Source organism: Propionimicrobium sp. BV2F7, assembly GCF_000510445.1.
In the GTDB taxonomy this organism is placed as follows: Bacteria; Actinomycetota; Actinomycetes; order Propionibacteriales; family Propionibacteriaceae; genus Propionimicrobium; species Propionimicrobium lymphophilum.
Map to the genome: position 1 here is coordinate 56,339 of NZ_AZIS01000003.1, position 57,671 is coordinate 114,009.

General features: G+C 53.5%; 51 protein-coding genes and 1 tRNA gene (2 of these 52 running past the window's edge). 36 read left to right on the forward strand and 16 right to left on the reverse strand.

The features are described from left to right. Together clpX and thrC are read left to right on the forward strand one after the other, a co-directional pair. A protein-coding gene (clpX, locus tag HMPREF1255_RS01295; protein ID WP_024110963.1) for an ATP-dependent Clp protease ATP-binding subunit ClpX crosses the window boundary here: on the forward strand, positions 1-401 show its 3' end. It extends 877 nt beyond the left edge of the window; 401 of the gene's 1,278 nt are visible here — the last part of the coding sequence; its start codon lies beyond the left edge, outside the window; the stop codon is at positions 399-401. A gap of 46 nt (positions 402-447) precedes the next feature. Then, on the forward strand, positions 448-1,872 hold the full coding sequence (thrC, locus tag HMPREF1255_RS01300) for a threonine synthase (protein WP_024110692.1): 1,425 nt from the start codon (positions 448-450) through the stop codon (positions 1,870-1,872). A gap of 53 nt (positions 1,873-1,925) precedes the next feature. Here thrC and HMPREF1255_RS01305 read toward each other — a convergent pair whose 3' ends face one another. From HMPREF1255_RS01305 to HMPREF1255_RS01325, 5 genes are all read right to left on the reverse strand, one after another. Continuing rightward, complete coding sequence (locus HMPREF1255_RS01305; RefSeq protein WP_016456345.1) at positions 1,926-2,603, reverse strand: DUF981 family protein; 678 nt, start codon at positions 2,601-2,603, stop codon at positions 1,926-1,928. 6 nt (positions 2,604-2,609) lie between these two features. Further along, positions 2,610-2,885, reverse strand: a complete 276-nt coding sequence (locus tag HMPREF1255_RS01310) for a hypothetical protein (protein ID WP_016456344.1) — start codon at positions 2,883-2,885, stop codon at positions 2,610-2,612. A gap of 155 nt (positions 2,886-3,040) precedes the next feature. Next, a complete protein-coding gene (gene valS, locus HMPREF1255_RS01315) occupies positions 3,041-5,590 on the reverse strand; it encodes a valine--tRNA ligase (protein WP_016456343.1) in 2,550 nt (849 codons plus the stop codon). A gap of 44 nt (positions 5,591-5,634) precedes the next feature. After that, positions 5,635-6,459: a thioredoxin domain-containing protein gene (locus tag HMPREF1255_RS01320; protein ID WP_024110790.1), complete on the reverse strand. Its 825-nt coding sequence runs from the start codon at positions 6,457-6,459 to the stop codon at positions 5,635-5,637. 35 nt (positions 6,460-6,494) lie between these two features. Next, positions 6,495-7,001: a DoxX family protein gene (locus HMPREF1255_RS01325; protein ID WP_231477439.1), complete on the reverse strand. Its 507-nt coding sequence runs from the start codon at positions 6,999-7,001 to the stop codon at positions 6,495-6,497. Positions 7,002-7,084: 83 nt separating this feature from the next. Between HMPREF1255_RS01325 and HMPREF1255_RS01330 the strand changes: the two genes are divergently transcribed. The 12 genes from HMPREF1255_RS01330 (at position 7,085) to rsfS (ending at position 21,095) form a co-directional block, all read left to right on the forward strand. Continuing rightward, on the forward strand, positions 7,085-8,479 hold the full coding sequence (locus HMPREF1255_RS01330; protein ID WP_024110880.1) for a folylpolyglutamate synthase/dihydrofolate synthase family protein: 1,395 nt from the start codon (positions 7,085-7,087) through the stop codon (positions 8,477-8,479). A 25-nt stretch (positions 8,480-8,504) separates the two neighbouring features. Next, positions 8,505-9,632 carry a CPBP family intramembrane glutamic endopeptidase gene (locus HMPREF1255_RS01335; RefSeq protein ID WP_016456339.1) on the forward strand — a complete coding sequence of 376 codons (1,128 nt, stop codon included), beginning with the start codon at positions 8,505-8,507 and terminating at the stop codon, positions 9,630-9,632. After that, entirely contained in the window at positions 9,629-11,599 is a 1,971-nt protein-coding gene (locus HMPREF1255_RS01340) for a TIGR03960 family B12-binding radical SAM protein (protein WP_016456338.1), read from the forward strand. Before HMPREF1255_RS01335 ends, HMPREF1255_RS01340 begins: the two co-directional genes overlap by 4 nt. Further along, entirely contained in the window at positions 11,596-12,312 is a 717-nt protein-coding gene (locus tag HMPREF1255_RS01345; protein ID WP_024110586.1) for a TIGR03936 family radical SAM-associated protein, read from the forward strand. The genes HMPREF1255_RS01340 and HMPREF1255_RS01345 overlap by 4 nt, the downstream gene beginning before the upstream one ends. Positions 12,313-12,600: 288 nt before the next feature. Then, on the forward strand, positions 12,601-15,171 hold the full coding sequence (locus HMPREF1255_RS01350; protein ID WP_024110777.1) for an Rne/Rng family ribonuclease: 2,571 nt from the start codon (positions 12,601-12,603) through the stop codon (positions 15,169-15,171). Positions 15,172-15,362: 191 nt separating this feature from the next. Then, the gene (gene rplU / locus HMPREF1255_RS01355; protein WP_016456335.1) at positions 15,363-15,668 is read left to right on the forward strand and encodes a 50S ribosomal protein L21; all 306 of its coding nucleotides are present in this window, start codon (positions 15,363-15,365) and stop codon (positions 15,666-15,668) included. A gap of 7 nt (positions 15,669-15,675) precedes the next feature. Next, positions 15,676-15,933 carry a 50S ribosomal protein L27 gene (gene rpmA, locus HMPREF1255_RS01360; protein ID WP_024110772.1) on the forward strand — a complete coding sequence of 86 codons (258 nt, stop codon included), beginning with the start codon at positions 15,676-15,678 and terminating at the stop codon, positions 15,931-15,933. A gap of 122 nt (positions 15,934-16,055) precedes the next feature. Further along, a complete protein-coding gene (gene obgE / locus HMPREF1255_RS01365; protein ID WP_024110831.1) occupies positions 16,056-17,585 on the forward strand; it encodes a GTPase ObgE in 1,530 nt (509 codons plus the stop codon). A 6-nt stretch (positions 17,586-17,591) separates the two neighbouring features. Beyond that, a complete protein-coding gene (gene proB / locus HMPREF1255_RS01370; RefSeq protein ID WP_016456332.1) occupies positions 17,592-18,758 on the forward strand; it encodes a glutamate 5-kinase in 1,167 nt (388 codons plus the stop codon). A gap of 10 nt (positions 18,759-18,768) precedes the next feature. Further along, positions 18,769-20,025: a glutamate-5-semialdehyde dehydrogenase gene (locus tag HMPREF1255_RS01375; protein ID WP_036916712.1), complete on the forward strand. Its 1,257-nt coding sequence runs from the start codon at positions 18,769-18,771 to the stop codon at positions 20,023-20,025. Between the two features lie 11 nt (positions 20,026-20,036). After that, positions 20,037-20,723 (forward strand): nicotinate-nucleotide adenylyltransferase, encoded by a 687-nt coding sequence (gene nadD / locus HMPREF1255_RS01380; RefSeq protein WP_024110518.1) that lies wholly within the window; start codon positions 20,037-20,039, stop codon positions 20,721-20,723. Between the two features lie 9 nt (positions 20,724-20,732). Next, positions 20,733-21,095, forward strand: coding sequence for a ribosome silencing factor (gene rsfS, locus HMPREF1255_RS01385; RefSeq protein WP_016456329.1), 363 nt, complete (start codon positions 20,733-20,735; stop codon positions 21,093-21,095). Positions 21,096-21,129: 34 nt separating this feature from the next. On the opposite strand, the gene HMPREF1255_RS01390 is transcribed toward rsfS, so the two are convergent. The 5 genes from HMPREF1255_RS01390 to HMPREF1255_RS01410 form a co-directional block, all read right to left on the reverse strand. After that, complete coding sequence (locus tag HMPREF1255_RS01390; RefSeq protein ID WP_024110841.1) at positions 21,130-21,861, reverse strand: VIT family protein; 732 nt, start codon at positions 21,859-21,861, stop codon at positions 21,130-21,132. A 367-nt stretch (positions 21,862-22,228) separates the two neighbouring features. Beyond that, positions 22,229-22,301: transfer RNA gene (locus HMPREF1255_RS01395), tRNA-Ala, on the reverse strand. Between the two features lie 148 nt (positions 22,302-22,449). Next, the gene (locus HMPREF1255_RS01400) at positions 22,450-23,523 is read right to left on the reverse strand and encodes an NADH:flavin oxidoreductase/NADH oxidase (RefSeq protein WP_016456327.1); all 1,074 of its coding nucleotides are present in this window, start codon (positions 23,521-23,523) and stop codon (positions 22,450-22,452) included. Between the two features lie 43 nt (positions 23,524-23,566). Next, positions 23,567-24,820 (reverse strand): alpha/beta fold hydrolase, encoded by a 1,254-nt coding sequence (locus tag HMPREF1255_RS01405; protein ID WP_036916714.1) that lies wholly within the window; start codon positions 24,818-24,820, stop codon positions 23,567-23,569. Positions 24,821-24,864: 44 nt separating this feature from the next. Next, positions 24,865-25,551, reverse strand: a complete 687-nt coding sequence (locus tag HMPREF1255_RS01410; RefSeq protein WP_024110661.1) for a hypothetical protein — start codon at positions 25,549-25,551, stop codon at positions 24,865-24,867. A 117-nt stretch (positions 25,552-25,668) separates the two neighbouring features. Here HMPREF1255_RS01410 and HMPREF1255_RS01415 point away from each other — a divergent pair, with 117 nt between their 5' ends. The 5 genes from HMPREF1255_RS01415 to holA all read left to right on the forward strand — a co-directional run bounded on the left by HMPREF1255_RS01415 (position 25,669) and on the right by holA (position 33,431). Next, positions 25,669-26,667, forward strand: coding sequence for a DUF4192 family protein (locus tag HMPREF1255_RS01415; protein WP_024110689.1), 999 nt, complete (start codon positions 25,669-25,671; stop codon positions 26,665-26,667). Between the two features lie 119 nt (positions 26,668-26,786). After that, entirely contained in the window at positions 26,787-29,270 is a 2,484-nt protein-coding gene (gene leuS / locus HMPREF1255_RS01420) for a leucine--tRNA ligase (RefSeq protein ID WP_024110713.1), read from the forward strand. Positions 29,271-29,461: 191 nt separating this feature from the next. Beyond that, a complete protein-coding gene (locus HMPREF1255_RS09305; RefSeq protein ID WP_197016955.1) occupies positions 29,462-30,187 on the forward strand; it encodes a helix-hairpin-helix domain-containing protein in 726 nt (241 codons plus the stop codon). 587 nt (positions 30,188-30,774) lie between these two features. Further along, complete coding sequence (locus tag HMPREF1255_RS01430) at positions 30,775-32,430, forward strand: ComEC/Rec2 family competence protein (protein ID WP_231376343.1); 1,656 nt, start codon at positions 30,775-30,777, stop codon at positions 32,428-32,430. Between the two features lie 35 nt (positions 32,431-32,465). Continuing rightward, a complete protein-coding gene (holA, locus tag HMPREF1255_RS01435) occupies positions 32,466-33,431 on the forward strand; it encodes a DNA polymerase III subunit delta (RefSeq protein ID WP_024110883.1) in 966 nt (321 codons plus the stop codon). Positions 33,432-33,521: 90 nt separating this feature from the next. Here the strand turns inward: holA and rpsT are convergent, their stop codons facing one another. After that, entirely contained in the window at positions 33,522-33,782 is a 261-nt protein-coding gene (gene rpsT, locus HMPREF1255_RS01440; RefSeq protein ID WP_016456319.1) for a 30S ribosomal protein S20, read from the reverse strand. Between the two features lie 200 nt (positions 33,783-33,982). Here rpsT and lepA point away from each other — a divergent pair, with 200 nt between their 5' ends. The 8 genes from lepA to HMPREF1255_RS01480 all read left to right on the forward strand — a co-directional run bounded on the left by lepA (position 33,983) and on the right by HMPREF1255_RS01480 (position 44,294). Continuing rightward, positions 33,983-35,833, forward strand: a complete 1,851-nt coding sequence (gene lepA, locus HMPREF1255_RS01445) for a translation elongation factor 4 (protein ID WP_024110607.1) — start codon at positions 33,983-33,985, stop codon at positions 35,831-35,833. A gap of 3 nt (positions 35,834-35,836) precedes the next feature. Then, complete coding sequence (gene hemW, locus HMPREF1255_RS01450; RefSeq protein ID WP_024110593.1) at positions 35,837-36,976, forward strand: radical SAM family heme chaperone HemW; 1,140 nt, start codon at positions 35,837-35,839, stop codon at positions 36,974-36,976. A gap of 57 nt (positions 36,977-37,033) precedes the next feature. After that, positions 37,034-37,897, forward strand: a complete 864-nt coding sequence (locus tag HMPREF1255_RS01455) for a DUF3097 family protein (RefSeq protein WP_024110541.1) — start codon at positions 37,034-37,036, stop codon at positions 37,895-37,897. A gap of 76 nt (positions 37,898-37,973) precedes the next feature. Further along, positions 37,974-40,550: an alpha-amylase family glycosyl hydrolase gene (locus HMPREF1255_RS01460; protein WP_016456315.1), complete on the forward strand. Its 2,577-nt coding sequence runs from the start codon at positions 37,974-37,976 to the stop codon at positions 40,548-40,550. Further along, positions 40,474-41,256 carry an inositol monophosphatase gene (locus HMPREF1255_RS01465; RefSeq protein ID WP_036916717.1) on the forward strand — a complete coding sequence of 261 codons (783 nt, stop codon included), beginning with the start codon at positions 40,474-40,476 and terminating at the stop codon, positions 41,254-41,256. The genes HMPREF1255_RS01460 and HMPREF1255_RS01465 overlap by 77 nt, the downstream gene beginning before the upstream one ends. Positions 41,257-41,366: 110 nt before the next feature. Continuing rightward, a complete protein-coding gene (gene hrcA / locus HMPREF1255_RS01470; RefSeq protein WP_016456313.1) occupies positions 41,367-42,374 on the forward strand; it encodes a heat-inducible transcriptional repressor HrcA in 1,008 nt (335 codons plus the stop codon). Positions 42,375-42,385: 11 nt separating this feature from the next. Beyond that, positions 42,386-43,567: a molecular chaperone DnaJ gene (dnaJ, locus tag HMPREF1255_RS01475; protein WP_024110710.1), complete on the forward strand. Its 1,182-nt coding sequence runs from the start codon at positions 42,386-42,388 to the stop codon at positions 43,565-43,567. Next, the gene (locus tag HMPREF1255_RS01480) at positions 43,560-44,294 is read left to right on the forward strand and encodes a 16S rRNA (uracil(1498)-N(3))-methyltransferase (protein ID WP_024110810.1); all 735 of its coding nucleotides are present in this window, start codon (positions 43,560-43,562) and stop codon (positions 44,292-44,294) included. The genes dnaJ and HMPREF1255_RS01480 overlap by 8 nt, the downstream gene beginning before the upstream one ends. Here HMPREF1255_RS01480 and HMPREF1255_RS01485 read toward each other — a convergent pair. Beyond that, positions 44,291-45,685 (reverse strand): metallophosphoesterase, encoded by a 1,395-nt coding sequence (locus HMPREF1255_RS01485; protein ID WP_231376316.1) that lies wholly within the window; start codon positions 45,683-45,685, stop codon positions 44,291-44,293. The two genes, HMPREF1255_RS01480 and HMPREF1255_RS01485, sit on opposite strands and share 4 nt — an antisense overlap. A gap of 41 nt (positions 45,686-45,726) precedes the next feature. Between HMPREF1255_RS01485 and tgt the strand changes: the two genes are divergently transcribed. From tgt to leuA, 8 genes are all read left to right on the forward strand, one after another. Further along, positions 45,727-46,989 (forward strand): tRNA guanosine(34) transglycosylase Tgt, encoded by a 1,263-nt coding sequence (gene tgt, locus HMPREF1255_RS01490; RefSeq protein WP_016456309.1) that lies wholly within the window; start codon positions 45,727-45,729, stop codon positions 46,987-46,989. A 114-nt stretch (positions 46,990-47,103) separates the two neighbouring features. Next, positions 47,104-48,033: an SPFH domain-containing protein gene (locus tag HMPREF1255_RS01495; protein WP_016456308.1), complete on the forward strand. Its 930-nt coding sequence runs from the start codon at positions 47,104-47,106 to the stop codon at positions 48,031-48,033. Positions 48,034-48,106: 73 nt separating this feature from the next. Next, positions 48,107-48,565, forward strand: a complete 459-nt coding sequence (locus tag HMPREF1255_RS01500; RefSeq protein ID WP_024110896.1) for a DUF5709 domain-containing protein — start codon at positions 48,107-48,109, stop codon at positions 48,563-48,565. A 148-nt stretch (positions 48,566-48,713) separates the two neighbouring features. After that, positions 48,714-49,661, forward strand: coding sequence for a PhoH family protein (locus HMPREF1255_RS01505; RefSeq protein WP_036916915.1), 948 nt, complete (start codon positions 48,714-48,716; stop codon positions 49,659-49,661). Continuing rightward, entirely contained in the window at positions 49,658-50,119 is a 462-nt protein-coding gene (gene ybeY / locus HMPREF1255_RS01510) for an rRNA maturation RNase YbeY (RefSeq protein ID WP_016456305.1), read from the forward strand. The genes HMPREF1255_RS01505 and ybeY overlap by 4 nt, the downstream gene beginning before the upstream one ends. Beyond that, positions 50,109-51,371, forward strand: a complete 1,263-nt coding sequence (locus HMPREF1255_RS01515; RefSeq protein WP_024110911.1) for a hemolysin family protein — start codon at positions 50,109-50,111, stop codon at positions 51,369-51,371. The genes ybeY and HMPREF1255_RS01515 overlap by 11 nt, the downstream gene beginning before the upstream one ends. After that, entirely contained in the window at positions 51,372-52,292 is a 921-nt protein-coding gene (era, locus tag HMPREF1255_RS01520) for a GTPase Era (protein WP_016456303.1), read from the forward strand. A gap of 218 nt (positions 52,293-52,510) precedes the next feature. Next, positions 52,511-54,241: a 2-isopropylmalate synthase gene (gene leuA, locus HMPREF1255_RS01525; RefSeq protein ID WP_036916917.1), complete on the forward strand. Its 1,731-nt coding sequence runs from the start codon at positions 52,511-52,513 to the stop codon at positions 54,239-54,241. Positions 54,242-54,536: 295 nt separating this feature from the next. Here the strand turns inward: leuA and HMPREF1255_RS01530 are convergent, their stop codons facing one another. Further along, positions 54,537-55,316 carry an isoprenyl transferase gene (locus tag HMPREF1255_RS01530; RefSeq protein ID WP_024110643.1) on the reverse strand — a complete coding sequence of 260 codons (780 nt, stop codon included), beginning with the start codon at positions 55,314-55,316 and terminating at the stop codon, positions 54,537-54,539. A gap of 63 nt (positions 55,317-55,379) precedes the next feature. Between HMPREF1255_RS01530 and recO the strand changes: the two genes are divergently transcribed. Continuing rightward, positions 55,380-56,123 carry a DNA repair protein RecO gene (gene recO / locus HMPREF1255_RS01535; RefSeq protein WP_024110532.1) on the forward strand — a complete coding sequence of 248 codons (744 nt, stop codon included), beginning with the start codon at positions 55,380-55,382 and terminating at the stop codon, positions 56,121-56,123. Here the strand turns inward: recO and HMPREF1255_RS01540 are convergent. The 3 genes in view from HMPREF1255_RS01540 to HMPREF1255_RS01550 are tightly spaced (at most 2 nt apart) and all read right to left on the reverse strand, a layout consistent with a single transcriptional unit that may run on beyond the window. After that, complete coding sequence (locus HMPREF1255_RS01540) at positions 56,120-56,530, reverse strand: Fur family transcriptional regulator (RefSeq protein WP_024110724.1); 411 nt, start codon at positions 56,528-56,530, stop codon at positions 56,120-56,122. The two genes, recO and HMPREF1255_RS01540, sit on opposite strands and share 4 nt — an antisense overlap. After that, entirely contained in the window at positions 56,520-57,494 is a 975-nt protein-coding gene (locus tag HMPREF1255_RS01545; RefSeq protein ID WP_016456298.1) for a metal ABC transporter permease, read from the reverse strand. The genes HMPREF1255_RS01540 and HMPREF1255_RS01545 overlap by 11 nt, the downstream gene beginning before the upstream one ends. A 2-nt stretch (positions 57,495-57,496) precedes the next feature. After that, positions 57,497-57,671, reverse strand: the 3' end of a protein-coding gene (locus HMPREF1255_RS01550; protein WP_024110736.1) for a metal ABC transporter ATP-binding protein. The gene runs 572 nt beyond the window's last position; 175 of the gene's 747 nt are visible here — the last part of the coding sequence; its start codon lies off the right edge, out of view; its stop codon occupies positions 57,497-57,499.

Here is a 57,671-nt window from a genome sequence, read left to right on the forward strand (position 1 = left end):
CGGAAGACCTACACGCCTATGGTCTGATTCCCGAATTTATTGGTCGTCTTCCGGTAGTCACGACTGTTCCGAAACTGGACGAGGCTGCTCTCGAAAGGATCCTGCTCGAGCCCAAGAACGCCGTCGTTAAACAGTTTAAGAAGCTGTTTGAAATCGACGGGGTTGAACTTCAATTCACGGACGACGCTATCTCTCAGATAGCAAAGAACGCCCTGGAGCGTGGGGTAGGAGCTAGAGGCCTGCGTTCGATACTCGAGAATCTTCTCCTAGAGACGATGTATGAGGTGCCTAGCACCGAAAACGTTGGGCAGGTAATAGTAGACGCCGATGCAGTTGCCGGCAGGTCAAAACCAATCTTCGTCGATCGTTCTCAGTTGGATCAACAAGAACTTTCTGCCTAGTGAACCGATGGTGGGCTTATCTCTTCGCTTCAACTAGACTGGCTGTGTGAGATACCGTTCCACCCGTGCTTCGAAAGATACTCCTGCAGCGAGCTTCTGCGACATTTTGTTGGATGGCCTAGCTAGCGATGGTGGCCTTTACCTTCCCGAAAGCTATCCGCAGGTCGATGAATCGACGATCGCTCGCTGGAGGCAGATCCTTGCCGACGAGGGATACGCGGCGCTCGCTTTTGAAGTGCTGAGTCTGTTCATCGACGATATTCCCGAGAATGATCTCAGGCAGATCTGCCAGAGGGCTTACTCGTATCCGAAGTTCAGCGATCCCTCGATCGTGCGCGCCGAGCGAGTCGGCGAGGGGCGAATCTGGATCGGTCACATCTCCTACGGCCCAACCGCTGCTTTCAAAGACATGGCTATGCAGCTTCTCGGAGAACTTTTTGAGTACGAACTGAATCGCAGGGACTCCAGGATCACGATTCTCGGGGCGACCAGTGGCGATACGGGCAGCTCGGCAGAATACGCTCTTCGCGGGCGTGACCGCATCAAAGTTTTCATGCTTACTCCGGCCGGCAGGATGACTCCTTTCCAGCAGGCGCAGATGTTCGGTCTAGACGACCCGAACATCGTCAACATAGCGGTGGACGGCGTCTTCGACGACTGCCAGGATCTGGTTAAGGCAGTTAACTCCGACGCGCAGTTCAAAGCGGAGCACCACATTGGCGCGGTTAACTCGATTAACTGGGCGAGACTAGCCGCTCAAATTGTTTACTATGTTGCCCTTTATCTGCAGGTTAGCGAGCCGGGAGAAAAAGTAAGTTTCGCTGTTCCTACCGGCAACTTCGGAGATATCTGCGCTGGGCACATTGCTCGACAGATGGGCATTCCTATCGCCAACCTCATTCTGGCGACAAACGAGAACGACGTTCTAGACGAGTTTTTCCACACGGGGGAGTACCGCGTGCGATCCGCAGCAGAAACCCTTGCCACCAGCAGCCCGTCCATGGATATTTCTAAGGCGTCTAACTTCGAGCGCTTCGTCTTCGACCTGCTCGATGGAGATTCGGAGCGCGTGGCGGATCTTTTCGGCAACCAGATTTCGCTGCACGGGCGTTTCGAGCTACCTGAGTATCGAGACGCAATAACGCGTTTCGGCTTCCTTTCGGGTGCCTCGACCCACGAGCTTCGTCTGATTACGATCCACGGTTTGTGGAAGTCGTTGGGCATGATGATCGACCCGCACACAGCCGATGGCGTTCACGTAGCAACTGATCTACTGGACGAGGTGGAGGGCAAGATCGTTTCCCTTGAGACCGCTTTGCCAGTTAAGTTCCTAGACACAATCCTCGAGGCCACTGGAGAATTCCCGGAGGTTCCTGAAAGGTTCGAAGGCATCGAGGACGGGCCACGTATCGTCCTCGATCTGCCCAATGACGTAGATCGGCTGAAGCAGGTAATCGAGGCGAAAAGCTAAAAGTAAGCATAAAATTGGTGTGCCCGATCGGGCACACCAATTTTATGCTTAACCTAAGCGGCCGGTGGGAAGAAACCTACGTGGCTGTAGAACACAGTCAGTGAAAGGAAGAACCACATGATGCCGCAGCCCCAACCAATGAACGAAGCGATCCGAGCAACAATCTTGTTGTCTGGAGCGAACGGGGCGAGGATGGCGGTTACACCGCTGAAGCCGTAAAGGAACATAACCATTAGCGGCTCGAGGATAGACCCTGCCATCAATCGGGCAATAGGCTCTTCGAGCGGCGGACGCCACATGCCGAAGTGCATGCCAGCGATAGCGAACATGATCAGTCCGAAGCCACCTAGAGCAGCTACGTAGAGAATTGGGCGGAGCGTTCCTACCAGGTCTATCGGCTCGTTTCTCTTATCTGCGCGGTGCTGAGCGTAAATGATGCCGATACCGCCGATGACGGTGAGGATGCCGTACAGAGCGGCTGGCTCACCGAAGGTGATGTTGTCGACCGCACAGCAAAATGCGCCTTCAATTTGGTCAAGTGGCCAGGTGAGCATCATGTAAATGCCGCTAATACCCAGGAAGCTGCCAAGCGCGATGAACGCTAAGCCCCAACCGGACAAGGACCTCGTGCTCTGCTTTGAAGAAATCCTGGCAAAAACGACCGCCATGATCATGATCGATCCGGCGACGAGGGCCATGGTGGTGTTGTAAGTAATTCCTTGCATCAACATTTTCGGTTACCTCCCCTCAGCCAGCAGCATCTGACGAATGCTCATGAGAGCTACCATTAGGGCTCCGGTCATGGTCCAGACCATAGCGCCGAGATCCTTACCGAGTTCGTTCTCGGGGGAGTTCCCGACGGTTCCGCCAACCGTGTACCAGAGAATTAGGCCGACGATTACTCCAACGATGAGCACGGCCCACACAATTTTGACGATCAGTGAGCTCCATTTGCTCACGGTGTCGTCGCTAATGTCAACGGGAAGCCCGCTGAAACTGTCTGTTGTTTTCATGTATTCAGCTTTACCAGTGGTAGTGAGAAAATGCAGCCCTATCTTGAATTTTTCTAAATTAAGTTATGCTTAAAAGCTCTTAACTAGGTGTTTTGGGCAGACTAATGCCGGGCGAAAAGAATATGGTTCGTTCTCGCCCGGCATTTATGTGCTATCTATTTTTCCTGCTGCTCCAATTCGACGGAGACGCTTATCTCAGTTCCCTCTTCGATGTATTCAACATCGCCGGTAATGTGTCCCACATTGAGTAGATCGTCTTCCGCAAGCTTCAGAAGCTCCAATTCGTCCTTGGGGCCGCTTATCTTTGCAAGCGTGACTGGCGTCTTCTGGGACACCTTAGCGTTGGACTTAGCGCCTCGGATACCAATTAGCGCAGTCGATACCGCAGAAAGCAGATCCGGGTTACCTTCAGCAGGCAACTCGTCGGTGGTCGGCCACTTTGCTAGGTGAACCGATCCCTCCTGCCACCAGCTCCAGGTCTCCTCGGTAACGAACGGCATGAAAGGCGCAAACAGCCTAATCATTACGTTAAGAGCCAACTGCAGCGCAGCGTGGGCGGACTCGGCCGCCTCCTCACCCAACGCGCCGTGAGAACGTTCCTTAACGGTCTCTAGGTAGTCATCGCAGAATTCCCAGAAGAATTTTTCGGTTGCCTCCAGTGCGTCGGTGTACTCGTACTTGTCGAATGAATCCGTCGCCTTCTTAATCACCTGAGCGAGAGTCGCAAGCATCGCAAGATCGATCGGGTTCTTGATCTTGCTTGTCTCGGCGGGTCCAGCGTCCATCAGTGCGAACTTAACCGCATTTAGTAACTTGACTGCCAGCCTGCGGCCAACCTTCATCTGGCCCTCGTCGAACGGAGAGTCCATTCCTGGCCTTGCCATCGCGGCACGCCAACGAACTGCGTCGGACCCAAAGCGGTCCAGGATGTCCGTGGGAACAACCACGTTCCCCTTAGACTTCGACATCTTCTTGCGGTCGGGATCCATAACGAAGCCAGACAGCGTCGTGGTGTGCCAGGGGAGCTTGCCCTCTTCGAGGTGGCTGCGAAGCACCCTAGTAAAGAGCCAAGTGCGGATGATATCGTGCGCCTGCGGGGCAATATCCATCGGGTAAGTCAGGTTCCACAGTTCTTCGTCCTTACCCCAACCGCAGACGATCTGAGGAGTAAGGGAGCTGGTAGCCCAGGTGTCCATGACGTCTGGGTCACCGACGAACCCGTTAGGCTTGCCACGCTGTTCCTCTGTGTAGCCCTCCGGGCACTGCGACTGGGGGTCGACTGGAAGCTGATCTTCACTTGGGGTAATGATCTCGTCCGTCAGCGGGTCGCCATTTTCGTCCAGTCGATACCAGACAGGGAACGGGATACCGAAGAAGCGCTGACGGCTGATCAGCCAGTCCCCGCTGAGCCCGTTTACCCAATCCTCGTAACGGTGGCGCATGAAGTCGGGAACCCAATTGAGCTCCTTGCCGCGCTCGAGCATCTTTTCGCGTAGCTCTTCGTTGCGGCCGCCATTGGTGAAATACCACTGCCTAGTCGAAACGATCTCGAGCGGCTTGTCGCCACGCTCGTAGAAGTTAGCCTTGCGCTGAGTCGGTTCCGGTTCACCGACCATCTCGCCTGATGCCTGTAACATCTCGACGATCGCCTTGCGTGCGCTGAAGGTAGTTTTGCCAGCCAGCTGCTCATATGGCTCCTTATTAACCAGCCATTCCGGGGTTTCAAGGTCGAGCCGTCCGTTTCGCTGAATGATGACTCGCGTTGGGAGCTGGAGCTCGCGCCACCATGTGACGTCTGTCAGGTCACCGAAAGTACAGCACATGGCAATACCTGAACCCTTATCTGGTTCAGCATCGCGGTGGGCATAAACCGGCACCTCAACGCCGAAGAGTGGCGTCTTCACGGTGGTGCCAAAAAGATCCTGGTAGCGCTCGTCGTCAGGGTGCGCGATCAAAGCGCAGCAAGCGGGTAGCAACTCGGGACGGGTCGTGTCGATTTCGACGACTCCGCCGTCTTGCTTCTGGAAGTTGAGCTTGTGGTAGGCGCCGGGGTAATCGCGAGCCTCAAGCTCGGCCTGGGCTACCGCGGTTTGGAATGTGACGTCCCACATAGTCGGTGCTTCGGACAAATAAGCCTCGCCACGTTCCAGATTGTGCAGGAATGCGCGCTGAGCAACTTCCTGGGTTTCTGGGGAGATCGTGGAGTAGAGGTGGCTCCAGTCAACAGAAAGACCGACGCGACGCCAAAGATCTTCGAAAACTTTCTCGTCTACAGAGGTCAACTTTAGGCAGAGTTCGACGAAGTTTCGTCGAGAGATCGGCAGCTGACGCTTCTTATCCGGCTTCTCGGGCGGAGTGAAATCGGGATCGTAGGGCAGGGATGGATCGCAGCGGACGCCGTAGAAGTTCTGTACCCTTCGCTCGGTTGGCAGACCGTTATCGTCCCAACCCAGCGGGTAGAAGACGTGCTTGCCGCGCATCCTCTGGTAGCGAGCAACCGTATCGGTGTGGGTGTAGCTGAAAACGTGTCCCACGTGCAGCGATCCAGAGACCGTTGGCGGGGGAGTATCAATGGAAAAAACTTCTTCTCGAGAGGCGGGACGCTCGAACTTGTAAGTTTCATCTTCTGCCCAGCGCTTATTCCATTTTTCCTCAAGCCCATCCAGGGAGGGCTTTTCTGGCATATTCCAAGAATGCGACGTCATTCAACTAATCCTATCGGCGTTGTCACTTACTCAATTTAAACGGTTTATTTATTGGCCTCGCGGTTTATGGCAGCCAGCAGGCTCTCAGTGCTAGCGAAGTCTTTAGTCGGGTCAAACTCTGCGAGTTTGCCATCAATCACGTAAGACGGAGTTGCCTTCAAAATGCTCGGGATGTTCTCCTGCATCTTCATTGCGAAGTCTTGCGTGGCCTTATTGTCGTAGCAGTTCTGGAATTCGGTTAGTTTGTCGCCAGTCATTCCAGCCGCGGTGGGGATGATTTCGCGGAGTTGCTCCGGTGTCCAGCCGTCGCCTTCGTGTTCGGGCTGCTGGTTGTAAAGCTCAAGCGCATAGCTGGGGAAGGAGTCCAGATTCGCAGCACAAGACATACCGATAACGCCCTGTAGCGAATACTCTGTTCCGAGCATGCGGTCTAGGCCGTGCAACATCTGGTACTCCAGACGGATATCGCCGTTTTTGCCCAGTTCTTGCCACTTAGAAGAAAGCATCTTTTCGTGCACCGCGCATCCGGGGCACTGGGGGTCCATGAAGACCGTCACCCGTGGCTTGTCCGATTTCCATGCGTCCTTCGCAAATGCGATGGTGTGGCCATTGTCGGATACGTTTTTTGGGGTGATCTGGGAGCTAGTCACGCCCTCGCCTCGGGCCTGCTCCTTTTTGCTGTCGTTCCAGTTGTTGAACAAAATCACGCCGAGAGTGACTAGGACGGCTAGAGCTAGGACGATCACCGCGACGACAACGACTTTCTGCCGCTTGGCTTTTTCTGCCTCCGCTGCCTGTTGGGCTCGCAGCAACTCTCGTCTGCTAACGCCGGTTGCCTTCTGCTGGTGGTTCTTCTTGTTCTTGCTCATCGGAGTCCTAAAAATCGAAAACTTCTGTTATCAGATTAGTCGGCTATGGCGTCGGTATGCGAATAATCAGTTTTTGAGCCGAAAAGCCATCCGTCGAGGCTGAGCGCGGAGCTTGGTCGGACGATCAGCCAGATGCCTGCGATCAGGAAGAAAACATCACGCAAAATGTCCTCGAGGTACTTGGTTTTTTCGCCTTCCTCGAGCAAGCCACCTGGCGTAAAACAGCCGCAATCTATCGATAGGCCTTTGGCCCATGCCCAAGATATGCCCACGATGAAAACTGCCATTGCGGCCGCGCCAAGAATTGCGCTAAATCGAGTAAAAAGGCCGACAACGAGTAGCACGCCAACGAGTATCTCTAACGGAGGCTGAACATATCCAATCACCAACGTTGCCCAATCCGGCAGTGGCAGCTCGTAAAGGCGAACTTGCTCAACATTCGCAGCGAGCCTGCCGACCTTTGTGAGGCCAGCCCAGATCAAAGCTATTCCAAGCACCATTCTCGCAATGAGACCTAGCCAGTCTTTCCAGCTCCTATTCATGTGGGAAAGCATACGGTATCGGTCTGGGATAGTCGGGTTTGAGGCCCTTAGATATTTCCACCGGATGACGTAATCTTTTTGGTGTGACGAACGATCAAGACATTAAGCACGAGGAACTTTCTCAAGAGCTTATTAATAGGTGGCCCGAGTCTCACCCCCAGCCGTCCTTGGACAGGATCAAGGCGCTATGCAATCTGCTCGCTGATCCTCAAGAGGCCTGCCCGGTGATTCAGATCACTGGCACCAATGGCAAGGGCTCGACCGCGATCATGATAGACGCGCTCATTCGTGCAATGGGCCTAAGGACCGGTCGTTTTTCAAGCCCTCATTTGGTTGACGTTAGAGAGCGCATTTGTGTCGACGGGGAACCGATCAGTAAGGAACGGTTCGACGAACTTTATGAAGAGATAGAGCCATTCGTTCAGATGGTGGACGAGCAGAAGATTGGCGGGGTTAAGATGACCTTCTTTGAGGTCATCACTGCCATGGCGTATGCGGCTTTCGCGGATGCCCCAGTAGACGTTGCCATTATGGAAGTCGGCATGGGCGGAAAGTGGGATGCGACGAGCGTCGCTGACGCCAAAGTCGGAGTTGTCGGGCCAATAGCGCTAGACCACATGCATCTGCTTGGTGACACAGTTGCTGAGATAGCTGAAGAGAAATCTGGCGTGGTAAAGCACGGAGGGGTTGGCGTTTTCGCGGGCCAACAGCCAGAGGCCGCTTCGGTTTTGACTAAGCGTTGTGTAGAAGTCGGAGCCTCGATGAAACGGGAGGGGATCGATCTCGGTCTTTTAGATAGGCAACCCGGAGTTGGTGGTCAATTAATCAGGATTGATACCTCCGGTGGACCTGTCTCCGACATCTTTCTGCCTCTGTTCGGTGCGCACATGGCCCATAACGCGGCACTGGCAGTGGCCGCAGTCGAGGCTTTCCAGGGTGGAAAACCGCTTAATCCCGAAATCATCAACGAGGGGCTCGGCAACGTGAAAGCACCGGCAAGACTAGAACTGGTGCACTCAGAACCGACGGTCATCCTAGATACCGCGCACAACCCGCATGGGGTTAAGGCGACGCTTGCGGGATTGCGTGAGGTTTTCCCCGACAACCCCGTTATCTGCGTCTGCGCGATGATGGCAGATAAGCAGACCGGCAAAGTTCTCGAGATGCTTTCTGACGAAGTCGATTATCTGATCGCCACCACGATTCCGGATAACCCGCGCGCTGATTCTGCCGCAGACTTCGCAGATCAGGCACAGGGAGCATTCGGCGCGGGGCGAGTCAGAATGTCTGAGCGCCCAGAAGAAGCTCTAGCTATTGCGATGGGTATGGCTGATACCCGGGCTGACGATGCTGTGGTCTTGGTCCTTGGGTCTGTCTATCTTGCCGGCCTTATTCGGCCGCGCCTAATAGATGAGAACAACACCGAAAAAGCTAGTTGGCAGGTTGACGTAATTTCTTCTAAAGAAGAATTAAAGTGACGCCTAGATAGGTTAGGAGACAGCCTTGAACGAGTCAGTCAACGAACAATGGGCGCCGCCGTCGCCAGCTGAGCGCTCTGGCGGCAGTAAGTGCTCCTATCCTGTGATGGAGACCAACTACCCATCTTTTTGGCGTACTCAGACTTGGCAGGTCTGGCGACCTATCGTTGCCCTGGTCGTCGGAGTCTTCGTCTTTTTCGTGCTCTCGATGATCGCTAGCGTCGCCGGGCTTTTGATCGATCAAGCAACCGGGCGTCAAAAGATAACTGAGATCACCTCGATGGCTGACTTCGAGATGACCCCGATTATGTTCCTCGCAACCAATCTGTCCCTAGCTGCATTAGTGCCCACAGCAATGCTGATTGGGCGAATAATTTTCGGTCAGAAGGGCGGCTTTGTCTCTTCTGTCATTGGAAAACTGCGCTGGGGATGGCTAGGTGTCTGCGTCGCGATAATGATCCCAGTCTGGGCGTTGATGATCTTGGTTTCGTGGTTGGTTAATCCCGCCCAATTCGACGGCCTCCATGCCAACAACGAGACCGTTTTATTCATTTGCATCATTCTTCTGACGACTCCTTTGCAGTGCGCGGGCGAGGAGTACGGTTTTAGAGGCTTGATCAACCGTTCGGTGAGTAGTTTCGTTAGACCGGATAAGAAGATCTTCGGAGTCCCCACGGGCATGCTCTTGGGTACGTTGGTTTCTTCGCTCATGTTCATGGCGGCGCACGCGGCAACCGATATTTGGCTAAACCTCTTTTACTTCATGTTCGGTGTCGTCTCGTGCATTATGGCTTGGCGAACTGGTGGACTAGAAGCGTCCATCGCAATGCACGCGGTAAACAATCTGGTGGCTATGACCACTTTGCCCTTCGGGGACACCGAGGGTCTTTTGGATCGGTCCTCGGGTGTTGCAGATGCTTCGGCGTTGATTCAGATTGCTGCGCCAATAGTAGGTATGCTTTTGGTTTTGTTCGTCGCTAAGAAATTAGGCGTTCAAAAGACATCCGCACCCGATGCGCCCAGCGAAGAGCCGGATACAGCATCGGTTATGCCTAAGCAGATAGCGCCGAGATTTCCCGAGGAGGGAACCGACGAGGAAATGAGCAAGCCTCGTAGGGCAATAAATAATCAAACTGAGCAGAGTATTGAATGACATTTAAACCGCAACCGTCGTCGCAGTGGGACGAGCTTGAGGTACTTCTTAATAGAGTTACGGAACCTGTCCAATACGTTGGAGAGGAAATCAATAGCGTTTCAAAATCGTGGGATGAAGTGAGAGTGCACTGGGTGCTCATGTATCCGGATGCATATTCGGTTGGCCAACCGAATCAGGGTCTAGCGATCCTCTATGAATTGATCAACGAGCTCGATTACGCAAGCGCCGAGCGAACTTTTTCTGTGTGGCCGGACCTTGCTGAACTGATGAGAGCTAAGGGCCTGAGCCAATTCACTTGGGAAAGTCATCGTCCCGTGCGCGGCTACGACATTCTCGGAATCAGCCTTTCCACAGAGATGGGTTACACGAACGTGTTGGAGGCCCTAGATCTGGCAGGGATTCCGCTGCGCAGCGTCGATAGGCAGATCGAGGATCCGTTTGTGATTGCCGGTGGGCACTGTGCGTTCAACCCGGAACCGCTCGCCGATTTTCTGGACGTTGTCGTGATGGGTGACGGCGAAGAGGCATCGATCGAGTTCACCCGGTTAGTTGATGATTGGCTTAGGCAAGATTGCCCTGGCGGCCGAGACGGGTTATTGCTGAATGCGGCAAAGACCGGGAAGTTCTATGTCCCGAAATTTTACGACGTAACTTACGAAGACTATGAAGGTTTGATCCCGTTTTCCATCGCCAAGGTTTCTCCAAATCGTGGGGGCGTTCCCTACGAGGTGGAGAAGTGGGTATTAACCGATCTGGACGAGTGGCCCTACCCCAAAGCCCCGTTGGTTCCGGTGGCTCAGACCGTACACGAAAGGTATTCCGCCGAGATCTTCCGAGGCTGCACCAGGGGGTGTCGTTTTTGTCAGGCAGGAATGATCACTAGGCCTGTTCGTGAGCGCAGCCTGCAGACCATCGGTCAGATGATCGACCACGGGCTGAAATCTACTGGCTTGGACGAGGTAGGCCTGCTCTCGCTATCGAGCGCTGATCACTCCGAGATCGAATCATTGGCTCATCAGCTCGCCGACCGTTATTCGTCTAGCCAGGTTTCTCTGTCTATCCCCAGCACCAGGGTAGATGCCTTCAACATTGATCTGGCAGAAGAGCTATCTAGGGGCGGGCGAAGGTCCGGACTCACTTTTGCTCCCGAAGGTGGGTCCGAAAGGATGCGTGCGGTCATCAACAAAAACGTTTCAGAAGAAGATCTGATCGCTACCGTTACGGCGGCATTTGCCAGCGGTTGGCAAAACGTGAAGCTGTATTTCATGGTCGGTCTGCCAACCGAGACGGATGAAGACGTCGCTCAGATCGCATTGATGGCACATGACGTGATTGCTGCCGGCCGAAAAGCTAGGGGAAAAAAGGACGTTCGTTGCACCATTAGCGTTGGGGCTTTCGTTCCTAAGTCGCATACGCCATTCCAGTGGGTTGGCCAGACACACCCAGAGATCACCAACGAGCGCCTGGCGATGCTCAAAGACTTAGTGATCAGCGACAAGGAGTGCGGTAGGGCGATCACCATCAGATTTTCCGATGGCAATCCTGGTTTGATCGAGGGTTTGCTGGCTAGGGGAGACCGTCGGGTCGGAAAAGTTCTCGAAGAGGTTTGGCGTCAGGGTGCCAAGTTCGATGGTTGGCGGGAGCACTTCGATTTCGATCGCTGGATGCAAGTTAGTCAGCAAGTGTTAGAGGAATTCGGTATCGACATAGCTTGGTATACCACCCGTGAGCGTGAAGAGAATGAGGTTCTGCCATGGGACCATCTGGACTCTGGCCTAGACCGTGGTTGGTTATGGGACGATTACCAAGAATCACTCGGTGCTCAATCTCTGCCCGATTGCCGCTGGGCAGACTGTAATGACTGTGGTGTTTGCCCGGGGCTTGGTGTCGATTTGGACTTCGGCGAAACCGGTAAAAAGCTTCTGCCGATTGTCCCAGCTGGATGCGGTCAGGGGAAGTTATGAGCCGGAAACAGCCAGAGCAAAACCCGCAACCGGTGCAAAAGATTTGGTTGCAGTACGCAAAAAGAAGCGTCGCTCGTTTCGCTAGTCATCGTGATTTCAGCCGTGTATTTCAGCGTGCTTTGAGGCGTGCCGGGGTGCCGATGGCGTATTCATCTGGGTTTCATCCTCATCCAAGAATTTCTTTTGCTCAGGCGGTGCCGACCGGGGCGGCCAGCGAGGCTGAATATTTGCAAATTTCCCTCTCTCAGACAGTTGATCCGGAGAAACTAGTTGAGGCGCTGAACGACTCGCTGCCCAGGGACTTCAGAGTATTGAAGGCGGTGGAAGCAGGTGGCGGTAAATTGCAGGATCGGATCGAGGCGTCCAACTGGGACTGCAAAATTCCTGTCGAGACTGACCGTGCTGCGCTTGAAAACGCCGTTAGAGAGTTTCTTTCCAGGGACGAAGTTCTCGTCACTCGGAAGGCGAAGAAGGGCGAGCGGACTTTCGATACTCGAAAAGCTGTCATGAAACTGGAAGTAACTTCGTTGGGTCTCCAGATCATGCTCAGGCACGTCGTGCCTTTGGTCCGTCCAGATGACGTGATCAGAGCGCTTATCTTAATCGACAAGGATCTTTTCGAGTTGCCGGATGTGCTTTTCGACAGGCTCTGCCAAGGGCCACTGGAAAAGGGCGACAAGATTGGCGACCCGCTGGCGTCAGTTGTGGCCTAACAGTCAAGTTATGCAATAATTGCCGATAGGCAATCGTGCCAACCTGGCGCGAACCGCAGGTATCCGCACCCCGGACTAGGCCAAACGCGTGAATTCTGCCCGACAGACGTTTCTTGGGCATTCGTTCACTTGCGCAGGTAGGGTTTTGGGAAAGATGCTCCCGTCCCGTTGATATTTCAGGATCGACGGGCCTCATGCATGAAAGATGCGAAAGCCGCGGGCCAACAGCTTTTGTGCGTTAACAACGCCACGATCTCGCATTTAATAATGCGTTAAGGAGCCTTTAGCATGGCTGAAAAACTTGATATTGCAGGACAAGATCCAGCAGCTTCGCAAGATCCAGACTTGCCCCGTCCGCCAAGCGGGCGTAGGGCCGCTAGCAGGCCTGCTGGACCTCCTAGCCAGACATCGAAAAATACTAATCTCTCTGCCGAATCGCTCTACGATGCGCCGAAGCCGGCAAGCGACTCGTCCGATAACGGCGACTTCAAAAAAGAGGAGTCGAAGCCGGCAAATCAGCGCGTATCACGCTCCAGGCGGAGGAATTCATCCAGTTCCGCTTCATCGGAGGTGAAGGCATCCGATGAAGTTCAGGGCAATGTAGCTGAATCCAATTCTGACGAAAAGAGTCGTGCGGAAGCCTCATCCCAGGACCAGAACAAGCAGAGCCAAAATAACAGGCGTGGGTCTAGGAGATCTTCTTCGCGCAATGATTCTGATTCGAAGAATCAGTCGCGTCGTCGCCGTAGGCGCCAGACACCCGCTGCGGAAACCGAGCCTAGCGCGGAACTGGAAGCCAAACTAGACGAGGTTCTTGGGGCTAAGAAGGCAGCGCACAAGGATGGGGATCACAAGAGCGCAAGCGAGCTGCTCGGCGGTAAGGTCCCCACCAATGAGCTTGGAGAAATTGACAAAGAGGCAGCCCTGGCAGACCTGACTGCAACAATCGCTGGTAAGACCAGCAATTCTGATGCCGAGCCAAGCAACGTCAAGCACAAGTCAGCCAACAAATCTAAAACTGGCGAGTCGGTGAGCGCCAAGAAGAACCAAGAAGAACCTTCGGACGCCGATCAGCAGAAGAAAGATTCTGCCGAGAACTCCGAGGAAGAAAAAGACGATAACTCGAGCAACGGACTCCGCCGCCGCAGGCGTAGGGGCGGACGCAGGCGTCACGGCAGTTCCAATGACGACTCCGATGAGTCCAACAACTCTGACGAGGCTAAGGAAGATGCTAAGGACGAAAAGTCTGAGGAAGACAACAACCAGCAGTCTTCAGGCTCACACCGCAGGCGACGTCGTAGGCGTAGGGGAGGAAGCTCCTCCGATGACGATACGACGATTGCTATTCGTCAGCCGCGTTCTCGATCTGTAAGCGACGAAATCACGAGCATCGAAGGCTCCACACGTCTCGAGGCGAAGCGTCAGCGTCGCCGCGAAGGCAGGTCTCAGCGTCGTCGCGCTCCGATCCTCACCGAGGCAGAATTCCTCGCTAGGCGAGAGAACGTCAGCCGCAAAATGGTTATTCGTCAAAGCGACGATTACACTCAGCTGGCTGTTCTTGAGGACAACATGCTTGTTGAGCACTACGTGGACCGTAAAAACTCCGCCAGCTTGATCGGCAATATCTATCTTGGTCGCGTGCAAAACGTTCTGCCGAGCATGGAAGCCGTATTCATCGACATCGGTCGAGGCCGTAACGCCGTTCTTTACGCCGGTGAGGTCAATTGGGACGCTTTCGAGGTCGCCTCAGATAAACGTCAGGTCGAGCAGGTGTTTAAGTCTGGCGATTCGGTGATCGTTCAAGTCAGCAAGGACCCGGTTGGGGCTAAGGGCGCCAGACTGACTGGACATGTTTCTTTGCCTGGCAGGTATGTCGTTTACTCTCCGAATGGTCACCTTTCCGGCATCAGCCGCAAGCTTCCAGACAAGGAACGCGCCAGGCTGAAGAAGATTCTCGATGAGACACTCAGCGATTCCGCCTCCGTTATCGTCCGCACTGCGGCCGAGGGCGCCACTGAAGAAAACCTTATTCACGATGTCGACAGGTTGAAGGCTCAGTGGGAGGTCATCGAGAAAAAGGCGAAACGTGGCGGAGCCCCGGCTCAGCTGTATGCGGAGCCCGACCTAACTTTGAGGACCATCCGAGATATCTTCACCGAAGACTTCGAGGAACTCATCATTGCCGGTCAGGGCAGCCAGAACGACGCTTGGGAGAGCGTTTCTCAATACGTCGAAATGATCGCTCCTCAGCTCGCGGATAGGCTCAAGAAGTGGGACTCGCAGAAGCAGGGAGACCTCTTCTCCGTGTACCGAATCGATGAGCAGATTTCTAAGGCCATGGAGCGAAAGGTGTTCTTACCCTCCGGCGGTTCGCTAGTTATCGACCGCACTGAGGCAATGACTGTTATTGATGTCAACACCGGTAAGTTCACCGGTAACGGCGGAAATCTCGAGGAGACGGTCACCAAGAACAACTTGGAGGCTGCCGAAGAGATCGTTCGTCAGCTGCGTTTGCGAGACCTGGGCGGAATCATCGTTGTCGACTTCATCGACATGGTGTTGCCCGCCAACAGGGATCTTTTGTTGCGCAGACTGGTCGAATGCCTAAGCCGTGATCGCACCAGGCATCAGGTATCTGAGGTGACGAGTCTCGGCCTGGTGCAAATGACCAGGAAGCGGATCGGAACCGGTCTAGCTGAGGCCTTCACGACCGAGTGCGAGGCTTGTGGCGGTCGTGGATACCACCGCTACGACACCCCTGTCGCATCCCAGGCTCCTGCGGACGGTGGCGAGCGCCACGGACGCAAGAACGGACGCAAAAATTTAAAAAACGGCAAGGGCAAAAACAAAAATAACTGAATATTGAGGGTCATCAGTCGCGGTTGCAAGCCAAAAAGTGACGCAGTTTGCGAGCTAAGGAACTACCCCGTATTATTGACCCTCGGTGCTTAACCAATCGCTTAGTTTTTAGGCTTGAAGATTGTTAAGCAGTAAAACTTTGAACTGTTCGTAAATCGACGAGAGTCGATACAAATGAGAGTGAGTCAGGCGTGTACGCGATCGTGCGCAGTGGCAGCTGCCAGCAGAAGGTAGCCGTCGGTGACGTCGTCGAAATCGATCTGATCGGCGACGAAGTCGGCTCCAGCATCGAGCTGAAGCCAGTGATGCTGGTCGACGGCGATGACATCACCGCGGGTGCGGACCTAGGCAAGGCCAAGGTCACCGCCGAGGTGTTGGGTCAGACCAAGGGACCGAAAATCCGCATCCTGAAGTACAAGAACAAGACCGGTTACAAGCGGCGCATCGGGCACCGCCAGAAGTACACCCAGGTCAAGATCACAGACATCAAGGGGTGAATTTAAGATGGCACATAAGAAAGGTGCTTCTAGCTCTAGCAACGGCCGTGACTCAAACGCAAAGCGCTTGGGTGTAAAGCGTTTCGGTGGTCAGCAGGTTAACGCCGGTGAGATTCTGGTTCGCCAGCGCGGCACCAGCATGCACCCCGGTGAAGGTGTTGGTCTAGGTAAGGACGACACTTTGTTCGCCCTTGTCAACGGCACCGTACGCTACGGATCTACTCGCGGTCGTAAGGTCGTGAACGTTGACCCGGTAGAGGCTTAATTAAGCAAAAACTTGGATAAGAGGTCGCACCCGCAAGAGGGGCGACCTCTTATTTGTTTATCGCTCTGATGCTTTTTCTACGCAAGATACGATTGACGTAATCGTTAATTTGAGGAAATAACATGGCTATTCCATCGTTCGTTGATCGCGCCGTACTGAAAGTAGCAGCCGGCAGCGGCGGTAACGGCTGCGCGTCCGTACGCCGTGAAAAGTTCAAGCCACTTGGCGGTCCCGACGGCGGAAACGGCGGAAACGGCGGCTCTATCATTCTGCGTGTCGATCCGGGGCTGCACACCCTCGTCGATTACCACAGGCAGTCGCAGCGTAAAGCCGAAAATGGTCAGCCGGGAATGGGTAATTTTAGGGCTGGATCTAACGGCGAAGATATCGTGTTGAGCGTTCCCATCGGAACCGTCGTCAGCGTAGAAGGTGGAGGGGTACTCGCCGACCTAACCGAAGAGACGCCGGAGTACGTGGTCGCTAAAGGAGGGCGAGGAGGGCTTGGTAACGCCGCGCTAGCCAGCAAGGCTCGCAAGGCCCCGGGCTTCGCGTTGCTTGGAGAGCCCGGCGATGAGTTGACAATCGTGCTCGAGATGAAGGTCGTCGCCGATATTGGCTTGGTCGGCTTCCCGAGCGCGGGTAAATCCAGTCTGATTGCAGCAATTTCGGCGGCGAAACCTGAAATTGCAGATTATCCGTTCACTACATTGGTGCCGAACCTAGGCGTAGTAGTTGCAGACGATGTCACTTACACGGTGGCGGACGTGCCTGGACTAATCCCGGGGGCAAGCGAGGGTAAAGGCCTTGGACACGATTTCCTTCGGCACATCGAACGCTGTCAGGCGCTCGTCCACGTCATAGACTGCGCGACTTACGAGCCAGGTCGCGATCCGTTGAGCGACTTCGACGCCATTGAGCTAGAGCTGAATAATTACGGCGGCCTGGAGGAACGTCCTCGTCTTGTTGCTCTGAACAAGATCGATGTTCCGGATGGCGCAGACATGGCAGACATCGTCATCGATAGCTTGACCGAGCGTGGTTTAAAAGTATTTCCGATCTCCACGAAGACGGGGGAGGGCATTACCGAACTTAAGTTTGCGATGGCCAAGCTCGTCGAGGAAATGAAACGTGATCAGCCAAAGCCGGTTCCCATAGTGATCAAGCCAAAGCCTGTCGACTCGCGCAGCGATTCGACCTTCACAATTAAACGTCAGGGAGATGGCGAAGGGGGAGAGATCTGGCGAGTGCGAGGTGAAAGGCCAGAGCGCTGGGTGCGGCAGACTGACTTCTCTAATGACGAAGCTGTTGGCTATCTTGCAGACCGCCTGAATCGTTTGGGAATCGAGGACGAGCTTCTCAAGATGGGCGCAATGCCAGGCGATGCTGTTGCGATCGGACCCGGAAAACATCCCGTGGTCTTCGACTTCTCTCCTCAGGTTAAGTCGGGTGCTGAGCTGCTTGGCCGCCGTGGTGAAGATCCGCGACTTGATGAGGTGAGGCCATCAGTTGTTCGACGTCGTGAGCTTGACGCGGAATATAAGGAGAAGCGTGCCCAATCCCTTTCTGGAGTTAAACGCGAGGAAGGCGTCGATTGGCGCGAGCAACACCGTCGTGAACTAGAAGCCGACATGGCTACGGACTTTGAGGACTGATTACTGGTGTCTGAGCACTGGAGCGAACAGGTTCTGCGCGATTCCGTAAAGAACGCCAGGCGAGTTGTCGTTAAGGTCGGATCGAGCTCACTTAGCAGCGTTTCTGGCGGCCTAGATATGAGTCGGATCACTCAGTTGGTGATCGAGCTAGCGCAGATCCACCGGTCTGGGCGAGATGTAGTTCTGATCAGTTCTGGCGCAATCGCAACCGGTCTGGCTCCGCTCAAGTTGAAGAAGCGTCCTAAGGATCTGGCGCATCAACAGGCTGCGGCTGCAGTCGGCCAAGGGCTGTTGATGCAGCATTACGCAGAGCTGTTTGCGGCTCACGGTATCTTGGCCGGACAAGTTTTGCTGACAGTCGAAGACCTTACCCGCCACGACAGCTACAACAACGCTTTGCGTACGCTTGGAACTTTGCTGCAGATGGGCGTTGTTCCCGTCATTAATGAGAACGACACTGTAGCGACTCACGAGATCCGTTTCGGCGACAACGATAGAATCGCAGCTTTGATAGCCCAGTTGACTAGGGCTGATGCTTTGATTCTGCTCACTGATGTTCCCGGCCTATACACCGCTCATCCTGACGAGCCAGGGGCTGAAAAGATAACATTCGTGGAAGACGTCGAAAACCTGGACGCAGACACTAGCAGGCTTGGTTCTGCGGTTGGTTCCGGGGGCATGAAGAGCAAAGTTCAGGCCGCAAAGATTGCTTCCAGCGCTGGCATTCCCGTCGTAATGACCAATTGGCAGCAACTCGGTCCGGCAGCCAGAGGCGAAGAAGTGGGAACGGTTTTCGCTCCGATAGATAAACGCAGGCCGCGTAGGCTTCTGTGGCTTGCTTATGCCTCTAGCTCGCAGGGGAAACTTTACTTGGACGCGGGTGCGCAGCGAGCAGTAGTTTCTGCCAACGCTTCCTTGCTGCCAGCCGGATTGACCCGAGTCGAAGGCAATTTCGAGGCCGGAGATCCCGTCGACCTCTGCGATCAACAGGGGACAAGCATTGCCAGAGGAATAGTCTCATATTCTTCGGACGAACTTCCCAAGATGATTGGGAAACATACCGTCGAGCTAGCCGAATCGATGGGACACGAATACGATCGTGCGGTGGTTCATCGCGACATGCTTATAGTTCTGCATGCAGGAACTGGTTCCATCGGCGACAGGGTTAACTAAGATAGTGCCCATGTCGGTTGAAGATAACAGCGTGAACTCCCTCGCAACGCGCGCGAGGCAGGCGTCCTTTGAACTGTCCTCAGCCTCCCGAGCGCTCAAGGACGAAGCGTTGAGAGCTATGGCGGACGCTCTAGAGTCGAGCATGGCGGAAGTGCTCTCGGCAAACAAAATAGATGTTGACCAGGCACGTGAAACCGGCACTCCGGAGGCCATGATTGACAGACTCGCGCTGGATGCCTCTCGCGTCGCAGGCATGGTGGGCGGCCTCCGCAAGCTGGTGGACCTATCGGATCCGGTTGGCGAGATTGTCAGGGGATGGAACCTGGCAAACGGTGTTCAAATCAAGCAGGTGCGCGTTCCCTTCGGCGTTGTGGGAATGATCTACGAGGCTCGCCCTAACGTCACAGCGGACGCTGCTGGAGTGTGCTTAAAGTCGGGTAACGCCAGCATCCTTAGAGGAAGTTCTAGCGCGCTGTACAGCAATCGGGCGATCGTCAAAGCGTTGCGAAGCGGACTAGAAGCTAGCGGGTTGCCTGTTGACTCTGTTTCTCTGGTCGAGGGCGGCCACGAGACGACACAGCAGATGATGGCCGCTCGTGGTCTTATCGACGTGCTGATCCCTCGCGGTGGTGCCGGGTTGATCAATGCAGTGGTTGAAAACTCGAAGGTTCCCGTAATCGAAACCGGAACAGGCAATTGCCACTTATTTGTTGATCGCGCTGCAGATCTGGATATTGCTGAAAAGATCATTCTCAACGCTAAAGTTCAACGTCCTAGCGTATGTAATGCACTCGAAACATTGTTGGTTCATCAAGAAGTCGCTGAAGACTTCATACCTCGGATAACCGATTCGCTGATGGCCAAAGGGGTCACGCTACACGGTAACGACAAGGCAGTGAGCCTAGATTCTAGAATCATTGCAGCAAGAAGTGACGAGTTCAACGCGGAATATCTCTCGCTAGATCTCGCAGTAAAAGTCGTATCTGATATCGATGATGCCATCGAGCACATTAGGACACACACCACAGGTCACTCGGAAACGATCGTTACGAACGACATGGTTGCGTCTAACAAGTTCGTTTCAGCCATCGATACAGCTGCCGTACTAGTCAACGCTTCAAGCCGATTCGTTGACGGCGGAGAGTTCGGGTTCGGCGCTGAAATCGGTATCTCGACGCAGAAGTTACATGCGAGGGGGCCGATGGCGTTGCAAGAGATGACTTCAACCAAGTATGTAATAACTGGAGAGGGCCAGGTGCGCAGCTAGCGCCATTAGATATGAGTAATGAACGCGGTAGTGCCGAGACCGGTCTCGTCAGGCAGGACACAAAACACCGATACAGGTTAGGTGTGATGGGCGGCACTTTCGACCCTATTCACCACGGACACCTAGTGGCTGCTAGTGAGGTTGCCGCGAGGTTCCACCTTGACGAGGTGGTGTTCGTGCCCACGGGCATCCCTTGGCAAAAAGCTGGTAGGAAAGTTAGCCATGCTGAAGACCGCTATCTAATGACGGTTATCGCCACTGCATCTAACCCCAGATTTTCTGTAAGTAGGGTGGATATCGAGCGGCCTGGAAATACTTACACGGTTGATACGCTGCGCGAAATCAAAGAAAAACGTGGTGAGGCAGATCTTTACTTCATTACGGGTGCAGATGCCATGGCTTCCATACTCACTTGGCGAGGCGCCGATGAGCTTTTCGATCTAGCGAATTTCGTCGGTGTTTCGCGACCTGGGGTTGACCTTGGCAAAAAGGACATCAGCCATCTACCGCCAGACAAAGTGACGCTGCTCGAGGTTCCGGCTATGGCCATCAGCTCTACTGAATGCCGTAAACGCGTAGGTGAAGGGTTACCGCTTTGGTACCTTGTGCCAGACGGGGTCGTGCAGTACGTGGCTAAGCGGGGTCTCTACACCGATAAGCAATACATCGAGCCTCTACAAATCGAACCAACTGACTAAAGGGAACATATGAGCGCAACTAGCCAAGCTATTCAAACGGCAAGGATCGCGGCCCAGGCTGCGAACAGCAAGATCGGCCACGACATTGTGGCATTTGACGTTTCTCAACAGCTGGCGATAGCAGACGTCTTTCTGATCGTTTCCGGAAATAGTGAGCCCCAAGTGGGCGCAATCGTCGACGAGATAGTGGCGAAGATCATCGAGAAGGAAGATGCTCGGCCCATTCGTAGGGAAGGCGAGAGAGAACAACGCTGGGTGCTTCTGGACTACGGCGACGTCGTTGTTCACGTTCAGCACCAAGAGGACAGGGCGCTATATAACTTAGAGCGGCTCTGGAAAGATTGCCCACAAATTGATCTGCAATTAAATTAAAAGATATGCCGGCTATTTAGCCGGCATATCTTTTTTACAAAGTCATTCCAACTAGATGTCCAACGGCGCCAGTGGTTATCATCGCTAAAGCCCCGCCCGAAATAACTCTAATTATTGGTCTAATTCCCCTTGCTTCGGAAAGTCGTGAAGAAACATAGCCTGCAATGCCTAAAGCTAAAACGGTTATTATGAAAGTCATTGGAATTTTAATTGATGCCGGAAATATTAGTATGGCCAGCATCGGCAGAATTGCCCCGAGCGTAAAAGAAACCGCTGACGAAATAGCTGCATGCCAGGGATTTGCGAACTCCTCCGAGTCGATCGAGTATCGGGCGCTCACGTGGGCGCCGATTGGATCTATCGAGGTGTATTCGAGCGCCACCTTTTTCGCCGTGTCGGGCGACAATCCTTTGGACTCATAGATTTGGATTAGGGACGACAAGCTAGCGCGTGGCGATGTCTTTAGTCCTCTGCTTACTTTGGCCACCAGAGCTTGCTCTGTGTCCTTCTGCGTGGAAACTGAAACGTATTCGCCAGCGGCCATCGAAATGGCGCCAGCGACCACGGCGGCTAATCCCGCAGTGAATATTGCTGCGTTGTTTGCTGGGGTCGCCGCGGCAACTCCTACGACCACGCCGGCTGTCGAAACGATACCGTCATTCGCACCTAAAACACCTGCCCGTAGCCAGTTAAGCTTTGCCGCAGTCTGGACGCTCTTGTCGTGTGAACTGGGCGGACGAGAATCGATCTTTTCTAATACAGTCATCAGACCCGCCTCTAAGCAATTCCTTTTATGTCACATTAAATTTTGAAATTTTGGTATACAAGAAAAAGAAGGGTAGGTGTTCCTTTATGTAAAAAGGATGAAGGCGTTTGCTTGTTAAGACAGGCTACCTTTTTTCAGAAACGAGAGTGTTTAGAAATGTTTTTTCGCTACGTGAATTAAAGCAGAAATGATTTTAAATTCAAAATATTTTATCTCTATTGTAGAGATAGATTAACCGCGTATGCCCGTTAGCCACTCGGCGACCATGTGAGAACGTCAAACTGATAAGCCCGGAGTTAACGGTTGCTGTTTTAACGCAAAAGGATAAACAAAAAGACGGCCACTTCGCGGCCGCCTTCGTAAATTGTGGAGGTAAGGGGATTCGAACCCCTGGCCTCTTCCATGCCATGGAAGCGCGCTACCAACTGCGCCATACCCCCAAGATTGGGTTTGCCTCGCGAAAGTTTTTTTAACTTCGTGCTTGGCACGAAAAAGAACTATAGCCGATCGATCAGACAAGTCAAAATTTATTCTTCATAGTCTTTGGCTAGAGAAATGACGGGGCGAGAGATCTCCAGCCCCGTCATTTTAGAATCCGCGTTCGTAGGGACCGGGCACGTAGCTGACCTGGACTCCTAGCTCGCTGGCCGAATGAAGCGCGAAGGCGGGGTCATTCAACGACTTACGCCCGACTAGGACGACGTCCGCCTGGCCAGTAGCGACGATCTGCTCGGCTTGAACAGCGTCAGTAATCATTCCGACTGCGGCTACTGGTGCAGACACCGAATCTTTCACTGCCTTGGCGAGGGGAGTCTGGTAACCCGGACCGACTGGAATTGGGGCCATGGGAATGTTTCCGCCAGAGGAAATATCGAACAGGCTGACTCCGTGCTTTTCAAGCTCGCGGCAGACCTCAATGGTTTCTTCGAGGCTGAATCCGCCTTCTACCCATTCCGTTGCAGAAAGCCGGACTAGCAGGGGCACTTCATCAATCTGGTCACGAACCGCATCGACAATCTGGAGAAGCAAGCGAGCTCTATTCTCTAGGCGCCCGCCGTATTCGTCTTTGCGTTGGTTGCTTAGCGGAGACAAGAATTCGTGAAGCAGGTAACCGTGAGCCGCGTGCACCTCAACGAAATCAAATCCCGCTTCTATCGCACGTTTTGCTGCCGCAGAGAACGCGTCGATTAGTTTCTCGATGCCTTCTTTGTCGAGGCCCTTCGGCTCTGCATACCGGCCATTTGCGATCGGGGAGGGTGCGAAGGTTTGCCAGCCACCACGATCCTCAGGGATGCTACCTGCGGTTTCTTTCATGCCCCAAGGCGCGTAGGTGGATGCTTTGCGACCTGCGTGAGCAAGCTGAACGCCTATCTTGGCGCCCTGGGAATGTGCAAACTTAACGATTGGCTTGAAAGCCTCAAGCTGCTTATCGTTCCAGATTCCCAAGTCTCTTGGGCTGATCCGACCTTCGGGAACCACTCCCGTAGCCTCGACGATTATCCCTCCTGCGCCACCGCTAGCGAGACCCCCATAATGCACCAGATGCCATTCGCAGGCTATGCCGTCCTGGTTCTCAACGGCATACGTACACATAGGAGGCACCCAAAGGCGATTACGGAACTCGACTTTTTTAAGGGTTATCGGTGTAAAAAGTTTGCTCACGATTCTCCTAGTTGTCTGAACCTTTAATTTGTTTGAGCTGGGCTTAGCTGGCCACACGTTTTCCGCTAGCCAAGTCGAACAGATGCTGAAGCACCAAACCATTGCTGCAACGCAAACCGTTGTGTTCGTACTCGCTAGTTACCCACTTTTTGATGCCTGGCAGTAGCGCCCCAGTCTCAACAGAGAACTCCAGAGGCACGTATACGTCGTTGAAGTAGACGGCTGCTGCACCAGAAACACCCGATTCGGAAATCATCTTAGCGTCGTAGATGCTGGGCCATTCGATCTGCGCGACCTTGTCGACGACCTCTGCCCAGGGCTGAAGGGCTGGAACCGTTTGAGTCCACTCTCGCCAGACGTGCTCGCCTGTTAGGAGTGTCACGTCCTCGCGGAATTCCTCCGGAAAGGTCCTTTCCGCTGACCAGTCTGTGACGAAACCGTCGGAGTAACTCGACTCGTGTATTACGTAGTACAGCGGATTCGATCCGCCAAAAGGCATGGCATCGCTTAGCGCGTATTTGAAGGCGTTAGTTTTTGGATCTCTCTCGAGGATGTTATAAAGATCTTGCCAACCGTCAGTGCTGCCAAGTAAATGGCCGAGGGAACGCAGCCTAGATACCGAGAGCACCTCACTGGTGGGAAGAACAATTTTGCCTTCCGCTGCCAGATCAGCTAGCTCGCGCATTTTTTCCCTATGCTCCGGGAAACGACGGTAATAGGCAAGGGAATTTGCCTTCATCTTTTTATAGCAGAGCGAATAAACGTCATCGGGGTGGTGACCAACCGCGCTGAGGCCACCGGTGAAGAAGCACTGAGTGAGGCTTTCGGGGTGCTTAGTCAGGTAAGCGAGTGTCGTGAAACCTCCGAAAGATTGCCCAAGCGTCGTCCACTTCTTCACGCCGAGATGCTCACGCATGGCTTCGGCGTCTTCGACAATGGAATCAGCCCGCATGTAGCGAAGACGATCGACGACCCAGTCGGTTCCGTTGGAGAGTTCGTTGTCACCTATGGGAGTCGACTTTCCGGTTCCGCGCTGATCGAGCATGACGACTCGATAATTCTCCAGCGCAACGTCGAGCCAAGTCGGTTGGGTAGGGCAGCGGTAAGGGCGAGGCGCTTCATTGCCAGGGCCACCCTGAAGGAAAACAAGGTATGGAAGATTTTCTCCGCCCGGTCGGCTCACTACGGCCGCGTATACGTCGATCGTGCGTTCGTCGGAATCGTCATACCAAACTAGGGGAACCGTAATGAAATGGTCTTCGATACTCAGATCAGCAATGCGACTAGTCATAGTCACATTCTAATGCCGCACCGTCAACAGTTCAGGGTCCTGGATCGGGCTTAAATTGGTATCTTGACCATCGCGATGTTGTTGCCAGTCGATAAATTAGTTAGGGCGACTTGAGCAGATTGTGTCGGGCGAGGAAAGATCACAGTTCCCGAAATTTCTTGACCCTCGTCTATCCTGCCTCTGTCCAACTGGTTGGGGGAAGCCGCCCGGTTTGGGTAAACGATATTTCCGGATCCCGCCTGCGAATCAAGAGCCATGAACGTGTAGTTCATCGAGCCGGAATCTAGCTTTACGCGTACGTTTACGCTCAGCGTATAGGCGTCCCACTGCGCAGATTCAACGATGAAAGCACCGCTAACGTGGCCGTCATCGAAAGGTCTTTCTGCCGGCAATGAAGGCACACGCGGAGTTGCAGGAGCGGTGGGAGAAACGTTCGGCGGGGTCTCTTCAGGCTTTTCCTGGGTTCGACCTGCGAACCAGATCAAACCAAAAATTATTGCCGCAGAGATTAGCGGCAGTGCCAGCCTAGCCAGTAAAGGACGGCGATAGGCCCTAATTCGTGTCTGAGGTTTGTGTGATGTGACTGGTGCTGGGGCAGTGGGGATCTCATGGCGTTGCTCTTGAACCTCAACGTTGACAGGTTCAAGGTCGGCATATGGCCTCTGGACCAAGTCTCCGTCAGCTGGTGCCTGTTGCGGATCATCGTTGAGGCTTTGCTCGGGCCTGTTTAGCTCCATACTCGATAAGCCTAAAGTCTTCGACAAATGTTGTCTGGAACCCAGACGGTGTTTTCTTCTTTAGCAAAGGTGTTGTACCGGTGATTTTTGGGCTCTGCTTACTGCAATAAACAATGCATGAAGCAAACAGGCAATGCATCAGTAGAAGAAACTTTCCTTGCCCCTCCTCGCGTAAAGCTAAACGAGCCAGCCGAACTTTTATCGGTGATCCCGGCAATGCTCGGATTCAAACCGAAAGAATCAGTTGTGATCATGGTCATCGAAAACAATTGCGTCGAGGTGACGATTCGCATGGATATATGTCAGTTGGAATTCGACCTGGAACGGTTTATTGATCTGCGAGAAAAATACCCGGGCGCCTTGTTCTTCGTGGCGGCATATTCCGTCGATCTCGGGCTTGCCTCGAGTTGTGCTGAGCGTATCGAGCGGCTCGTGGGTGATGCCTTGATGATGAGCGTGGTGTCCAATGGGCGAAGTTTCTGGATCAGGGGAGAAGCGGAACCGCGTCGTCGACCAGTGCCAGAAATTAGTTTGACAGCACGAGCTGAATTCGCAGGTGCAGGGATGAGAATGTTTGAGGATCGCAGCGATCTAGTTGCCCTCGTGCAACCCGCTGAAGGTGAGCTTGCTAACGAGAACATGGTCTTGATGGCCGAGTTAGTCGAAGAAATCACCACGATGAAAGAAAAAGACGCTGTTGAGAGATTCAAGTTTTTGATGGCGAATCAAGAAGTTCTCTCGAAGCGGCAATTGTTGGAAATCGGCATGCTCACTTCGCGATATTGGACCTTAATCTGCGCGTTGTCGAGGATTTCGAGCCGCCGTGCGATACCCGAATGTGAACTATGGCAGAAGGTGTGTCGCCAAATGCCAAAGCAATATGCGCTGACTGCGATTGCTTTGACAGCCATCTCGGCTTGGGCTGGAGGAAATGGCGCCCTACAGTCAATTTGTTTAGACATCGGTTCGCAGATAGATCCAAATAGCGTCTTGCTGCAAATACCGATCACGGCAAATCAAATGTTGCAACCGCCCACCGAATGGGAGCCGATGCGGCAAATATTTCTTAGCGAATTTCTTAATTGGCAAGACACATTCGAGAAGGCAGAGGTGTAGGGGTGATGGAAAGTTAACCTGAAGCCAATAGTCGGGTAGAATCGTGCCTCGACGTTCATCCGATGATGGACTTATGCATTGATTCGGCTCGCGAATTGGTTAGCTAATAGGAGAATGCTGTGAGCGTACATGACGAAGCAGAGGGTCGCTACGACGTAGTGGCCGCTCAGGAAAAGTGGCAAAAGTTTTGGGACGAAGATCACACGTTCAAAACTCTTGATGATGATTCCAAGCCGCGTCGTTATGTCCTAGACATGTTTCCTTACCCATCCGGAGACCTACACATGGGTCACGCGGAGGCATATGCAATGGGTGATGTCCCCGCCAGGCTTTATCGCATGCAGGGCTACGATGTCATGCACCCCATTGGGTGGGACTCATTCGGCCTTCCGGCTGAAAACGCTGCGATTAAGAACAACGAACACCCGGCAAAGTGGACTTACAGCAATATCGAGACTCAGAAAACTTCGTTCAAGCGTTACGGCTTGAGCCTCGACTGGAGCCGTGAGCTACACACTTCCGACACCGAGTACTACCGCTGGACCCAGTGGCTGTTCAACAAATTCTTTGAGCGTGGGCTTGCCTACCGGAAGGATTCTTACGTCAACTGGTGCCCGAAGGACATGACCGTTCTAGCTAATGAACAGGTAATCGAGGGCGCTTGCGAGAGATGCAAAACCCCTGTCACTAAGAGGAAGCTCAACCAGTGGTACTTCAAGATCACTGAATATGCCCAGCGTCTTCTCGACGACATGGATCAGCTAAGGGATGGCTGGCCCGAGCGTGTGCTTGCGATGCAGCGCAACTGGATCGGTCGCTCTGAGGGTGCCTACGTGGACTTCAAAATCGAAGGCCGCGAGGAGCCGGTAACGGTTTTCACCACTCGCCCCGACACCTTGTATGGCGCAACATTCATGGTCGTCGCGCCTGATAGCGATCTGGCCAGCGATATCGTCTCCGCCGAGCAGAAGACAGACTTCGAGAAGTATCTGGAAGAGGTCAAAAAGAACACCGAGATTGAGCGACAGTCCACCCAGCACGAGAAGACTGGTGTTTTCCTCGGCGTCTACGCTGAGAACCCGGTAACCGGCGAGAAAATCCCGATGTGGGCTGCCGACTACGTCCTAAGCGATTACGGCACTGGCGCGATTATGGCAGTGCCTGCTCACGACCAGCGTGACTTGGACTTCGCGTTGAAGTACGGCCTCGAGGTTCGTCCTGTCATCGACACTGGCGAAGAGAATCCCGCGACAAGCGGGGTTGCCACCACCGGTGATGGTGTCTACGTGAGCTCCGGCCCGCTCGATGGCTTAACGAGCGTCAAAGAAGGCGTTAAGAAGACTGTAGAGGTTTTGAACAAGCGTGGCTCGGGTGAGGCGGCAGTTACCTACAGGTTGCGCGACTGGCTGTTGAGTCGTCAGCGTTTCTGGGGCTGCCCGATCCCAATTATCCACTGCCCGAAGTGCGGTTTGGTTCCCGTCCCCGACGATCAGCTGCCGGTAGAGCTGCCAGACCTTCGAGGCGCAGACCTGGCTCCTAAGGGGATGAGTCCGCTGGCAAGCGACGCGGCTGCAGAATGGCGCAGTGTTTCCTGCCCGAATTGTGGTGCTGATGCACAGCGAGATACGGACACGATGGACACGTTCGTCGATTCCTCTTGGTACTTCTATCGCTACTGCTCGCCGCACTTTGAGGACGGCCCCTTCAATCCGGAGGACGTTAATCGTTGGATGCCGGTGGAACAGTATGTAGGTGGCGTTGAGCACGCCATCTTGCACCTGCTTTACATGCGTTTCTTTGCGAAGGTTCTTAACGATCTTGGCGTGATCGACTTCGATGAGCCGATGAAGAAGCTGCTGAACCAGGGCCAGGTCATCAACCAGGGCAAAGCTATGAGCAAGTCCCTAGGCAACGGCGTAGATCTTGGAAAACAGATAGACGAGTTCGGTGTGGACGCTGTTCGTCTGACGATGATCTTCGCCGGTCCGCCCGAGGACGACATTGACTGGGCAGAGGTCTCGCCATCCAGTTCTCTTAAGTTCTTGCAGCGTGCTTACCGTATTGCCGCCGATGTGACCAGCGATCCGGGTTGTCCTGTTGAATCTGGCTACGAGGGTCTGCGTCGAGTAACACACAAGACGATCCACGACGTCACAGAGCTCGTCGAGATGGGACGCTTCAACGTCGCTGTAGCTCGTGTAATGGAGCTGGTAAACGCAGCCAGGAAAGAAATTAACGGCGAGACTGGTGCAGCGGATCCCGCAGTCCGTGAAGCAGCCGAGTTCACCGCTCAGGCATTGAGCCTATTTGCTCCTTACGTCGCCGAAGAGATGTGGGAACTTCTGGGCAAGGAGCCCTCGGTTGCTAACAGCGCCTGGCCAACTGCCGACGAGAAGCTCCTGGTCGCCGAATCGGTAGTACTAGTAGTCCAAGTGCAGGGCAAAGTCAGGGCAAAGATAACCGTAAGCCCCGATATCACTGAGGAGCAGGCTATCGAAGCCGCACTCGCCGAAGATAACGTTCAACGGGCCCTAGATGGTCGTGAGATTCTTAAGACCATCGTCAAGCTTCCGAAGATGGTCAGCATCGTTCCCAAAAAGTAAATAGACCGTAAAAAACGGCAGAGTCTGATGTTGTCAGGCTCTGCCGTTTTGTTGTCTTTGTGAACAAGTCATGAGGGTTAGTCAATAGTGTTTTCGTGCTAGAGAACTCCGATGACTTAGATCGCAGGCTAAGCGAGTTGGTCTCGGGAGAAAGACCTCCCGGGAGTGCTCGCAGAGCGATGTTTGCCAACGTGAATGAATACACGCAATCGGAACAGGACTACAAAGTCGATGCCGACCTCCGCTACGAAGAAAAACTGAATGAGAAATACGTAGAGCCGCCCAAACCGGCTTCGATAAAAGACAAAATCGTTGAAGTAAGCAGAAAAAACCTGCTTGCGCTCATAGCTGCTGGTGCAATTGCGGTGCTCTTCGTTGTAGCCCAGCTAGATAGATCCTCCGCAGCTCAGCTTCCCGAAACCGAGGATAGGACGACCCCAGTAATTGTTGAAACACCGGAGCCCTCACCAAGCCGGCAACCATTAGTGGTGCACGTCATAGGCGCGGTAAATAACCCGGGAGTAGTCGAAGTACCAGAAGGATCTAGAGTCGTAACAGCAATTGAGGCAGCCGGGGGAGTCACTGACGACGCAAACTTGGGCGAACTGAATCTGGCTATGCCGATTTCGGACGGCGTGCAGATATTCGTCAGCTCAGGAAGCGATTCTAGTGAGGTGAGAACAGGTAAAGCTGCGGAAGGAGGAACACAAGCGGAAGGTTCAGCAGGAAAGATAAACCTGAACACAGCAAGCCAAAGTGAGCTAGAACAGCTACCAGGAGTTGGCCCAGTAACTGCGTCGGCAATAGTCGAATGGCGCACCAAGAATGGAAAATTTTCTTCACCCGAACAGCTCCAAGAAATAGATGGGATAGGGCCGAAATCCTTTGCGAAACTCTCCGAGAAGGTCTGCGTGTGAATAAAACAGACCTAAGGATGGTGCCCATCGGGGCTGCGGCATGGGCAGGAGCAGCCGCTGGAATACTCGGTTTGCACCTATCAGTAGTGCTTGTTATTAGCGCTGTCAGTGGGGCCCTATTCCTCAAATGCAGGAAAAATATTTTTATAGCTTTCGCTCTGATTCTCTTAACCAGTTTCGTCCTCAGCGGGGTAAGGACTAACGCGAAAGAAGAAGACCCGCTTGCGGAAGCTGCAAGAAATGGTTCCGTTATACATGCGATCGTCAAAATAAGCACAGATCCAGAAATTGCGACTGCTAAACGTAACTCTGAATCGTGCCGTTCACTAGGAACGGTGGAAAGAATATTAGAAAAAGGAAACCCCGCCGCGGGTTCTCGGGTTTTCTTGATCGCCTCTGGTGAACAGCAGACAAGCTTATGCTCACAAACGGTCGGTTCGATAATCAAGGTGACTGCTAAAGCGCGCCCAGCGCAGAGAACTCAACGGCAAAGCGCTTTTCTATCTGTCCTGAAGGTGACACCAGTCAAAAATCCTGGCTGGTTGTCGGCGATAACAAACCGCATGCGAGATGGGCTTCGCGAGTCGATGAGATGGTCGGAACCGAAACAAGGCGGTCTTGTTCCGTCGCTAGTGGTAGGAGACACATCTAAACTTGACGAAACAATTTCATCTGATTTCAAAGCCACCGGGCTAACCCATTTGACTGCGGTTAGTGGCACCAACTTAACTTTGCTACTTGCTTTTGCTCTGCCTTTAGCGAGATTCATCGGCGTCAGGGGTAGGTGGATCTGGCTTGTTGCGTCGGGCTCGGTGGCGCTGTTCGTCATCGTCTGTAGGGCTGAGCCAAGCGTGCTTAGGGCATCGGTCATGGGACTGATTGGCCTTGCTGCCACAGGCGTGGCTACGGACAAGAATCGAGGCCTACGCGCACTAGGTGGTGCTGTTATGGCGCTTTGTCTAATCGATCCTTGGCTTTCATTGTCCTGGGGGTTTGCGCTTTCCGTCTCCGCTTCGGCGTCGATCCTCGTGTTGGCGAGCGGGTGGCAGATTAAACTTCGCAAGTGGCTGCCGGGGCCTCTTGCTGAGGCCATTGCTATCCCTTTAGCTGCTCAACTCGGCACTCAACCGCTTGTAACTTGTATTAGCGGTGAAATCAGTTTCGTCGGTCTTTTTGCCAATGCTTTAAGTGGACCGTTCGTCGGTATGGTGACCGTACTCGGGCTTGTTGCAGGTGGTTTTTCCTTTTTTTCAAGTTTCTTGTCTGGATGCTTGGGGTGGCTGGCGGGGTGGTGTGTTAACCCGATAATCGTCATTGCGCACACATTCTCTGTCCTGCCTGGAGCCACGTTTCAGTGGTCAGCGACGATTCCCTCGATCACGGTGCTCAGCATTTTCTGCGGTATGTTGATCCTCGTCATCGGTAAGGTGCTGAACACTCCTTGGCTAACTATTCTGCTTGCATTCATTCTTGTTGTCTGTTCGCTATTTCCTCTACAAAGAATTGGTTGGCTCCCGAAGGATTGGCTGTACATTTTTTGTGACGTTGGGCAGGGATCGGCAAATCTAGTCAGAAGCGGCAGCGATTCGGGAGTTCTGATAGACGCGGGTCTAGACGACGAAAAACCTTTGAGGTGCGTAGAAGGATCGGGGCTACGTAGATTGGACGCCATTATTTTGACCCACCGCCATGCCGACCATGTCGGGGGCTTGAACAGGATTTTGGCGAAATTTCCAACCGAGAACATCTACAGCTCTTCAAACATTAGGGGTATCCAAACACGGTTACTGGAAGACGGTGCAGTCTTATCAGTGGGGAATGCCCGGATAAGTATTTTGGGCGGTAAAAAATTGACTAGCGACGTCTCTAAATTGACTGGTCAGATGGAAAACGATGCCGGTATCACGAGCAAAGTCGAACTCTTTGGAACCAAAGCTATTTTTCCTGGTGACATAGAGATCGACGGCCAAACTAAGCTACTGATGCAAGGTCGAGATCTCAGTGGAGACGTCTTAGCCATCCCGCACCATGGATCGGCACATCAAGTTCCAGAATTTTTCAAAGCAGTTTCACCTAAGCTAGCTGTCGCCTCGGCGGGCAAAAACAACGATTACGGCCACCCTTCTGCTAAATCATTGAAGCTGGCTAAGCAGAGCGGCGCTTTGGTTTATCGTACGGATGAGAACGGGAGTGTAGCTGTCGCTAGGAGTGACGGTAAACTGGTCGCTGCTACCCAGCGCTGAGACAAGCAAGATGTGGTTCTAACGAGAACGGTTAAATGGAAAAGATGAATGCATTCGGCACAACTTTGCTAATCACAGGAAAAGAGCAACTTCTGCTTGACCGCGCAGTGGAAGCAAGAGTCAGGGCCGCTAAGCAAGAGTGTCCCGAGGCCGAATACAACGATCTTTCCGCGGGGGATCTGGACGGTAGTCACCTCTCATCCCTCACTGGAGGTTCTCTTTTTTCGCTCCAAACAATTGTGGTAATTCGTCAACTAGGAGAATTGCCCGCCGAACTGCACGATCAAGTGCTGGCAATCGCGAAAAGCACGCATGACGACCTCAGCTTGACTCTCGTTCACGAGGGCGGGCAGAAAGGTAGCGGGCTGCTAAACAAACTCAAAAAAGCCAAAGTGCAAACCCAATCTGTCGAAGCTCCCAAGCCGTGGAAAATGCCCGATTTTGTGATTGCGGAAGGCAGAGCCAACGGAGTGCGGATCGATGAGGCAGCGGCTAAAGCAATTATTGATGCGTTGGGGACTAACATGTCTGCTCTTGCCGGTGCTGTAGCGCAGCTGGCAGCCGACTGGCAGGATGGCAGAATCGATAAAGAAATAGTTCAGCGCTACTTTAGCGGCCACGTCGAGATCAGTGGCTTCGCTATTTGTTACGACGTGCTTAACGGCAGAACCGGGTCTGCGCTAGAAAAACTTCGTTGGGCGCTGCAAAACGGTGTTGCCGCAGTTCTGATAACTTCAGCTTTCGCAAGCGAGTTGAGAGGGCTAGGTAAATACTTCGGTGCTCGTGGCACAAGAGGTAACGAGCTTGCAAGAAAGGTCGGAGTTGCCCCGTGGAAACTCAAGGATCTAGCCAGGCTAAGTAGGACTTGGACACCTCAAGGCGTGAGCGCCGCGATACAGGCCGTAGCCAAAGCGGATGCACAAGTTAAGGGCGCTTCTGCCGATCCCGATTACACGTTGGAAAAGATGATCCTAGAAGTGAACTCTGCCAGGCATAAGTGAAAAACGCACGCCAAACGCCTCAACCCACCCAGAGGGAGTTGAGGCGTTAGACAAAAATCTTTTAGCCCTTAAATTTAGGCGAAAGTTAATTTACAGAGAAGCCGCGCGAGACGAGATAGCCGACTTGCGGTTAGCAGCCTGGTTCTTGTGGATTACACCCTTGCTGGCAGCCTTGTCTAGGAGACGGTTAGCGCTCGCGGCGAGCTTAACAGCGTCTTCCTTATTGCCGGCATCGGCAGCTTCGCGGAACTTGCGAACGCTAGAGCGCAGCTCGTTCTTAACGGCCTTGTTGCGCAGCCTAGCCTTCTCGTTGGTGAGGATGCGCTTCTTCTGGGACTTGATGTTTGCCACTTGGGTTATGCCTCTTCTAAAAGTCGTTTTCTGGGTTCGCGCTTTTACGGCGCGACGAGATAATCTACCAGTTTGAATGCTTCAGTCCAAATAATGGCAGAGCATTAGTTGGCATGAAACAATAACACTTGGCGCGTCCGCGTCCAATCGCCAGCATCGCGAACCGGTGCTAACGAGTCTTGAGGTTTAATTCGAAATCCATGGCTAAACACATTGCTGGGCAGACTGATCCGCAACTCATCCGCAACTTCAGCATCATCGCGCACATCGACCACGGAAAGTCGACGCTTGCAGACCGTATGCTGCAGTTGACTGGTCTTGTTGACGATCGCACTATGCGTGCCCAATATCTAGACCGAATGGATATCGAACGCGAACGCGGAATCACCATTAAGTCTCAGGCGGTCCGAATGAATTGGACGTCCGACGATCAGCCTTACGTGTTGAATATGATTGACACGCCAGGTCACGTCGACTTCACTTATGAGGTGAGCCGTTCGTTGGCTGCCTGTGAGGGAGCTCTCCTGGTCGTGGATTCAGCTCAAGGCATCGAGGCTCAGACGCTATCTAATCTTTATTTGGCTATCGAAGCCGATCTCGCCATCATTCCAGTTTTGAACAAGATTGATTTGCCCAACGCGAATCCCGAAAAGTTCGGAGCGGAGATCGCTTCCATCATCGGTTGTGACGAGTCAGAAGTGCTCAAGGTCAGCGCAAAAACCGGTCAGGGCGTTCCGGAGCTGCTGGACACGATCGTCAACAAGATTCCTGCCCCTGTGGGCGACGAAAATGAGGCCCTACGGGCGATGATCTTCGACTCCGTATACGACTCCTACAGGGGAGTCGTGACTTACGTGAGGGTGATGGACGGCTCGTTCAAACAGCGTGACAAGCTGAAAATGATGGCAACGGGAGCCACTCACGAAGCTCTTGAACTCGGAGTCATCTCTCCTGAACCGACAGCAGCAGATGGTTTAGGCGTCGGCGAGGTCGGTTATTTGATCACTGGCGTCAAAGACGTCAGGCAGTCTCGAGTCGGTGACACCATCACCAGCGCGATCAAGCCAGCCGAACAGCCATTAAGCGGATACCGAGACCCCATCCCAATGGTTTTCTCGGGCATATATCCCATCGACAGTTCCGACTTCCCTGATCTGCGTGAGGCGCTTGAGAAGCTTCAATTAAACGACGCCGCGTTGACCTACGAACCCGAGACGTCTGCAGCACTAGGATTCGGTTTCCGGGTGGGCTTCCTTGGCTTGCTGCACATGGAGATTGTTAGGGAACGACTCGAGCGAGAGTTCGATCTCGACCTCATCTCAACCGCGCCTAACGTGCATTACGAAGTCGAGATGGAAGACGGTACGAAGAAGCTGGTGGATAACCCTTCGGATTTCCCAGAAGGAAAGATCGCCGCTGTGCGCGAGCCAATCGTCAACGCAACGATCTTGACTCCATCCGAATTCATCGGACCGGTAATGGAAATGTGTCAGCAGCGTCGTGGCGAGCAGAAGGGCCTTGACTACCTGTCCACAGACCGTGTTGAGCTTCGCTACATGCTGCCACTAGGCGAAATCGTGTTCGATTTCTTCGATGCGTTGAAATCCAAGACCAAGGGTTACGCCTCCTTGGATTACCACGAGGCCGGCGTCCAGGAAGCTGACCTAGTCAAGGTGGACATTCTGTTGAATGGCGAGCAGGTTGATGCGTTCAGCGCAATTGTGCATCGTGAGAAGGCATACGCTTACGGCCTCGAGATGACCAAGAAGCTGCGCGAGCTTATCCCTCGTCAGCAGTTCGAGGTTCCAGTGCAGGCGGCAATCGGTAGCCGTGTGATTGCTCGTGAAACCATCCGAGCCATGCGCAAGGATGTTCTTTCTAAGTGCTACGGCGGCGACATCACTCGTAAGCGCAAGCTCCTCGAGAAGCAGAAGGAAGGCAAGAAGCGCATGAAGATGGTGGGCAGAGTAGAGGTGCCACAGGAGGCCTTCGTAGCCGCGCTTTCGACCAACGAATCGGGCAAGGACATCAAGGGCAAAGAGCGTGGCTAATCAATGCAGCGCACGCTAAGCCTCTACGTTCATGTGCCGTTTTGCTCAAAGCGATGTGGCTATTGCGATTTCAATACCTACACGCCAGCACAGGTCGGCCTGGGGGCTGTGCAGGCCTACCTTGATGCGGCCCACAATGAAATTGATATCGCTTGGGAGACTATCGGTGATGGAAGAAAACTAGACACAGTTTTCTTCGGTGGTGGCACCCCCACGTTGCTAGATACCGAAGCCCTCGGGGGGCTATTGGCGCATGCAAAAGAATGTTTCGGGTTCTCCGGCAGCGTGGAGATCACGACAGAGGCCAACCCGGAAACCCTCGATGACGACGTGCTGGAACATCTTCTTAGCGCAGGGTTTAACCGGCTATCTATCGGCATGCAATCTAGCGACGAGACCGTCTTGGGCGTACTGGATAGAGTTCATCAGCCTGGACGAGCAGTGCAGGCGGCCAAGCGCGCCCGACAGATCGGGTTCTCAAACATCAGCCTGGACCTGATCTATGGCACACCGGGGGAGAGCCTTGAGTCTTGGCGGTCTAGTCTGCTCGATGCCCTATCCGCAGGCCCGGATCACATTAGCGCCTATTCCCTGATAGTTGAGGACGGGACTCCACTCGCCAGGCGGATTAAAAAGGGGAAAGTCGCCAAGGTGGACGAGGATGATCTCGCGGACAAATATTTACTTGCAGACGAGCTTTTGTCCGAGGCCGGACTGGAAAATTACGAGACCAGCAACTGGGCTAAGGATGGGTTTGAATCCCGTCACAACATTGCCTATTGGCTAGGCGGGGACTGGTGGGGTATCGGTCCAGGGGCGCATTCTCACCTGGCAGATAAGCGCTGGTGGAATGTGAAGCGTCCGCTTCGCTACGCCGAGCAGCTTCATCAAAACGGGTCCGCCATCGAGGGCTCCGAAACCCTAGACGAGATCGCTAAGCACGAGGAAGAAGTCTTGCTCCGCATGCGCCTTAAACGCGGGCTTGAGCTTCGAAAACTTAGCGCTTCTGAGGCGTCCAGGGTGCAACGTTTCATCGACCAAGGGCTACTCGAAAAATTTGTTTCCGAAGAAGGTCAAATGATTAGGGCGAGCCAAGACGGCAGGCTGCTCATCGATGGAATAGTCGTAGAAATATTGGATTAGCCCTGTTCGGGTATGTGGGCTCGATGGCGGCAATAAGTCAGGCTATGGTTTCGTTTCGTGGCAGCAGAATCTAGATACGCCAAGGACGTTTTGGCTCCCGGTTGGCAGAAGGCACACTTGAAGAAAGCCCGCAGCGTGACCATGGAACTTGGGATGGTCGTCGAGGATCCCACAAGCGGATTTGTCGGGGAGATCATGGGTTGGGAAAACGGTCTGGTGATTCTCGAAGACAAGCACCTTAAGCGTCGGACTTTTCCAGTTGGGCCCGGATTCTGGCTGGATGGGCAACCGGTATCGCTGTGCATTCCGCCACGTACTGGCAGGGCTCGCGTTACGCACACTGCGTCGGGCTCTCGGATCGGAGAAAAGGAAGCCGCCAAAGTCGCCTTGCCGAGCAGAATTTACGTCGAGGGGCGCCACGACGCTCAGCTAGTAGAGAAGATTTGGGGAGACGATCTGCGTCACGTCGGGGTTGCGGTTGAGTACCTAGGTGGTATCGACGATCTGGTCAATATCGTCGCTCAGTTCAAGCCACAGAAGGGTAGAAGGCTCGGTGTCTTAGTCGATCACCTGGTTTCGGGGACAAAAGAGCGAGGTATCGCCGATGACGTCATCCGCGGTGGCTACGGCGATTTCGTCCTCATAAAAGGGCACCGGTTCATAGATATTTGGCAAGCTATTAAACCCTCAACTCTTGGCTTCAAGAGCTGGCCGAGTATCCCCAGGGACGTCGATTTTAAAAAAGGAACTTTGGTCGCACTGGGCCTTCCACATGACAATCAGGCGGACATCGCCGAAGCCTGGAGAAAAATGTTGAGCAGGGTGAAAACAATCAAAGATTTAGACATGGAGCTAGTGCGAAATGTCGAGATTTTGATCGATTTCGTCACTCAAGATCACCTTGAAGATATCGGTGAGTAGCTAAAACCGATGTTGTGCTCACTAGGTTTTAGCTTTCAAGTATGTCGGGCGAGACTTTAAAAGTAGGCTGATTGCTATGAATGTGAACGAAGACCAGACACCCCGTTTGCATAACCCACAAGATTGGGAGAGCGCATCTTGGCGCTTAGGTGCTAACTTTGATGAGGAAAGCGGCGTCACAACTTTTGGCGTTTACGCACCTATGGCTGAGCACGTAGCTCTGGAGATCTTTTTAGATCCCATCGGGACCGAGGCCATTTTGCGGGTCGACATGGCCAAGAGCTATGAGGGAGTTTGGCGGGCCAGCCTGTTAGGAGCGGGGCACGGCACGTACTACGGCTACCGTTGTTGGGGAAAAAATTGGCCGTATCTTGAAAGTTGGCGTCCAGGAACTCTGGAAGGTTTCCAGGCTGATAGGGACGAATACGGTAACCACTTCAATCCGAATAAGGTTCTTCTCGACCCCTACGCGTTAGAGGTGTCGCACACGCCAATGAATCCCAAGCTCGAAGAAATGGGGTTCAATAAAAACATTTTTGGCACCGGTAGCACCGTGTGGGAAGGCAAGCAGGTCAGGGAGCTCGACTCTGCAAAGTGGGCACCAAAAGGCATCGTTGTGTCCGACCGGACGGACACTGGCCAGGGGATCAACCGAGAGGGCCAGGACATCTGCCTCTACGAAGTCCATGTCAAGCAGCTGACGATGCATCCCTCTGCTTCCAAGCTCGAAGAAATTTTCAGCGACGAGTTGGGGTTCGATGAGGTAAAAAACGTTCCGGAGGAACTTCGCGGCACTTATGCGGGTGCGGCATATATGGCTCCTTATCTGAAGGCGCTAAACATAAACACAATTGAGTTCCTTCCTGTGCACGAAACCGACTCCGATCAGGTCGGGGACAACAATGGGTCTACGAATAACTGGGGATATCAGACGCTCAATTTCTTCTCTCCGAACAGGGACTACTCCTCCGATAAGTCTCCTGGCGGTCCGACTCGTGAGTTCAAAGAAATGGTGCGCACATTCCATGAACATGGGATCGGTGTATTCATCGATGTCGTATTTAACCACACGGCAGAAGGTGGAAATTGGGACGCAGACCCCAACAATGCGGGCTTCACCACCTTTGGTGGTTTTGGCACGGCGGAATATTACGACCTAGCCGAAGGTGGCGCGATACACGATGCTGCAACGGGGTCGGGAAACCAAACCAATTTTTCCTCGCCCGGTATGTGCTGCTTGACTGCAGATTCGCTCAAGTATTGGCATGAGGCAATGGGAGTGGATGGTTTCCGCTTCGATCTGGCCCCAGTCCTCGGCAGAATGCCGGAGTTATTTGACGAGAGCGATTGGGCGGGCCGGAAGAGGTTCTTCCGTGGCCATCCTCTGCTGACCAGGATCGGTAGGAAAGCGAAAGAAAATAATTTCCGTGTCGTTGCGGAGGCCTGGGACCTATGGGGGTACGAGGTTGGAAACTTCCCTGCGGAATGGGGCGAGTGGAACGGTCGCTATCGAGATGCAATTCGTTGTTTCCTAAAGGGGGACGGTAACACTTCTGAATTCATCAACGTCTTTAACGGTGACTGGGCGGGATTCGGGCACAAGGAAGGTCCCAATAAGTCCATTAACTTCGTCACCGCGCACGACGGTTTCACCATGATGGACCTGGTTAGTTTTAACGCGAAAGATAATAACCAGGAATATCCTTTCGGACCCTCCGACGGTGGTTCAGATAACAACAATTCTTGGGATTCCGGGGGTGATTTGTCTCTGCGTAGAACGCGTTGGCGTAACTTCATCGTCACGCTTTTCTTCTCGCGTGGTGTTCCGATGATCGTCGGCGGGGATGAATTTGGCCGCACCCAAAACGGAAACAATAACCCGTGGAACTTGAACACGGTCGGGGTCTGGAACAACTGGGCTCAGGCAGCATCGAACGCGCCGACTCAGGTGCCAGTGGACCCCAGAGACGAGACAATTAACGGATACTACGATGTCATCGGTCAAACCGCGGCACCAGAAAAAATCAACCCGCTGTTCCGCTTTACCCGGTACGTGGCGAGATTGCGATCTTTGGATCCGACACTTCGTCAGCCCACATGGGGCAACGGAGAGCTTCACGATGACGACGTTACATATTTATTCTTCAAGCCGGATCTGAGCGGTGCTCCAGAAGAGGGCGACAGGGCGGTTTGCGTTCTTATCGATGGCAAGGGCATTGGCGGCAGTGAATACCTATTTATGCTCAACATGAGCGACTCGAACGTCGATTTCGATTTACCGGAAGAACCCGATCCAAACCGTCCTCAGCTGAAGTGGTTTAACATCATTGACACTGGAGATTGGGCCGAAGAGGTGAGTAACTTCTGGGTGCCTAGTATGGCAATGCCCATCGAGGGTAACTACACGGTAGAGCCATGGTCTATCGCGGTATTGGTTGCTGCAGACCAGGAGTCTCCGCTCTTCCATAATCCAGACTTCGACAAGATCAAGCTTCCGAAACCGGACAAAATTTTCAAAAAAGACAGAAGCATTCCGCAGACCAAAAAAGAACAATTTTCAGATAAGGACGTGAATGATGCAGACCGATCAGATACTTCAGATGCTGAGGTCGGTAGCGGCAGAAGTGATCACGCCGAGGTTTCGCAACCTTAGTGACGACCAAATATTCGAAAAGAAGCCGGGCGATTATGTCACTGTCGCCGACAGGGAGTCGGAGGTGGAGATCACTAAGGCGCTCCGCGAGGCTTACCCGGATGCCCTGATCGTTGGCGAAGAGGCAACCTTCAAGGACCCTTCTCTTCCGGATGGGCTGCTAGAGGCAGATCATGCATTCACCATCGATCCCATCGACGGCACCGGAAACTATGTTCGGGGTAGCGATAAACACGCGGTGATGCTGGCCGAACTTAAGAATGGCCAGCTTTCGAGGTCGTGGATTTGGTTGCCGATGTTCCGGAAGGCATACGTCGCAGAGCGCGGCAACGGGGTATTTCTTAATGGGCAGAGATTGAGCCCAATTGAGCGTACTGGTGTTGCCCTTGGGGGAACCTCCAGGAAGAATCTTCAGGGCTACGACGCTGAGGGCAAACTCGAACCCACTACCACGACAAATAATTGCGCAGGAGTCGACTACGCAGATTTGCTAGAGGGATCGATTGACTACTTCCTGTACACGTCACCGAAGCCTTGGGACCACCTGCCGGGCCAGCTGATGCTCCAAGAGATTGGCGGCGAGATCCTGAAGATGGACGGATCCCCGTACGATGCTAGCGGCGATGCTTCTATCATTTTCTCTGGTTCGAACGTGGAGCGTTTGCAGCAGATTATTGATGCGTGGAAGCCCAATCTCGACAAATAAAAACGATCTCGAAAAGAGCTCGCTAGAAATACCGAAAAACTGAGCTAAACTAGCACTCTGAGCATTCGAGTGCTAGAAAATTAGTTATGCTTCGATGAGAGAGGGTGACGATGCTTAACGACCGTAGACTAAAGGTGCTGCGAGCGATCGTCACCGACTATGTCTCTATGCACGAGCCGGTGGGGTCTAAGGCTTTGGTGGAAAGACACAGCTTAGATGTCTCCCCGGCAACGGTTCGCAACGATATGGCAGCCCTTGAGGAAGAGGGATATCTGGCCCAACCGCACACCAGCGCGGGCCGTATTCCAACCGATAAAGGCTACCGGTTGTTTGTCGATAAACTAGCCGATATCAAACCGCTATCGCCAGCCGAGCGAAAAGCCATCGAAACCTTCATGGCCGGCTCGGCCGACATCGACGATATTGTGCATAGAACTGTGAGGCTTTTGGCTCAGTTCACCAGACAAGTTGCAATAGTCCAGTACCCGATCAGCGATCAGGCAACGGTCAGGCATATTGAATTCGTTCAGTTGAGCACATCCAAGGTGATGGTCATCCTCATCGACTCTGTTGGGATCGTGGAACAACGGATGGTCCAGGCCAGCACTGCTCCAGAAGATCTCGAAGAGCTAAGGAAAGTCTTCAACAAGCTGTCTGCTGATCAATCTTTGGATCAGGCCGCAGCCACGCTCTCCGAACACGAACTATATGAAAAGGACGAGGTGTTTGCTGCCCTCACGGATGCTGTAGTGGACATCGCGCAGTCTAATCCGAATAGCGAGGTAGTGGTTGCAGGCTTCCCCAACTTGACTAGGTATGGAGCGGATTACATGCCGATGATGGTGCAGGTCATCGAGGCGCTTGAAGAGCAGGTGGTTTTGTTGAAGCTGCTCTCAGAGACGGCTACCGAACCGGGCCAGGTTGCTGTTCGAATAGGCCAGGAGAACAGCTACGAGCCGCTACAGGCCACATCCTTAGTCGCGAGTTCTTATGGCAGTCCAGCCGATGCATATGCGAGGTTGGGAGTCGTTGGGCCAACTCGGATGGATTATCCATCAGCAATGGCGGCCGTTCGAGCCGTCGCCAATTACGTCGGTCGTTTTCTATCTGAAGGTTAATTTCAAAAGTAATGAGTGATTACTACGAGACGCTTGGCGTGCCTCGAGACGCCAGCGCGGAACAAATCAAAAAGGCTTTTCGCCGCAAGGCACGTCAGTACCACCCCGACGTCAATGATTCACCTGATGCCGAGGATAAATTCAAGGCTGTAAACGAGGCTTATGCCGTCTTAAGCGACGAAAATAAGCGCGCTATCTACGACCGTGGTGGCGATCCGATGAGCGGCGGATTTGACGGCGGCATGGGCGGTTTTGGCGGATTCAGCTCGCAAGGGTTCGACATTGGCGACTTGTTCGGCGCCATGTTCGGTGGAGACTTCGGCGGGTCGAGAGGGCCGCGGTCTCGCGTTCAGCGTGGCAAGGATCTTCTCGCTAGACTTGAGCTGGAGCTTTCCGAGGCAGTCTTCGGCGTCACTTCGGAGTTGACGATCAACACTTTTGTCGCATGCCAGAACTGTCATGGTGCAGGCTCCGCTGACGGCAGCGATCCAGTGACGTGTACCCAATGCAACGGCCGCGGTGACGTAACCGTAAGCCAGCGTTCTTTGTTGGGCGAGATCAGAACCACTCAGGCTTGCCCAGCTTGTCAGGGGTACGGGACAGTCATTAAAAACCCATGCCCAGATTGCGCCGGCCACGGCAGGGTAAATGAACGCCGCACGCTGAACGTCAAGGTTCCTGCTGGCGTCGACACCGGCAACAGGATAAGGCTCCAGGGGCAAGGAGAGATTGGAGAGGGTGCCGGCCCTGCAGGCGATCTTTTCGTAGAAATCAGAGTTAGGCCCCACGAACGTTTCCGCAGAGTGGGCCAAGACCTCGAAACGTACATGAACCTTCCGATGACTGCTGCAGCGCTGGGGGCAAAGATCGATTTGGGCACGTTGGAGTCCGAGCGCGACGACTGCGACCCGAACGATTCGACTGTTCAGATAGACGTTCCGGAAGGAACCCAAACCGGAACCCGCGTCACTGTGCGCGGAAAAGGAGTTCCTAGCTTGAACGACGGTCGTCGTGGTGGACAGCGAGGCAATCTGATCGTTATCTTCAACGTCGTCACGCCTACTAAGCTCACTGACAGGCAGCGGGAATTGCTTGCTGAGCTGGCGGAAGAGCGAAACGAAACGGAGCTAAAAGCCGAAATTAGCCATGATAAAGGCTTTTTCGAACGACTAAAAGACGCTTTCCGTGACTGAACCACTATTCATCGCCGAAGTCGCCGACAAATGCGTCGGCGACGTGGTTAACGTTGCTGGCTCAGAAGGCAGGCATGCAGTTTCAGTAAAGAGGCTGCGTGTAGGCGAGAGCGTGTTACTCGCGGACGGTCTGGGGCACGGGATCTGGGGCGAGGTAATCGAGACCGGTAAAAATGTTTTTTCCGTTCGTGTCGGAAACGTTCTCCAAGCCCCGCAGCGGCCAATTCGCTGGACCGCGGTTCAGGGGCTGGCGAAGGGCCCGCGCTCAGATATTGCCATCGAGGCACTAACTGAGCTTGGAGTCGATGAGATCATTGCCTGGCAGGCCTTTAGATCGGTTGTCAGGTGGGAGAAGAAAGCCGACAAGGGCATTGCGAAGTGGCAGTCTACGGTTCGCGAGGCCAGCAAACAGTCCAGGCGGCTAGTGATTCCTGAAATCAGCTACGCGGATGCTGCGCAGATCGCAAAAAGGATTTCTGAGGCAGACTGCGCATTAATTCTGCACGAAGACTCAAAAACTGGCTTGTCGGAAATCGAACTGCCAAAATCTGGTGAGATTCTTTTTGTTATAGGCCCCGAAGGCGGCATCAGCCCCGAAGAGGTCGAGCAATTTGAGAGCGCAGGCGGGAAGCTGGTCGGTCTTGGAGAACAGGTTCTGCGTACCTCGACTGCAGGCCTTGTCGCGCTAAGCCAGCTACAAATACTCAGCCAACTCGGCGCGGCTTAGACTCTCAGCTCCTCCGGTATTTCGCCGTACGGTTCTAGGCCAGAAAGATCGGCAAATACTACGTGATTACGGTCGTCTACCGTGCCGACGGTCAGGTGAGGGCCGATGCCCATCATCTGCCAGCGGCTCCTGTACGTCCAGTCAAGAGCCCGGGGTGTGGAAGTACGCCAGAAGTTCAATATGTATCCACCCTCGTAAAGGTGGAGGAGCGAATAGCCACCTGGGTATGCGGCTACTGCAGCATTTTCTAGGTATTCGGTGTGAGCACCAAACAAATCAGGCTTGTTCCTGCGCATCCTGTGTGTGTGCCCAGAGAAGTGCAAGAACACTCCCGGTGCCTTCACATGCAGCTTTTGCAGTTCCAACCTGTCGCGTTTGCGAAGCATGAACGTCTGGCCTGCGGGCCATGAATTAACCGAATCTTTCGTCACTGGGTGGTGACTCATGGACAGCGTTGGTCGGTCTGGGTCGTTTCGTAGCACATCGCTGATTTGAGCGAATTGGTCAGCGCATATTCTTCCGCCACCAGACTTGTAGGTCGTGTCTATGCCTATGATTCGAAGCCCGCTAGGGTGGTCTGCAAGCTGCATTTTTTGAAATACGGCGATTCGGCTGCCAAATGGGTCGTCATGTTTGGGGAAATCGTGGTTGCCCCGTACCGCCATCCAATCGTCGTTTTGCGTTCCATACCCGTCAACAAGATCACGGAATCGGACGGCCTCAGCTTGCTTACCAGAATTAGTTATGTCGCCGGCCAGGCACAGGTAGGGGCTGCCACGTTTACCTAGTTCTTCGAGCATGCTGGTGAACATGGTCTCCGGATACTTTTTGTCATGGCTCGCCGAAACCGATGTCGGAAAGAGCGGGCCAAGGTTTATCCCTTGGCGGACCTCTCCGATGTGAATGTCATTAGCCAATACGATCGATGTCAAATATTTTCCCGGTGGGGGAAGAAGCGTGGTGAAGGAATAGGTTCGCTCGAAGCTACCCGGTTTCTTGGTGACGTGAAGTGCTGGCAGGGGAGTAATCCCCGAACTCTCGCAAGAGAAGAAATATCTTCTGCCAGGTTCCAAACCTCTGATATGCACTCTGTGGAAGGCTCGCGGGGTTGAGTCTTCGTGGACCAGTTTCAGATCGCGGTTGTTAGTACCCAGGAAGAGGCGCGTGTTAGTGCCTACCGGAGCAGGCACAAGCTGCCAAAGCTTAGAGCGCCTGCGAGTGATCCAAGTGATCACTACGCTCGTTGGCGTTACCGTGCTCACCTCGAGGTCGGTGGCGATAAATTCTTTGTTTAGATCCGTCTGGAAGTCGGGGATAGGCGGCATCTCTGTAGCAATAGATGTCGCTATGCGATGATTTTTTTGTCTAGTCCATTTGTTCGGATCACTCACGGATTCAACCGTATCTTTTTTGGACCTGCAAAAATAGTCTTATGACCAGTTTTGAAGCATCGAGTAAACCAGCGAGCCAAGAAGATTTCGGGTTCGAGGTTACGGCTACTTTGTCGAACGGTCTTGGCCGCACGGGATTGATCTCGACTCCGCATGGAAAAATCGAAACTCCAGCATTCATAGTGGTTGGCACGAAGGCCACGGTTAAGTCGGTGCTTCCTGAAACAGTTCGCGATCTGGGCGCGCAGGCCGTGTTAGCTAATGCGTTTCACCTGTATCTACAGCCGGGGCCAGATTTAGTCGATGAGGCGGGCGGTCTAGGCAAATTCATGAACTGGCAAGGTCCGACATTCACGGACTCTGGTGGTTTTCAGGTGCTGAGCCTTGGCGCTGGTTTTAAGAAGGTCTTGGCGATGGACGTAACCGGCATGCAGAACGATGAGGTGATAGCCGAGGGCAAGGAGCGTAAGGCTCACGTCGATGAGGACGGGGTTAACTTTAAGTCTCCACTGGACGGCTCAATGCACAGGTTTACTCCCGAAGTCAGCATGTGCGTGCAGCACAAGCTTGGTGCTGACATCATGTTCGCCTTCGACGAGTTGACGACCCTTCTGAACACTCGCGAGTATCAGGTCGAGTCTATCGCCAGAACGCAACGGTGGGCGCAACGTTGCCTTGCTGAGCACAAGAGACTTACTTTGGAGAGGAAAGGTAAGCCCTATCAGGCTCTCTTTGGGGTGGTTCAGGGAGCTCAGTACGAAGATTTGCGGCGTAAAGCCAGTCGCGATTTAGCTGCTACTGAATCGGATGGCTGGACCTTCGACGGCTTCGGCCTAGGTGGAGCGCTCGAAAAGCACAATTTGGCTAAGATCGTTACCTGGATGGCGCAGGAGCTTCCCGACAACAAACCTCGGCATCTGTTGGGGATCAGCGAACCGGATGATCTTTTTGCCGCTTGCGAAGTGGGCGCGGATACTTTCGATTGCGTCAACCCGTCGAGGGTGGCAAGAAATGCGGCGATCTATACGGCCGATGGCAGATACAACATAACTAATTCTCGCTTCAGGCGAGATTTCAGCCCGCTTGAGGAAGGTTGCGACTGCTACACCTGTGCCAATTACAGCAGGGCTTACGTTCGCCATCTATTCAAAGCGAAGGAGATGTTGGCTAACACGCTTGCCACGATTCATAATGAAAGGTTCACTGTTCGCCTCGTTGATCAAATTAGGTCCTCTATCCGAAACGGCGATTTCTACGAATTCAAAGGGGAAATGCTGGGTCGGTTTTATCAGAAGAAGAGCTGAGCGGTTAACGGGTAATTCTTAAAGAATTCATTTTCTGTTGATAGTGGTTCTTTAGTCTCTAACTCAAGTGTTTATTGGCTCGTTGGTTGGGCCGCAGATCCGAAAGGGCTGACCGTGTTTTCTGTTTTCGTTTTCTTTTTAACTGTCGGGTTGATAATTCTTTTCTCCTCGCTGTTTGTCGTTAAGCAGCAGATGAGCTACATCATCGAGCGGTTCGGAAAGTTCCACAAGGTGGCGAATCCGGGGCTTAACTTCAAGGTTCCATTCGTCGACAAGATCGCAAAAAAGGTTCCGCTTCGTATAATGCAACTCGATTCCATCGTCGAGACGAAAACCCAGGACAACGTGTTTGTGACGATACCGGTTTCGGTCCAATACATGGTCGCGAACGTCGTTGATTCTTATTACCGACTCGCTGATCCGGAACGCCAGATTCAATCCTACGTCTATGACCGTGTACGAACTTCTTTGGCGAAGCTTAACCTTGATGATGCCTTCTCCTCTAAGGATCAAATTGCCTCGGACGTGGAGGCCACCTTGTCCGAGTCAATGGCGGCCTATGGTTTCACGATTGTTAACACTTTGGTGACTGACATCAACCCAGACCCGAATGTTCGGGCATCGATGAACGCTATCAACGCTGCCCAGCGTGAGCGTGAAGCAGCTATCTCGCTTGCAGAAGCCGAAAAGATCAAGATAGTCAAACAGGCTGAAGCCGATGCCGAGTACAAACGGCTACAAGGTGAGGGCGTTGCGGCCCAGCGCAAAGCGATAGTCGACGGCCTGGCCGAGCAGTATGAGCTGCTCAGGAAAGCGGGTATAGGACAAGAAGCACAAGAGATGCTTCTGCTCACGCAGTACTTCGACACTCTTCAAGAAGTGGCTAAGTCTTCCAACACTCAAACTCTGATGCTGCCCTCTAACCCTGGTGGTCTGGAGGCAGTCATGAACGAGATGCGGAGTTCTCTTTTCGCGTCGGTTCGATCTGCCAATCAAGATCCGAATGGCGGGTTTGGTTATCCAAAAGTCTCCCGTAAAAGCTAAATTGCTTGGTTCGGGCTCCAATAGTTAGCCGTGTTGGAGCCCGAATCTTCTTTTGGGGTGGCAGAATCTATATATGAGTGAGCAAACGGTTAGCAATGACGCTGGGCTGCCGGACTATGACGAAGGCCAGCTTTCAGCCTCCGACACGTTGATCGATCGAGGAGTGGCGGATCCTCTAGACGAAGGTTACGTAGCCCCAGACAATTGGTCCGTCGCCCAAGGGTATGGCAATACCGCGGAAGAGGCGCGTCGCGGCGAAAGCGTCGAACAGCGAATCAAGCAAGAAGAACCCGAAACAACCGACGAAGATAAGGGTCCTTGGAACCCGCATCAGGAACCTCGACAGGTTGGCCAGGAGCGCGCCGGTCGATTGGTGGCAACAGCAGACGGAAAGATCACCAACGATAAAGAGGGCGACGCAGTGGCTAAGGACGTCGGTATTTCTGGTGGTGCAGCCAGCGCAGAGGAAGCCGCGATGCACATCATCGACGAAGACGAAATTGATCGGCAGAATAAGGGCGAAGAAGAATAGTCTTAGGAGACTAAGGCGGTTGAGCTAGAGTTATTGTGTCACCACCGCCAAGTTGCCGGTGGGTTTAGCAATTTTTGGAGGAATCCTGTCCAACCAGCCGAATCCTGATGACGGTCTGCGTGTTTTATCCGTGCCAGCGAACGTTGACATGATCAATGTGCTTGGGCCTCGCGACGAATTTCTGCGGTTGTTGGAGGGTGCGGTCGCAGCTGATCTGCACGTCCGTGGAAACGACATTACGGTCACCGGAGACCCGGCTAGCGTCCAGAATGCCGTGGATATTCTCACCGAGATGGTTACGATCGTCAGAATGGGGCAGCCTCTCAGCTCGGAAAAGGTAGAACGAATCATCTCGATCGCTACCGATACAGGCGGAGATGTGCACGCTTCCGAGGTGCTTACCGCCAACATCCTGTCTACTCGCGGCAAAACTATCAGGCCCAAGACGATAAATCAGAAGCGATATGTTGATGCGATCGATGCCCACACGCTCACTTTTGGTATCGGCCCGGCAGGAACAGGAAAAACATATCTGGCTATGGCCAAAGCAGTGCAGGCGTTACAGGAAAAGCAGGTTAATCGGATTATTCTCTCGCGTCCGGCCATCGAAGCGGGGGAGAGGCTCGGATTTTTGCCGGGTAGCCTGACCGACAAGGTGGATCCTTACTTGCGTCCGCTATACGACGCTTTGCACGACATGTTAGACCGCGATCAGGTTCCCAAATTATTTACTTCGGGCGTGATCGAAGTAGCTCCTCTCGCCTACATGCGCGGACGCACTCTTAACGATGCTTTTATCGTTCTTGACGAGGCTCAAAACACCACTGCCGAGCAAATGAAGATGTTCTTAACTCGCATGGGCTTCAATTCAAAGGTTGTAGTGACGGGCGATATCACCCAGGTAGATCTGCCAGGCGGGACCTCCAGCGGCCTTAAAATCGTGCAGAAAATTCTTTCAGGTATAGACGACATCGCCTTTTGCCAGCTGACTTCGAAAGACGTCGTTCGCCACAGGCTGGTCGGCAAGATCGTTGCGGCATACGACAAATACGATGCGACGCTCGAACAGGCACTCACGAACCGAGGCAGAAAATGATTGATATCAACAACGAATCAGGCACTCAAGTAGACGAGCAGCGCCTAGTCAGACTCGCCGCTTTCGCTCTCGACAAATTGCGCATTCATCCGCAGGCTGATTTGTCGCTGGTTTTGGTCGACGAGGAAACCATGGCCGGATACCACGAACGGTTTATGGACCTTCCGGGGCCTACGGATGTAATGAGCTTCCCGATGGACGAGCTCAGGGTGCCGAAAGACGGCGAAGAACCGCCGAATGGCTTACTCGGCGATATCGTCATATGCCCTCAATTCACCAGCGCTCAAGCGCCCGAAAACGGACGCGAGCCTGAGGAAGAGATTGATTATCTTCTGATTCATGGCCTGCTGCATCTGCTCGGCTACGATCACGCAGAACCCGATGAAAAGGCCGAAATGTTTGGTCTAAACGACCGGATAATTGCTGATTGGAAGGCCGGCCCGTTAAATGAGTCTTAATCAGTGGATTTGGCTGGGGCTAGCGGTAGTTTTTTCCTTTCTAGCCTTTCTGGTGATGACGGTAGACACCGCACTTTCATCTATGACGAAAGCTCGCGTCGATGTCTTCGTTGAGGAAGGCAGGAAGAATGCCCCCAAGCTTAAAGAGATTCTGGAGGATCCGGCACCGACGCTAACCGCAGTTACCTTGCTTAGGGTCGTCTTCGAGATAGTAACTTGTGTCCTGTTTGCCATGCTGGTCTTCAGCCTCGCCGATGCGCTTTTACTGCGCTTGCTGATCACAATCGCCGTTTTGAGCATTGTATCTTTTACCATGTGGTGGACGGCGCCTAGGACCTTAGGAAAACTGCACGATGAGAAACTGGCGCTTGGCTGCGTCAAACTTATTGGATTCGTTTCTTCTTTGGTCTGGCCGATCGGGCAGTTGCTGATCTGGATCACCAACGCGCTGACACCGGGCCCGGGCTGGACCGATGGGCCCGCAAGCCCGGAGGCGGAGAAGATCGAGGTCGCTTCAGACGGTGAGCGAGAAATGATCCGTTCGGTATTCGAGCTTGGCGACACGTTGGTTCGCGAGGTCATGGTTCCCCGCACTGACGTCGTGTTCATCGAGCAGGAAAAATCGATTGGTCAGGGGCTATCCCTAGCTTTGCGTTCTGGGTTCAGCAGGATCCCGGTTGTGGTTAACGACCTAGATGACATTGTCGGTGTTCTCTACGTGAAAGACGCCATGAGCAGGGTTTATTGTGAGCCTGAAAAGCAGCGCACCCAGACTGTTGGCGAGGTCATGCGCGAACCCAAGTACGTGCCAGATTCAAAGCCGATCGATGAATTGCTTCGCGAGATGCAGCTGACCAGGAATCACATGGTCGTGGTGGTCGACGAATTCGGTGGCACCTCTGGCCTGGCCACTATCGAAGATCTAATCGAAGAGATCGTTGGCGAGATCACTGACGAATACGACTCTGAACCAGATCTCGCGCAGGAGGTCGAACCGGGGCTGTGGCGTGTTTCAGCCAGGATGCCGATCGATGACACAGGTGCTTTGTTCGATCTGGAGGTCGACGACGAGGATGTAGAGACCATAGGCGGGCTATTAGCTAAAGAACTGAACATGGTGCCGATTCCGGGCTCCAGCATCACCTGGAACGGGTTGGAACTGACCGCAGAAAGAGCGACAGCCAGACGACACCAGATCGATACCATTCTCGTCCGCAAGTTGGAGCCGCAGGAAGAAACCGAGGAGGAATAAATGTCAGAATTCGTATCGGGTTTCGCCTGCTTTGTCGGCCGTCCGAACGCAGGTAAATCCACACTAATCAATGCGCTCGTAGGGCAGAAGGTAGCTATTACCTCTAGCAAGCCTCAAACGACCAGGCGAGTTGTGCGGGGTATCGTGACTACCCCTAACGCCCAGCTGATCATCATCGATACGCCAGGTGTCTCTAAGCCGCGTTCTTTGCTGCAAACAAGGCTAAACGATCTTGTCTACGAGACTTGGTCGGAGGTTGATGTCGTAGCAGTTGTGCTGCCTGCGAACCAACATGTCGGTCCTGGCGATGAATATTTAGTTTCTGAGCTCGCGAAGCTTTCGAAGCGGCCGAAGATGTTGGCTATCGTCACCAAGACCGACTTGGTGAGCAAAGAACGTCTTGCAAAGCAATTAATCGAGGTCGATGAGCTGGCTAAACGAACTGAGGTCGAGTTCGAACACATCGTGCCTTGTTCTGCGGTTTCCGGCGAGCAGACCGATGACGTCGCCGAAGTGCTGACCAGCCTGCTCGAGCCGGGGCCAAAGTTTTACCCAGATGATGATCTAACCGACCAACCTGACGAGACCTTGGCCGCCGAGATCATCCGCGAGGCGGCATTGGAAGATGTCAGGGATGAGTTGCCGCACTCGATAGCCGTCGAGATCGATGAGATGAGTCTCAAGCCGGATCGACCAAAAGACAAACCACTGCTGCAGATCTATGCTTCGATGATTGTTGAACGCGAATCTCAAAAGGGCATCATGATCGGTAAAGGTGGTTCCAGAATCAAGCAGGTCGGTACCGAAGCGCGCAGGCAGCTCAAGGCTATTTTTGGTGTTCCGATATATCTAGATCTCAAGGTAAAGGTGCTTAAAGACTGGCAGAAGGACGCTAAACAACTCAACCGTTTGGGCTTCTGAAATCTGCAATGTCCAAACTGTGGTGATTTGGCTGGCTAGGCAAATCAGCAGTTAAAATGGAAAACGTGGTTACGCCTAACAGCGCATATTTGCTGCTCCTTGGCCGCCGCAGCGAGGCTAGCTAGCCGTTAAGGGCTAGAGCCAAGCCTCCTCGCTGCGGAGTTTTCGCGTGCCTGGCTTCCATATCTAATACTTTTCTGGAGCGAAATATGTCTAAAATCTCTGCGATTAAGCCTCACGGTTGCCCTTTGCAGCAGCCTTCACCGATGCCTTTCGAGCGGTATCGTCCGTTTCAACCTTTGAAGCTGCCCGATCGCACTTGGCCCGACAAGGAGCTGACGAAGGCTCCACGTTGGTTGTCGACGGATCTCAGGGATGGCAACCAGGCTTTGATTGACCCCATGACTCCTGGCCGTAAACGCGAGTTGTTCGATTTGCTAGTCCGAATGGGATACAAGGAAATCGAAATCGGTTTCCCCGCTGCATCGCAAACAGAGTACGACTTCGTTCGGTCGTTAATCGAGGACGAAGACGCAATTCCCGATGATGTAGTCATCTCAGTGCTTACGCAGGCTAGGGAAGACCTGATCGATCGCACGTCGCAGTCCCTAGTTGGCGCCAAGCGTGCGACCATCCACATGTACAACGCGGTGGCCGATTTGTTCCAACGCGTCGTCTTCCAGAACACCCCAGAGCAGACCAAGGAGCTGGCGAAACAGGGCACTCAATGGGTTGTAAGCGCCATGGAACGTCACCTTGGCGACACCGAGATGGGCTACGAATACAGCCCCGAAATCTTCAGCCAGGCGAACACTGATTTCGCTTTGGAAGTATGCGAGGGGGTCATGGAGGTTTGGCAGCCTGACGCTGATCGCGAGATTATCCTCAACCTGCCTGCTACCGTTGAGATGAGCACCCCGAATACTTATGCCGATCAGGTTGAGTATTTTTGCCGCAACATCCCCAACCGCGAAAACGTCTGCGTATCATTGCACCCTCACAACGATCGTGGCACTGCAGTCGCTGCTGCCGAATTTGCGCAGATGGCAGGAGCTGACCGTGTTGAGGGCTGCCTGTTCGGTCATGGCGAGCGCACCGGTAACGTCGACCTGGTCACTTTGGGGCTCAACCTCTATACGCAGGGGATTGACCCGAAGATTGATTTCTCTAACCTCGATGAAATCCGGCACACGGTTGAGTTCTGCACAGGAATGCCGGTACACGATCGGCAGCCGTACTCTGGAGATCTGGTCTACACGGCGTTCTCCGGCTCGCACCAGGACGCCATCAAGAAGGGCTTGGACGACCTTCAGAACAAGGCAGATGAGCAGGGTAAGACCATTCACGAGATTGAGTGGATTGCTCCTTATCTGCCTTTGGACCCGCATGACGTCGGGCGAAACTACGAGGCCGTCATCCGAGTCAATTCGCAGTCCGGCAAGGGTGGCGTCAGCTACCTGATGAGGACGGACCACAGGCTCGATATGCCTCGCCGTCTGCAAATGGAGTTCAGCAGAGTCGTTCAAAAGTATGCGGACGAAGCTAGCCACGAAATCACCAGTGAGCAGCTGTGGGAATTTTTCGAAAGCGAGTATCTGAAGATGGACGAGCCGCTGAGCGGTTTGGACTTCAACTTCAGAAACGAGCATGGTGTGTACAACATTACTTGCGAGCTGAACTTTCATGGTGAACGCAAGAAGGTCACAGGTCGGGGCAATGGCCCGGTTTCGGCGTTCGTCGATGTTCTGAAGGCGGTTGGGTTCAACGTTCACGTTCTTGACTACGCTGAGCATGCGATGACTTCTGGCGGAGACGCTAAGGCGGCCGCTTACATCGAGTGTGAAATCGGGGAGGGCGAGGATGCAAAGACTCTGTGGGGTGTCGGTATCCACCCCGACATCACGACCGCTTCATTGCATGCCTTAATCAGTGCATGTAACAGGGCATAAAACTGCTTGACCATATCGGTGAAAAGGATTTGCAAATTCCATAGTGCATGGTGCACTATGGAACATAGTTCCCGGCGACTTATTTACCCCTTCTGGGTCGCCGGGAATCTGCTTTATCAGCCGGTTTAAGCTCGAAAAATTATTTTTTAGTCGCCTTTGCGACCTTCAGAGGATCTGTCGACTTAAGAAATCTGTCTCGAAGGAAAATAATTACCTGGCGTCAAGGTAAGTGGTTATTTCACAGTTTCGCTATTGAAAAAATTTTCCATTTGTAAGCTGACCTATCTATTAAGCGTTATGCCTTAGCTCCGCCAAATCGCCTATCGCGGTTCACAAATTTCTCTACCGCATCCCAAAGGTCTCGCCTGTCCCAATCTGGCCAAAGCTTGTCAACGAAGACATATTCGGCGTATGCGGACTGCCAGATTAGGAAGTTCGAGGTGCGCTGTTCGCCTGAGCTTCGGATGAACAGGTCCACGTCTGGGATCTCGGGTTCGTCAAGGTATTGCCTGAAGGATTTCTCCGAAATCTTCGCAGGGTTTATCTTTCCATCCTTGGCATCTTGGGCGATAGCTTTGACTGCATCCACGATCTCGGCTCGGCCACCGTAGTTAACGCAAAATTGCATGGTCATGACGTGGTTATCCGCCGTCTGGATTTCAGCCTCTTCTAGCTCTTTGATTACGGAGTCCCACAATTTCGGCCTGCGGCCAGCCCACCGAACTTTTACTCCTAGAGCATCCAAATCATCACGGCGATTGTGGATGACGTCCCTGCTAAAACCCATCAGAAAGCTGACCTCGCGAGGGTCGCGTTTCCAGTTTTCGGTGCTGAAGGCGTATACCGAGAGATACTTGATCCCCATCTCGATCGCACCTTCGATGACGTCGAAAAGTACGCTTTCGCCAGCCTCATGACCCTTAGTCCTAGGCAAGCCTTGCGCCTTTGCCCAGCGCCCGTTCCCGTCCATTACGATCGCCACGTGTCTTGGTAGCGCCTCGGCAGGGACGTTTGGGGGCGTTACTCCACTCGGATGCGGGGTGGGCTTACGCTTCTCGGGACGCTGGATACTCATAGCCTCAAATTTAGCGCATCAAAGAGTGGAATTAGTTTGTCGTTGGTGGGCACAATGGAGTAAATGCCTACGTATCGAGATCGAGCAGTCGTCCTGCGCACCCACAAACTTGGTGAGTCGGACCGCATCATCACGCTGCTTTCTCGTTCGCGCGGCAAAATTAGGGCGGTCGCCAGGGGAGTCAGAAGGACCTCCTCCAAATTTGGGGCACGGCTCGAACCCTTCAGCCATATTGATGTGCAATTCGCCGTTGGTAGAAACCTTGATGTGGTGGCGCAATGTGAGACCCTTCATGCATTCGGACGTCCATTGGCAACCAACTATCCTGCCTACACTGCGGGCCAGGTGATGCTCGAAACCGCCGATCGGCTAGTGACAGTGGAGGGGGAACCTGCTATCGGTCAGTACCGATTATTGGTTGGTGCTTTGTGGGCACTGGGCTGGCGCACTTCGGATGGTCCCAGGCCTCCGGCAATGATCCTTGATTCTTTCCTGCTGCGCTCACTATCGCTTGCAGGCTATGCGCCTTCCTTGTCTGATTGCGCCCATTGCGGGGCGGCTGGACCGCTGGAATGGTTCTCCCCAGAAAGTGGAGGAGCGGTCTGTGTCTCCTGCAAGCCGCCGGGGGCAGCGAAACCGAGCGGGGCGGCTTGGGGGCTGATGATTTCATTGCTCACCGGCGATTGGCCTACAACCAGGTCGGTAAGCCCTCATACGCAAGCGGAAGTCAGCGGTTTGGTGTCGGCCTTCGTTAACTGGCACCTGGAGCGTGAGCTTCGGGCGCTTCCGATGGTGGATCGCCGCTAGCTACAGTCAGGGCAAAGACCCCAGATCTCTAGTAGGTGTTCGGGCTGTGTATAACCGTGCTTGGCAGCTACCTCTGATGTCCAATTCTCTAGCCAGTTGGGGAACACCTCGATGGTTTTCCCGCATCCCCGGCAGATTAAGTGGTGATGGTGCTCGTCTGAGCAAGAACGGTAGGCGACCTCGCCTTCCTCATTGCGGATCCAGTCGACCTCGTTGTTTTCGGCCATGGACTGCAATGCCCGGTAGACAGTAGCCAGGCCAACGGATTCGCCCGCGTCACGAAGCTGGGCGTGAACCTGCTGAGCGGTTAAAAACTCTTTACTTTCGTCAATGGTCGCGGCGATTAGCTTGCGGCGTTTGGTCTGGCGAGGTGCTTGGCTGGGTGAATTTCTTCTGTCAGTGTTCATCAAAGTGGTCTCCGTGCGGTGCATGCCGGTGACCATTGTGAAGATAATCGACATGGTCGCCGTGCAGCATGGCTGGGTAGTTCTTCGCCTGCTCTAGCGACTCGTGTTCCTCTGCCCTCGGGAAGACTTCCGCAGGTTGTTCTTGCGGAGCTTTCCGGTGACGGCGCTGGATGAAGCTGCTGATTGGTAGGCTAGCCATGTAGACAAGGATAGCCAACACCACAATAGTAGCGCCCGAAGCAGTGTCTAGATAGTAGGAGCATGTCACTCCACCGACGGACGTGAACAGGCCGATCAGCATCGAAAAAACCAAGGACTTTTTAAAGCCTAAAACGATGTTTGAACTAGTTGCGACGGGAACGACCATCATCGCGCTAACTAACAGGAGCCCAACCGTTCGCATTGATACGGCCACGGTTATGGCGGCTAAAACGACGATCAGAATGTTGAATATTCTGGTCGGAACGCCCTGGCTGCGCCCGAAATCCTCGTCCGCGCATACTGCGAATAGCTGCGGTGCCATTCCCAACGAGCAGGCAAGAACTATCGCGGCCATTATCGCGACGACTTTCAGATCGGTCGAGTCAACAGAGGTTAGCGAGCCAAACAGGTATTGCGATAGAGTCCCAGCCCCTTTTCCTGCGATACCAGCCATCAACACTCCCGCAGCCAGACCCCCATAGAAGAGAATAGCTAGGCCAACATCACCGGTTGCTTTTCCGCTTTGGCGGAGCAACTCGATAGCGATAGCCCCAACGACGCAGATGGCAACTGCGACAGGAACGGGGGCATGACCAGTCATCAAGGCTAGGCCAACACCCGCGATTGCGACGTGTCCCAAGCCGTCACCAAGAAGACTAAGCCTGCGCTGCACGATGTATGTGCCGACCGCAGGTGCCATTAGCCCGGTGAGGGTCGCTGCGAGCAGCGCCCTGATCATGAAATCTAAAGTGAAGATGCTCAAGGTTAATCCTGATCAAAAATTCTCAGATGCTTTTGCATCCTGGCGTCTTCGGGGCAGTGCTCCGAGCCGGGGCCGGAGACCAGGTTGCCGTCATAGATGACCCTGCCCAGTTGTAAAACAACGGAACGCTGCAGAAGCGGCTCCATCGCCCCCAGCTCGTGAAGAACAGTGAGAATG

Excerpts from the sequence above, each read along its gene's own strand:
- HMPREF1255_RS01305 (WP_016456345.1), bottom strand. The coding sequence starts at position 2,603 with ATGTTGATGCAAGGAATTACTTACAACACCACCATGGCCCTCGTCGCC.
- HMPREF1255_RS01310 (WP_016456344.1), bottom strand. The coding sequence starts at position 2,885 with ATGAAAACAACAGACAGTTTCAGCGGGCTTCCCGTTGACATTAGCGAC.
- valS (WP_016456343.1), bottom strand. The coding sequence starts at position 5,590 with ATGACGTCGCATTCTTGGAATATGCCAGAAAAGCCCTCCCTGGATGGG.
- HMPREF1255_RS01320 (WP_024110790.1), bottom strand. The coding sequence starts at position 6,459 with ATGAGCAAGAACAAGAAGAACCACCAGCAGAAGGCAACCGGCGTTAGC.
- HMPREF1255_RS01325 (WP_231477439.1), bottom strand. The coding sequence starts at position 7,001 with ATGAATAGGAGCTGGAAAGACTGGCTAGGTCTCATTGCGAGAATGGTG.
- HMPREF1255_RS01340 (WP_016456338.1), top strand. The coding sequence starts at position 9,629 with ATGACATTTAAACCGCAACCGTCGTCGCAGTGGGACGAGCTTGAGGTA.
- HMPREF1255_RS01345 (WP_024110586.1), top strand. The coding sequence starts at position 11,596 with ATGAGCCGGAAACAGCCAGAGCAAAACCCGCAACCGGTGCAAAAGATT.
- HMPREF1255_RS01350 (WP_024110777.1), top strand. The coding sequence starts at position 12,601 with ATGGCTGAAAAACTTGATATTGCAGGACAAGATCCAGCAGCTTCGCAA.
- rpmA (WP_024110772.1), top strand. The coding sequence starts at position 15,676 with ATGGCACATAAGAAAGGTGCTTCTAGCTCTAGCAACGGCCGTGACTCA.
- obgE (WP_024110831.1), top strand. The coding sequence starts at position 16,056 with ATGGCTATTCCATCGTTCGTTGATCGCGCCGTACTGAAAGTAGCAGCC.
- HMPREF1255_RS01375 (WP_036916712.1), top strand. The coding sequence starts at position 18,769 with ATGTCGGTTGAAGATAACAGCGTGAACTCCCTCGCAACGCGCGCGAGG.
- nadD (WP_024110518.1), top strand. The coding sequence starts at position 20,037 with ATGAGTAATGAACGCGGTAGTGCCGAGACCGGTCTCGTCAGGCAGGAC.
- rsfS (WP_016456329.1), top strand. The coding sequence starts at position 20,733 with ATGAGCGCAACTAGCCAAGCTATTCAAACGGCAAGGATCGCGGCCCAG.
- HMPREF1255_RS01390 (WP_024110841.1), bottom strand. The coding sequence starts at position 21,861 with ATGACTGTATTAGAAAAGATCGATTCTCGTCCGCCCAGTTCACACGAC.
- HMPREF1255_RS01410 (WP_024110661.1), bottom strand. The coding sequence starts at position 25,551 with ATGGAGCTAAACAGGCCCGAGCAAAGCCTCAACGATGATCCGCAACAG.
- HMPREF1255_RS01415 (WP_024110689.1), top strand. The coding sequence starts at position 25,669 with ATGAAGCAAACAGGCAATGCATCAGTAGAAGAAACTTTCCTTGCCCCT.
- HMPREF1255_RS01430 (WP_231376343.1), top strand. The coding sequence starts at position 30,775 with ATGAGATGGTCGGAACCGAAACAAGGCGGTCTTGTTCCGTCGCTAGTG.
- holA (WP_024110883.1), top strand. The coding sequence starts at position 32,466 with ATGGAAAAGATGAATGCATTCGGCACAACTTTGCTAATCACAGGAAAA.
- lepA (WP_024110607.1), top strand. The coding sequence starts at position 33,983 with ATGGCTAAACACATTGCTGGGCAGACTGATCCGCAACTCATCCGCAAC.
- hemW (WP_024110593.1), top strand. The coding sequence starts at position 35,837 with ATGCAGCGCACGCTAAGCCTCTACGTTCATGTGCCGTTTTGCTCAAAG.
- HMPREF1255_RS01460 (WP_016456315.1), top strand. The coding sequence starts at position 37,974 with ATGAATGTGAACGAAGACCAGACACCCCGTTTGCATAACCCACAAGAT.
- HMPREF1255_RS01465 (WP_036916717.1), top strand. The coding sequence starts at position 40,474 with ATGCAGACCGATCAGATACTTCAGATGCTGAGGTCGGTAGCGGCAGAA.
- hrcA (WP_016456313.1), top strand. The coding sequence starts at position 41,367 with ATGCTTAACGACCGTAGACTAAAGGTGCTGCGAGCGATCGTCACCGAC.
- dnaJ (WP_024110710.1), top strand. The coding sequence starts at position 42,386 with ATGAGTGATTACTACGAGACGCTTGGCGTGCCTCGAGACGCCAGCGCG.
- tgt (WP_016456309.1), top strand. The coding sequence starts at position 45,727 with ATGACCAGTTTTGAAGCATCGAGTAAACCAGCGAGCCAAGAAGATTTC.
- HMPREF1255_RS01500 (WP_024110896.1), top strand. The coding sequence starts at position 48,107 with ATGAGTGAGCAAACGGTTAGCAATGACGCTGGGCTGCCGGACTATGAC.
- HMPREF1255_RS01505 (WP_036916915.1), top strand. The coding sequence starts at position 48,714 with ATGATCAATGTGCTTGGGCCTCGCGACGAATTTCTGCGGTTGTTGGAG.
- ybeY (WP_016456305.1), top strand. The coding sequence starts at position 49,658 with ATGATTGATATCAACAACGAATCAGGCACTCAAGTAGACGAGCAGCGC.
- HMPREF1255_RS01515 (WP_024110911.1), top strand. The coding sequence starts at position 50,109 with ATGAGTCTTAATCAGTGGATTTGGCTGGGGCTAGCGGTAGTTTTTTCC.
- era (WP_016456303.1), top strand. The coding sequence starts at position 51,372 with ATGTCAGAATTCGTATCGGGTTTCGCCTGCTTTGTCGGCCGTCCGAAC.
- HMPREF1255_RS01530 (WP_024110643.1), bottom strand. The coding sequence starts at position 55,316 with ATGAGTATCCAGCGTCCCGAGAAGCGTAAGCCCACCCCGCATCCGAGT.
- recO (WP_024110532.1), top strand. The coding sequence starts at position 55,380 with ATGCCTACGTATCGAGATCGAGCAGTCGTCCTGCGCACCCACAAACTT.
- HMPREF1255_RS01540 (WP_024110724.1), bottom strand. The coding sequence starts at position 56,530 with ATGAACACTGACAGAAGAAATTCACCCAGCCAAGCACCTCGCCAGACC.